The 56669-nt window shown below is 64.4% G+C and carries 53 protein-coding genes and 1 tRNA gene (2 of these 54 running past the window's edge); 32 read left to right on the top strand and 22 right to left on the bottom strand.

Annotated features, from left to right (window positions below):
* Together WGH93_RS01855 and WGH93_RS01860 are read left to right on the top strand one after the other, a co-directional pair.
* Positions 1-146: the end of a DUF350 domain-containing protein gene (locus WGH93_RS01855; RefSeq protein ID WP_374763140.1), read on the top strand. 268 nt of this gene lie to the left of the window's left edge; 146 of the gene's 414 nt are visible here — the last part of the coding sequence; its start codon lies off the left edge, out of view; the stop codon is at positions 144-146.
* 4 nt (positions 147-150) lie between these two features.
* Entirely contained in the window at positions 151-972 is an 822-nt protein-coding gene (locus tag WGH93_RS01860) for a S1 family peptidase (RefSeq protein ID WP_374763141.1), read from the top strand.
* Between the two features lie 52 nt (positions 973-1024).
* Here the strand turns inward: WGH93_RS01860 and WGH93_RS01865 are convergent, their stop codons facing one another.
* The gene (locus tag WGH93_RS01865) at positions 1025-1630 is read right to left on the bottom strand and encodes a DUF2244 domain-containing protein (RefSeq protein WP_374763142.1); all 606 of its coding nucleotides are present in this window, start codon (positions 1628-1630) and stop codon (positions 1025-1027) included.
* Between the two features lie 12 nt (positions 1631-1642).
* On the bottom strand, positions 1643-2920 hold the full coding sequence (locus tag WGH93_RS01870) for a UbiH/UbiF/VisC/COQ6 family ubiquinone biosynthesis hydroxylase (protein ID WP_374763143.1): 1278 nt from the start codon (positions 2918-2920) through the stop codon (positions 1643-1645).
* A gap of 368 nt (positions 2921-3288) precedes the next feature.
* On the opposite strand from WGH93_RS01870, the gene WGH93_RS01875 reads away from it, so the two are divergent.
* The 4 genes from WGH93_RS01875 (at position 3289) to xth (ending at position 8194) form a co-directional block, all read left to right on the top strand.
* A complete protein-coding gene (locus WGH93_RS01875) occupies positions 3289-5655 on the top strand; it encodes an FtsK/SpoIIIE family DNA translocase (RefSeq protein WP_374763218.1) in 2367 nt (788 codons plus the stop codon).
* Positions 5655-6440, top strand: a complete 786-nt coding sequence (locus WGH93_RS01880; protein WP_374763144.1) for a LolA family protein — start codon at positions 5655-5657, stop codon at positions 6438-6440. The genes WGH93_RS01875 and WGH93_RS01880 overlap by 1 nt, the downstream gene beginning before the upstream one ends.
* A gap of 311 nt (positions 6441-6751) precedes the next feature.
* The gene (locus tag WGH93_RS01885) at positions 6752-7384 is read left to right on the top strand and encodes a hypothetical protein (protein WP_374763145.1); all 633 of its coding nucleotides are present in this window, start codon (positions 6752-6754) and stop codon (positions 7382-7384) included.
* Between the two features lie 30 nt (positions 7385-7414).
* On the top strand, positions 7415-8194 hold the full coding sequence (xth, locus tag WGH93_RS01890) for an exodeoxyribonuclease III (RefSeq protein WP_374763146.1): 780 nt from the start codon (positions 7415-7417) through the stop codon (positions 8192-8194).
* Positions 8195-8307: 113 nt separating this feature from the next.
* Here xth and WGH93_RS01895 read toward each other — a convergent pair whose 3' ends face one another.
* Complete coding sequence (locus WGH93_RS01895; protein ID WP_374763147.1) at positions 8308-9003, bottom strand: response regulator transcription factor; 696 nt, start codon at positions 9001-9003, stop codon at positions 8308-8310.
* Between the two features lie 218 nt (positions 9004-9221).
* Here WGH93_RS01895 and ribA point away from each other — a divergent pair, with 218 nt between their 5' ends.
* Positions 9222-10376 carry a GTP cyclohydrolase II gene (gene ribA, locus WGH93_RS01900; RefSeq protein WP_374763148.1) on the top strand — a complete coding sequence of 385 codons (1155 nt, stop codon included), beginning with the start codon at positions 9222-9224 and terminating at the stop codon, positions 10374-10376.
* Between the two features lie 29 nt (positions 10377-10405).
* Entirely contained in the window at positions 10406-10954 is a 549-nt protein-coding gene (locus tag WGH93_RS01905; protein WP_374763149.1) for a L,D-transpeptidase family protein, read from the top strand.
* On the opposite strand, the gene WGH93_RS01910 is transcribed toward WGH93_RS01905, so the two are convergent.
* The gene (locus WGH93_RS01910; protein ID WP_374763150.1) at positions 10951-11649 is read right to left on the bottom strand and encodes a YggS family pyridoxal phosphate-dependent enzyme; all 699 of its coding nucleotides are present in this window, start codon (positions 11647-11649) and stop codon (positions 10951-10953) included. The genes WGH93_RS01905 and WGH93_RS01910 overlap by 4 nt on opposite strands.
* A 105-nt stretch (positions 11650-11754) precedes the next feature.
* Here WGH93_RS01910 and WGH93_RS01915 point away from each other — a divergent pair, with 105 nt between their 5' ends.
* On the top strand, positions 11755-12309 hold the full coding sequence (locus tag WGH93_RS01915; protein WP_374763151.1) for a thiamine phosphate synthase: 555 nt from the start codon (positions 11755-11757) through the stop codon (positions 12307-12309).
* Between the two features lie 56 nt (positions 12310-12365).
* Here WGH93_RS01915 and WGH93_RS01920 read toward each other — a convergent pair whose 3' ends face one another.
* The gene (locus tag WGH93_RS01920; protein WP_374763152.1) at positions 12366-13400 is read right to left on the bottom strand and encodes a hypothetical protein; all 1035 of its coding nucleotides are present in this window, start codon (positions 13398-13400) and stop codon (positions 12366-12368) included.
* A gap of 326 nt (positions 13401-13726) precedes the next feature.
* On the opposite strand from WGH93_RS01920, the gene WGH93_RS01925 reads away from it, so the two are divergent.
* From WGH93_RS01925 to holA, 4 genes are all read left to right on the top strand, one after another.
* Positions 13727-14170, top strand: coding sequence for a DUF3576 domain-containing protein (locus WGH93_RS01925; RefSeq protein ID WP_374763153.1), 444 nt, complete (start codon positions 13727-13729; stop codon positions 14168-14170).
* A gap of 102 nt (positions 14171-14272) precedes the next feature.
* Positions 14273-16846, top strand: coding sequence for a leucine--tRNA ligase (leuS, locus tag WGH93_RS01930; protein ID WP_374763154.1), 2574 nt, complete (start codon positions 14273-14275; stop codon positions 16844-16846).
* A gap of 49 nt (positions 16847-16895) precedes the next feature.
* Positions 16896-17468: a hypothetical protein gene (locus tag WGH93_RS01935; protein WP_374763155.1), complete on the top strand. Its 573-nt coding sequence runs from the start codon at positions 16896-16898 to the stop codon at positions 17466-17468.
* Positions 17465-18511: a DNA polymerase III subunit delta gene (gene holA / locus WGH93_RS01940; protein WP_374763156.1), complete on the top strand. Its 1047-nt coding sequence runs from the start codon at positions 17465-17467 to the stop codon at positions 18509-18511. Before WGH93_RS01935 ends, holA begins: the two co-directional genes overlap by 4 nt.
* 125 nt (positions 18512-18636) lie before the next feature.
* Here holA and secB read toward each other — a convergent pair whose 3' ends face one another.
* Entirely contained in the window at positions 18637-19239 is a 603-nt protein-coding gene (gene secB / locus WGH93_RS01945; RefSeq protein ID WP_374763157.1) for a protein-export chaperone SecB, read from the bottom strand.
* A gap of 154 nt (positions 19240-19393) precedes the next feature.
* Complete coding sequence (locus WGH93_RS01950; RefSeq protein ID WP_374763158.1) at positions 19394-19861, bottom strand: FxsA family protein; 468 nt, start codon at positions 19859-19861, stop codon at positions 19394-19396.
* Between the two features lie 258 nt (positions 19862-20119).
* Between WGH93_RS01950 and WGH93_RS01955 the strand changes: the two genes are divergently transcribed.
* The 7 genes from WGH93_RS01955 to WGH93_RS01985 all read left to right on the top strand — a co-directional run bounded on the left by WGH93_RS01955 (position 20120) and on the right by WGH93_RS01985 (position 27311).
* Complete coding sequence (locus WGH93_RS01955; protein ID WP_374763159.1) at positions 20120-20809, top strand: Tim44/TimA family putative adaptor protein; 690 nt, start codon at positions 20120-20122, stop codon at positions 20807-20809.
* Positions 20810-20813: 4 nt separating this feature from the next.
* Complete coding sequence (gene mltA, locus WGH93_RS01960) at positions 20814-22082, top strand: murein transglycosylase A (protein ID WP_374763160.1); 1269 nt, start codon at positions 20814-20816, stop codon at positions 22080-22082.
* Positions 22082-22717 carry a Smr/MutS family protein gene (locus WGH93_RS01965; RefSeq protein ID WP_374763161.1) on the top strand — a complete coding sequence of 212 codons (636 nt, stop codon included), beginning with the start codon at positions 22082-22084 and terminating at the stop codon, positions 22715-22717. Before mltA ends, WGH93_RS01965 begins: the two co-directional genes overlap by 1 nt.
* Positions 22718-22722: 5 nt before the next feature.
* Positions 22723-23160, top strand: coding sequence for a helix-turn-helix transcriptional regulator (locus WGH93_RS01970; RefSeq protein WP_374763219.1), 438 nt, complete (start codon positions 22723-22725; stop codon positions 23158-23160).
* A 44-nt stretch (positions 23161-23204) separates the two neighbouring features.
* Positions 23205-24752: a YifB family Mg chelatase-like AAA ATPase gene (locus WGH93_RS01975; RefSeq protein WP_374763162.1), complete on the top strand. Its 1548-nt coding sequence runs from the start codon at positions 23205-23207 to the stop codon at positions 24750-24752.
* 73 nt (positions 24753-24825) lie between these two features.
* Complete coding sequence (locus WGH93_RS01980) at positions 24826-25395, top strand: heme NO-binding domain-containing protein (protein ID WP_374763163.1); 570 nt, start codon at positions 24826-24828, stop codon at positions 25393-25395.
* On the top strand, positions 25395-27311 hold the full coding sequence (locus tag WGH93_RS01985) for a putative bifunctional diguanylate cyclase/phosphodiesterase (protein ID WP_374763164.1): 1917 nt from the start codon (positions 25395-25397) through the stop codon (positions 27309-27311). Before WGH93_RS01980 ends, WGH93_RS01985 begins: the two co-directional genes overlap by 1 nt.
* 41 nt (positions 27312-27352) lie before the next feature.
* Here the strand turns inward: WGH93_RS01985 and WGH93_RS01990 are convergent, their stop codons facing one another.
* Genes WGH93_RS01990 through hisB form a run of 5 tightly spaced genes read right to left on the bottom strand, consistent with a single transcriptional unit; the run spans position 27353 to position 30504 of the window.
* On the bottom strand, positions 27353-27706 hold the full coding sequence (locus WGH93_RS01990; RefSeq protein WP_374763165.1) for a phosphoribosyl-ATP diphosphatase: 354 nt from the start codon (positions 27704-27706) through the stop codon (positions 27353-27355).
* Positions 27703-28470 carry an imidazole glycerol phosphate synthase subunit HisF gene (gene hisF, locus WGH93_RS01995; protein ID WP_374763166.1) on the bottom strand — a complete coding sequence of 256 codons (768 nt, stop codon included), beginning with the start codon at positions 28468-28470 and terminating at the stop codon, positions 27703-27705. The genes WGH93_RS01990 and hisF overlap by 4 nt, the downstream gene beginning before the upstream one ends.
* Positions 28470-29201, bottom strand: coding sequence for a 1-(5-phosphoribosyl)-5-[(5-phosphoribosylamino)methylideneamino]imidazole-4-carboxamide isomerase (gene hisA, locus WGH93_RS02000; RefSeq protein ID WP_374763167.1), 732 nt, complete (start codon positions 29199-29201; stop codon positions 28470-28472). Before hisA ends, hisF begins: the two co-directional genes overlap by 1 nt.
* Complete coding sequence (gene hisH, locus WGH93_RS02005; RefSeq protein ID WP_374763168.1) at positions 29198-29854, bottom strand: imidazole glycerol phosphate synthase subunit HisH; 657 nt, start codon at positions 29852-29854, stop codon at positions 29198-29200. Before hisH ends, hisA begins: the two co-directional genes overlap by 4 nt.
* A 56-nt stretch (positions 29855-29910) precedes the next feature.
* The gene (gene hisB / locus WGH93_RS02010; protein ID WP_374763169.1) at positions 29911-30504 is read right to left on the bottom strand and encodes an imidazoleglycerol-phosphate dehydratase HisB; all 594 of its coding nucleotides are present in this window, start codon (positions 30502-30504) and stop codon (positions 29911-29913) included.
* 203 nt (positions 30505-30707) lie between these two features.
* On the opposite strand from hisB, the gene hslV reads away from it, so the two are divergent.
* The 4 genes from hslV to WGH93_RS02030 all read left to right on the top strand — a co-directional run bounded on the left by hslV (position 30708) and on the right by WGH93_RS02030 (position 33725).
* Positions 30708-31307 (top strand): ATP-dependent protease subunit HslV, encoded by a 600-nt coding sequence (gene hslV / locus WGH93_RS02015; protein ID WP_374763170.1) that lies wholly within the window; start codon positions 30708-30710, stop codon positions 31305-31307.
* 61 nt (positions 31308-31368) lie between these two features.
* The gene (gene hslU, locus WGH93_RS02020) at positions 31369-32709 is read left to right on the top strand and encodes an ATP-dependent protease ATPase subunit HslU (RefSeq protein ID WP_374763171.1); all 1341 of its coding nucleotides are present in this window, start codon (positions 31369-31371) and stop codon (positions 32707-32709) included.
* A 37-nt stretch (positions 32710-32746) separates the two neighbouring features.
* Positions 32747-33106, top strand: coding sequence for a histidine triad nucleotide-binding protein (locus WGH93_RS02025; protein ID WP_374763172.1), 360 nt, complete (start codon positions 32747-32749; stop codon positions 33104-33106).
* 13 nt (positions 33107-33119) lie between these two features.
* Positions 33120-33725: a GNAT family N-acetyltransferase gene (locus tag WGH93_RS02030; RefSeq protein WP_374763173.1), complete on the top strand. Its 606-nt coding sequence runs from the start codon at positions 33120-33122 to the stop codon at positions 33723-33725.
* Here WGH93_RS02030 and WGH93_RS02035 read toward each other — a convergent pair.
* From WGH93_RS02035 to WGH93_RS02055, 5 genes are all read right to left on the bottom strand, one after another.
* Complete coding sequence (locus WGH93_RS02035) at positions 33646-34677, bottom strand: transporter substrate-binding domain-containing protein (RefSeq protein ID WP_374763174.1); 1032 nt, start codon at positions 34675-34677, stop codon at positions 33646-33648. The genes WGH93_RS02030 and WGH93_RS02035 overlap by 80 nt on opposite strands.
* A gap of 12 nt (positions 34678-34689) precedes the next feature.
* Positions 34690-34845: a Trm112 family protein gene (locus WGH93_RS02040; RefSeq protein WP_374763220.1), complete on the bottom strand. Its 156-nt coding sequence runs from the start codon at positions 34843-34845 to the stop codon at positions 34690-34692.
* Positions 34846-34994: 149 nt separating this feature from the next.
* Complete coding sequence (locus tag WGH93_RS02045; RefSeq protein WP_374763175.1) at positions 34995-35708, bottom strand: LON peptidase substrate-binding domain-containing protein; 714 nt, start codon at positions 35706-35708, stop codon at positions 34995-34997.
* A 41-nt stretch (positions 35709-35749) separates the two neighbouring features.
* Positions 35750-36676: a tetratricopeptide repeat protein gene (locus WGH93_RS02050; protein WP_374763176.1), complete on the bottom strand. Its 927-nt coding sequence runs from the start codon at positions 36674-36676 to the stop codon at positions 35750-35752.
* 116 nt (positions 36677-36792) lie between these two features.
* Positions 36793-37347, bottom strand: a complete 555-nt coding sequence (locus WGH93_RS02055) for a prolyl-tRNA synthetase associated domain-containing protein (protein ID WP_374763177.1) — start codon at positions 37345-37347, stop codon at positions 36793-36795.
* 222 nt (positions 37348-37569) lie between these two features.
* Between WGH93_RS02055 and WGH93_RS02060 the strand changes: the two genes are divergently transcribed.
* Positions 37570-37644 (top strand) — tRNA-Gly (locus WGH93_RS02060).
* Positions 37645-37785: 141 nt separating this feature from the next.
* Here WGH93_RS02060 and WGH93_RS02065 read toward each other — a convergent pair.
* Positions 37786-42630, bottom strand: coding sequence for an NAD-glutamate dehydrogenase (locus tag WGH93_RS02065; protein WP_374763178.1), 4845 nt, complete (start codon positions 42628-42630; stop codon positions 37786-37788).
* Positions 42631-42689: 59 nt separating this feature from the next.
* Positions 42690-44243, bottom strand: coding sequence for a hypothetical protein (locus WGH93_RS02070; RefSeq protein WP_374763179.1), 1554 nt, complete (start codon positions 44241-44243; stop codon positions 42690-42692).
* Positions 44244-44532: 289 nt separating this feature from the next.
* Between WGH93_RS02070 and WGH93_RS02075 the strand changes: the two genes are divergently transcribed.
* Positions 44533-46314 carry an AMP-dependent synthetase/ligase gene (locus tag WGH93_RS02075; RefSeq protein ID WP_374763180.1) on the top strand — a complete coding sequence of 594 codons (1782 nt, stop codon included), beginning with the start codon at positions 44533-44535 and terminating at the stop codon, positions 46312-46314.
* 60 nt (positions 46315-46374) lie between these two features.
* Here WGH93_RS02075 and WGH93_RS02080 read toward each other — a convergent pair whose 3' ends face one another.
* Together WGH93_RS02080 and WGH93_RS02085 are read right to left on the bottom strand one after the other, a co-directional pair.
* Positions 46375-46809: an Hsp20/alpha crystallin family protein gene (locus tag WGH93_RS02080; RefSeq protein ID WP_374763181.1), complete on the bottom strand. Its 435-nt coding sequence runs from the start codon at positions 46807-46809 to the stop codon at positions 46375-46377.
* Positions 46810-46893: 84 nt separating this feature from the next.
* On the bottom strand, positions 46894-48012 hold the full coding sequence (locus WGH93_RS02085; RefSeq protein WP_374763182.1) for a phosphotransferase: 1119 nt from the start codon (positions 48010-48012) through the stop codon (positions 46894-46896).
* A 294-nt stretch (positions 48013-48306) separates the two neighbouring features.
* Between WGH93_RS02085 and WGH93_RS02090 the strand changes: the two genes are divergently transcribed.
* The gene (locus WGH93_RS02090) at positions 48307-48447 is read left to right on the top strand and encodes a hypothetical protein (protein ID WP_374763183.1); all 141 of its coding nucleotides are present in this window, start codon (positions 48307-48309) and stop codon (positions 48445-48447) included.
* Positions 48444-49733, top strand: coding sequence for a GAF domain-containing sensor histidine kinase (locus WGH93_RS02095; RefSeq protein ID WP_374763184.1), 1290 nt, complete (start codon positions 48444-48446; stop codon positions 49731-49733). Before WGH93_RS02090 ends, WGH93_RS02095 begins: the two co-directional genes overlap by 4 nt.
* Here the strand turns inward: WGH93_RS02095 and WGH93_RS02100 are convergent.
* On the bottom strand, positions 49718-50560 hold the full coding sequence (locus WGH93_RS02100; RefSeq protein ID WP_374763185.1) for a mechanosensitive ion channel family protein: 843 nt from the start codon (positions 50558-50560) through the stop codon (positions 49718-49720). The genes WGH93_RS02095 and WGH93_RS02100 overlap by 16 nt on opposite strands.
* A 241-nt stretch (positions 50561-50801) precedes the next feature.
* On the opposite strand from WGH93_RS02100, the gene WGH93_RS02105 reads away from it, so the two are divergent.
* From WGH93_RS02105 to WGH93_RS02120, 4 genes are all read left to right on the top strand, one after another.
* A complete protein-coding gene (locus WGH93_RS02105) occupies positions 50802-52199 on the top strand; it encodes a class II fumarate hydratase (protein WP_374763186.1) in 1398 nt (465 codons plus the stop codon).
* A gap of 99 nt (positions 52200-52298) precedes the next feature.
* Positions 52299-53324, top strand: coding sequence for a fatty acid desaturase family protein (locus WGH93_RS02110; protein WP_374763187.1), 1026 nt, complete (start codon positions 52299-52301; stop codon positions 53322-53324).
* A 183-nt stretch (positions 53325-53507) separates the two neighbouring features.
* The gene (locus tag WGH93_RS02115; RefSeq protein ID WP_374763188.1) at positions 53508-56441 is read left to right on the top strand and encodes a TonB-dependent receptor plug domain-containing protein; all 2934 of its coding nucleotides are present in this window, start codon (positions 53508-53510) and stop codon (positions 56439-56441) included.
* Positions 56442-56552: 111 nt separating this feature from the next.
* Positions 56553-56669: the 5' portion of a hypothetical protein gene (locus tag WGH93_RS02120; protein WP_374763189.1), read on the top strand. The gene runs 480 nt beyond the window's last position; the window shows 117 of its 597 coding nt (coding positions 1-117); it begins with the start codon at positions 56553-56555; its stop codon lies off the right edge, out of view.

The raw sequence follows: 56669 nt of genomic DNA on the forward strand, positions 1-56669 counted from the left end.
TCCAGATCATTGCATTCCGCATCATGGACCTGATCCTGAAGGATATTTCCCACCGCATCGAACAGGGCGAGATGGGCGCCGCCGTGCTGCTGGTCAGTGTCAAGCTCGCCACCGCGTTCATCAATGCGGCGGCGGTGTCGGGTTGATCTGATGCGGCGCAAGCTGGAACTGATCTTTTATGCGGCGATCATTCTTTCCGCCCTGCTGCGCTATGCGGGCACACCGGAAGGTGGCCAGCGTCGCCCGCCACCGGATCGGCAACCCGCCGTGCTGTTGCCCGATGGCGCCAGCCTGCCCCGCGATGTGCAGAACGAAGTGCGGGTTCAGGTGTCCGAGCGCACCAGCGCGGGTACCGGCACCGGTTTTCTGGTGGATGACAAGGGCACCTATGTGACCGCCCGTCATGTGGTCAGCGGCTGTGAAGACCTTTTCGTGGTGACGGGCGCGCGATCCGGTGTGGCGGCGCAGACGGTGGAAACCCGTCGCGGCGCGGATTTTGCCCTTGTGCGGGTGCCCGATCTGGCGAACCGCGCGACCGCCCGGCCCTTTGTCATCAGGCGGCAGCCGCCCGCCCGTGGCACGGATGGCTATATGATGGGCTATCCCCAGGGGCGCCCGGCGGATGTGCGGGCCACCGTGATCGGGGCCACTCGGATGCGGTCTCAGGGACGGTACGACACGCTGGAACCCGTGGTGGCCTGGGTGGAACGGGAACGCCGCCCCGGATTCGACGGGCCGCTGGGCGGCATTTCCGGCGGGCCGGTGTTCGATGGCTCTGGCCGGGTGGTGGGAACCGTGGTGGCCGGGGCGCCGCGCCGGGGCCGGGTCTACACCACCCATCCCCGCGTGTTCGCGCAGACCGGCGCCAGCACCGATGGCACCGCCACACCGCTGACAAAGCGTGATTTTCACAAGGCCGGCGCGGACTGGCGCGGTCAGTACCGGATCGTCAAGCTGTTCTGCAAAGCCTGAATATCGGGCCCTGAATGCTGGCCCTGAATGCTGGCCCTGATGCCCGGCCCGGTCACTCCGTTTCGCGGTGACCGCCCTGCCCGGCACGCCAGCGCGCCAGACCATCCTGCAAGGCGGTGCCCAGCTCCTCCCGCTCCCACGGGGCCAGAAAACGGCCCATATGCAGGGTGCGGCCATGGCTGGTCAGGGCAACGGCGCGGGATCGGCCCGCCCCGTCCCGATCCTGCGTTACCCTGAGCCAGGTGGGTTCGAATATCCAGCTTTCCCGGCGACCATCCGGGTGAATGCGGGCCACCACCAGATCATGGTCGGTCAGGGTGACGGTCTCGAACAGGCGGGCGGCCCGGTAATTCAGCCGAAAAGCCAGCCACAGCGCCGCCACATCGGCAATGACAAACAGCACCACCGGCCAGGCGCCCACTGCCAGAAAGCGCAGGCTGGCGATTCCCATGATCACCGCAATCACGATCAGAAGGGTGCGAAACCCCTGGCGCCCAAGGGAACGGTGCGGATAGACCACCAGATTCAGCCAGGGCCGATCCGGTGCGCGTTCGGCATTGGGGCCGGATGAGTCCGCGCCCTGTGCGCCAGTGTGCGCGTCGGTGTGTGCGCCGGTGACGTTATCGACGTTTGCGGATGTGGCGCCCTGCGGGGTCATGATCGCGCCTCCTCAGTCGGCCCGGCCTGCGGGCAGGCCCTGCAACAGGGCGGGCAGGGTACCCACCGTGCCGCGGGCATGGGCCATGAAAAACCGTTTCAGTTTCGGTATCCGGTTGACGGCGGCAAGCCCCATGTCCCGCGCCAGCCTGATCGGGGGCAGATCATTGGAAAACAGCCGGTTCAGGCCATCGGTCACCGCCGCCAGGGTCACATTGTCGAACCGGCGGCGGGCTTCATAATCGGCGGTGGCGTCGGCGGTGCCCATATCAAGCCCGGCATAAAGGCGGTGGGCCACCATGTCCGCCAGAGCGGCCACATCTCTCAGCCCCATGTTCAGGCCCTGCCCCGCAATGGGGTGGATGCCGTGCGCCGCATCTCCCACCAGTGCCAGCCGATGATCCGTATAGCGCTCCGCCCAGTGCAGGCCCAGCGGCCATGACCAGCGCCCGCCCACCACGCGCACCTCGCCCAGGAAATCCCCGACGCGGCGGGCCACTTCGTCGGTAAAGGCGGCGTCATCCAGGTTCATGATGGTATCCACCAGACGGCTTTTTTCCGTCCATACCAGAGACGCGCGATTGCCCCTTAGCGGCAGGATGGCGAAAGGCCCGCCGGGCAGGAATTTTTCATGGGCAATGCCCACATGGCTTTCCTGGGTTTCGATGGCGCAGACAATGCCGCTCTGGCGGTAGGACCAGCCCCGGCTGGGAATGCCCGCATGGTCCCGCACCATGCTGTTCCGCCCGTCGGCGCCGATCAGAAGCTGCCCGGTCAGATGGTGGGTGTTTCCGCCCGCATCCGTCAGGGTGGCATGGGCGCCGCTGTCGTCCCGCGCCAGGGCGGTTACGCTGGCGGGCGCGAAATGGGCGATGCGGGGATGGTTTTCAAGCGCCGCGAACAGGCCAAGGCGGATATGCCGGTTTTCCACCATTTGCCCCAACGGGCCATCGTTCAGCTCTTCATGGTCGAAATGCAGATGCAGCGGCGAAACGCCCCGGTGTAGTGCGCCATCCGATACGCGGATGCCCAGTATGGGCTGGGCCTGATCCGCCATATGGGGCCAGATATCCAGCGTTTCCAGCATACGCACCGTGGCAAAGGCCAGGGCGCTGGCCCGCCCGTCAAAGCCGGTATCCGTGACCGCCGCCGGGTCCGCCCGATCAATCAGGGCCACCCGCGCCCCGGCAAGGTCCAGTGCGATGGCCGCGCTCAGCCCGACCATGCCGCCACCCACGATAATGGCGTCGAAACGGGTGTCCGATGAATGGGGGGGTCGGCTTGCGGCCATGCTGTGTCCTTTTGCCCTTGGCGGGGACTGGTGGTATGTCTGGGGTGGAATCTAGGCCGCAATGCCGGACCTGTCCAGCGGCGGCGGGTCGCATGTGCGCAGGGCCGGGTCGTGGCCGCTTGTTGCACCCCGCAGGCCCCCCGGCTAGGATGCGATCGCGGCCCGGTGCGGGGGCTGCCCATTGATGGAGTCGGGGGATCGCCGTGGCCAGTGCCAGGAATGTAAAAAGCGCCAAGGCCGAAAAGGCTGGCGCCGACCGGAACAAGGCAGGCAAGGGTCGTGCGTCCGGGGGTCACAAGGGCGCACCTCAGGCGGGCGGAAAAGCCGTGTCGGCACCGGCTGACAAGGCACCCTTCCTGCCCCCCGCCATGACCCGTTTTTTCAAGAATACCGCCTGGCGCGGGCTGGGCCTGGCGCTGATCGCGGCGGCGCTTGCCCATAGTGTCGCGCTGGCGGGTTATAATCCGGCGGACCCCACCGTGAACAATGCGGTGGATGCGCCGGTGACCAATCCGCTGGGCCGCATCGGGGCCAATGTGGCCGATGTGACCCTGCAAACGCTGGGTCTGGCCGCCTGGTTGCTGGCCCTGCCGGTGCTGTTATGGGGGGTGAAGCTGCTCCGTCTGCGCTGGCTACCGCTGTTCTGGCTCAATCTGGCGTTTCTGCCGGTGGGCGTGATTCTGCTGGCGCTGGCCCTGTCGGTCATTCCACCCGCCCATGAATTTGTCAGCCCGGCCGGGTATGGCGGGGCGCTGGGCCAGCAACTGTATCAGCTTTCCATCATGTTTCTGGGGGATGTGGTGGTGCCCGCGCCCGTGCTGATCGCCGCCTTCGTGGCGCTGGGCCTGCCGGCATATGCTTTTTCCCTGGCCCTTACCGGGGCGGAATGGGCGGCCATTGGCCGTGCCATTGGTGATGCGGTTCGGTTCGTTCTGGCCCATATGGCGCTGGCCGTTCAGTGGTTGGCCTATGGCCTGATGACGGTTGTGGACCGGATGCGCGAGGGGCGCGGCGATGCGGCGGATGCCGACACGGGCGAAGCCGATGCCTCATCGCCCGCGGCCAGCAAAGCCGCACCGGCCCGGCCAAAGAAGAAACGCACCCCGCCCAGGCCGCCGCAGCCGTCCGCCAAGCGGGTGGAAACCGCGCGGCAACCCAAGCGCGGCGAGCGGGAAATGAAGGATGCCCAGGCGACACTGGATTTCGGCGATACGGGTGATTTCCGCCTGCCGCAGCTTCAGCTTCTGACCCCGCCGCCACCGCCCCACGAACTGGATGTGATGAGCGCGGATGCGCTGGAAAGCAATGCCCGGATGCTGGAAAGCGTGCTGGCTGACTTCAGCGTTCAGGGAGAGATCACCAATGTGCGGGCCGGGCCGGTGGTGACCCTGTACGAGCTGGAGCCCGCCCCCGGCATCAAGGCGGCGCGGGTGATCGGGCTGGCGGATGACATCGCCCGGTCCATGTCCGCCGTATCGGCGCGGGTGGCGCGGGTGCCGGGCAAGAAATCCATCGGGATCGAACTGCCCAACCCCAAGCGGCAGACCGTTTATCTGCGGGAACTGCTGGCCGCCCGCGATTTTGAAAAGAACCGGGGCCGCTTGCCCATCGTTCTGGGCAAGGAGATCGGCGGCGACCCGGTGGTGGCGGACCTGGCGTCCATGCCGCACCTGCTGGTGGCGGGGACAACCGGGTCGGGCAAGTCGGTGGGGGTCAATGCCATGATCCTGTCGTTGCTCTATCGCCATACGCCGGAAACGCTGCGCCTTATCATGGTGGACCCGAAAATGCTGGAACTCAGCATTTACGACAATATCCCCCATTTGCTGACCCCGGTGGTGACCGATCCGAAAAAGGCGGTGGTGGCCCTGAAATGGCTTGTGCGGGAAATGGAGGATCGCTACCGCAACATGTCGCAACTGGGCGTGCGGTCGCTGTCCGCCTTCAACAAACGGGTGCAGGAAGCGAAAGACGCGGGCGAGGTGCTGACCCGTGACGTGCAGACCGGCTATGACAGGGAAACCGGCCAGCCCGTTGTGGAAGCGCAGGAATTCGATTTCGAGCCGTTGCCTTTCATCGTGGTGGTGATCGACGAGATGGCCGACCTGATGCTGGTGGCGGGCAAGGATGTGGAAGCCACGGTTCAGCGGCTGGCCCAGATGGCGCGGGCGGCGGGCATTCATGTGATCATGGCCACCCAGCGGCCCAGCGTGGATGTGATCACCGGCACCATCAAGGCCAATTTCCCCACCCGGATGAGCTATCAGGTCACATCCAAGATCGACAGCCGCACCATTCTGGGCGAAATGGGGGCGGAACAGCTTCTTGGCATGGGGGATATGCTGTTCATGCCGTCCGCCGCGCGGCTGCAACGGGTGCACGGCGCCTTTGTCAGCGACGAGGAGGTGGAGGAAGTGGTGGCCCATCTGCGCAAGCAGGGCGCGCCGGATTATATCACGTCCGTGACCGAAGAACCGGAGGAAGGCTTTGACAGCCCCTTCATTCCCGGTGGCTCCGGCGGGGATGACAGCGAAAAGACCCTGTATGACAAGGCGGTGGATGTGGTGCTCAGGGATCGTCGGCCCACCACCAGCTATATTCAGCGGCGGTTGAAGATCGGCTATAACAAGGCCGCCTCCCTGATCGAGGAGATGGAAGAGCAGGGCGTGATTTCCGCCCCCAATCACAAGGGTCAGCGGGAAGTGCTGGTACCGGAACGGGAAGATGACCTTTGATGCGCCTTGAAACCGCCCATTTTGCGCCCCATACCAGTTGCATGAAACAGTTTCTCAGCCTGATCCTTCTGGTCGCGGCCCTGGGCTGGCCGGTTCATGCCCAATCCGGCCCTTCCGATGCCCAATCCGGCTCTGGCGGGGCGGATGCCCTGCCCCCGCTTGAGGAGCAGAGCCTGACCGCCGGTGATCCGCTGTCACAGGCCATGCAGGATGTGCGCGGCTATATGAAAACGGTGGACAGCCTGCGCGCCCGCTTCCGGCAGGTGGCGCCTGATGGCTCGGTGATGACCGGCGTGTTGTACCTGAAACGGCCAGGTCGGGTGCGCTTCGATTATGACGACGACACCCCCTTTCTGGTGGTGGCGGACGGCGAGGTTCTGAGCTTTGTGGATTACGAGGTGGGCCAGGTGCAGCGCTGGCCGGTGCAGGACACGCCGCTGCGCTTGTTGTTGGGCCGGTCTTTGCCGCTGGACAAGGTTACGGCCCGTGTGGATCTCTCGCCCGGCGGGCGGGATGGGGCGCCTGATGGGCAGAACGACATGATCGCGCTGCACGCTCAGGACCCGGACAAGCCCGAAATGGGGCGCATCGCGCTGTATTTCGAACGGCTGTCCGACGCGGCTGACCGGTCGCTGCGCCTTGTCGGCTGGAATGTGGTGGACGGGCAGGGCAAGACCACCCGTGTGCGGCTGTCCGACCATCGGCGCAATCCCACCCTGGCTGCTGCGCTCTGGTCCTTTGACGACCCCCGCGGCCTGGACAAGCGGCGCCGTTCCCGTCGCTGATGGCTGATTCGGCTGGATACTCCTGAGCGGCGGGCCTTGCGCCGTGCTGCGACAGCATGGCGCATCCCCGTTTCCTTGGCGCCGCCCGCACCTGCTCCAAATCATGATGCGTTGACAGGGTGTTTTTTCTTGCCCCCCAGCCCTGTCAACAGGCCCCGTCTTTCATACCCGAAGCGGGGCGATGCCAGTAGACCCTGGCCCGGTTTCGCCCTGCCTCTGGGCGACCGGGCCTTTTTTGTTGCACTTTTTTTATTTCTTCAGGCGCGCTAAGAACGCCAATGCCGTGCGTGCAACAGAAAGGACATGGGCTTATGGCCAACAGGGATGACTGGAAAGAAACCCTGCCGGACCCGGATCACTTGCCCGATGATGACGAGACCGCCCCCGTGCTGGATGAATATCCGTCCCTGAAATCGGTGGCGCCGTTTCTGTCGCTGGCCACGCAGGCGGGCTGGTTCCGGGCGCTGGGTGAGCGGGCCAGCGACCATGAACGGACTCTGGCGCGCGATTATGTGGACATGCTGGGCTTCCCCGATGCGGAGCCGGTCTTTCTGGCCGATTGGGACGATGCCATGGCGGCGGCGGAGGTGCCCGACTTCAACCATGCCGCATGGGAAGCGGAAGAGCAGCTTCGCGCCACCCTGACCCTGGAAGTGCTGACCATGATCGACGAAGGCACGCTGGACATGGTGACCGCCCATGTGCAGCAAAAGGTGGCCGGGCCGGTGATCGCGGCGGCGGAGGAAGCGGCGGACTATCTGCGCATCGAGGACACCCAGTTTCTTCAGGCATTGGCGGGCGCCGGGGTGCAGGCGGCCTGGCAGGCGGCGCTGGTGGTGATGGCCGGGGGCGGGGAGGAACACCCCTTCACCCTGCGTTTTCGTTTGTTCGAGTGCGGGCGCTGGCCGATCGGCGTTCTGGGCCGCACGTTTTCCATTTATTGATTTCGGACCATTGGATCGAGGATGTGCGCCATGCGCGTGATGAGCTGGAATGTGAACAGTGTACGGGCCAGGCTGGACCATGTGATGCGCGTGGTGGAAAGCCATGCGCCCGATGTGTTGTGCCTTCAGGAAACCAAGGTGGACAATGCGCGCTTTCCCCTGAAAGCCTTTGAGGGGGCGGGGTATGTCCACCACGCCCTGAACGGACAGAAGGGCCATCACGGGGTGGCCATCCTGTCCCGTATGCCGATCACACCCGAAACCCCGCGGGACTGGTGTGCCATGGGCGATGCCCGCCATGCGGTGGCCCATGTGGCGGGCGTGACGGTGCATAATTTCTATGTGCCCGCGGGCGGTGACGAGCCCGACCCGGCGATCAATCCAAAATTCGCCCACAAGCTCGATTTTCTTTCGGAAATGAGGCACTGGGCACAGGACCTGACCGGCCCGGCCCTGTTGGTTGGCGATCTGAATGTGGCGCCCCTTGCGGAAGATGTGTGGAGCCACAAGCAGCTTTTGAAGGTGGTGACCCATACACCGGTGGAAACGCAGGCGCTGAGCGATGTCCAGGTGGCTCATGGCTTCGAGGATCTGGTGCGCCGCTTTCGCCCGGCACCGGAAAAGCTGTTCAGTTGGTGGTCCTATCGGGCGCGGGACTGGCGCGCGTCCAACCGCGGGCGGCGGCTGGATCACATATGGGCAAGCCCGGACCTGGCCGGTCGGGCGACGGGGTTTGATCTGGTGCAGGAAACGCGGGACTGGGACAAGCCGTCAGACCATATCCCGCTGTTGGTGGACCTGGAACCGTAATTCACCCCAGGTCGTAACCGGCCCCCCTGTGGCGGCCTCATGGGGCGGCCCCATGGGGCGACCGTCCGGCCCTTCGGGGCTTTGGTTTTCCGTGTTTTCAGGTGCCCGTGTTTTCAGTTCCCGAGGCCCTGAAGCGAATAGCCGCCCGGCTCGGTCACCAGCAGGGTGGCCACGCCGGATTCCGGCTCCACTTTCTGGCGCAGGCGATAGACATGGGTTTCCAGCGTGTGGGTGGTGACGCCGGAATTATAGCCCCACACCTCTGCCAGCAGCTCTTCCCGGCCCACAGGCTTGCCGCCGGCCCGGTAAAGATATTTCAGGATCGCCGTTTCCTTTTCCGTCAGCCGCACCTTTTTGCCGCTGGATTTTTCCTCCAGCAGTTTGGACGAGGGCTGAAACTGGTACGGTCCCACGTCGAAGACGGCATCCTCGCTCTGTTCATACTGGCGGAAATGGGCGCGGATGCGGGCCAGCAGGACCGTGAAGCTGAACGGCTTGGTCACATAGTCATTGGCGCCGCTGTCCAGGCCAAGCACCGTATCCGCTTCGGATTGCATACCGGTCAGCATGATGATGGGAACGGAAACCCCGTTCTTGCGGATGCGTTTGCACAATTCCCGGCCATCCATGTCGGGCAGGCCCACATCCAGAATGATCAGGTCCGCCGAATTGTCCTTCAGATAGGTCAGCGTTTCTGAGGCATTGCCGGTTTCAGCGGTGGAAAATTCATCATACAGGCTTAACTGATCGGCGAGCTGCTCGCGCAGTTCCGCATCGTCGTCCACCAATAGAAGTTTACGAACAGCCATGGGAAACCCCTCCTCAATCAAAGCCTTGCCGTCTGACCGGTTCGCGGCCCGCATACCGGCTCGCGCCAGCCTTAGTGTGTTTGCCACATTAAGGGTATTCAAGCACGCATCACAATCGCTTTATTGCGGGATGTGGAACCGGCTGGCGGGCAGGCGGCCGACTGTGCTAGAGCATTTCCCCATCAGAACAGCCCATTGATGAAGGATTGACCCCGGCCATGGCAGGTTTTTCCCCCGATGATCGCATTCTTTTGCAGGTCTCGCGCGCGGCGGATGATGTGCGCCGGGGGGTGCCGGTGATTGTCACGGCACCGGATGGCCATTTGCTGGTGCTGCCGCTGGAACTGGCGGACGGATCGGCGCTTTCCCTGTTCGATGACCTTGCGGCAGCGGTGGCACTGGGCGGGAATTCCCACGGGGACAGCTTCCTGATCCTGACCGATCGCCGCGCCGAGGCGCTCGCCGTTGCGCACAAGGGGCGCCGGGCGGTGCGGGTGGCGCGCTCCCGCTGGCTGACCGGCGCGGACATGCGCACCCTGGCGGACCCGCTGGCCGATCTGGCCCATCCGTTTCAGGGCCCCTTCACCCGGCTGGAGGCGGACCCCCTGAAGGCCGAGGCGCCGCTTGCCGACAGGGCGGCGCTGAAGCTGATCAAGGTGGCGCGCCTGCTGCCCGCCGCCCTTGCCGTGCCCGTGGCCGATGCGGCGCTCGCCGCCGATGGCCTGCTTGGGGACATGATGCGCGTGGCGGCGGCGGACGTGCTGGAAATGGACACGCTTCAGGCCCGGCGGCTGACCCGCGCGGCCAGCGCCCATGTGCCGCTTCAGGCGGCGGCGGACGTGCGCCTGATCGCCTTTCGCCCGATTACCGGCGGGGTGGAGCACATCGCCATTCTGGTGGGGGACCCCAGCCCCGCCATGCCCGTTCTGACCCGCCTGCACAGCGAATGTTTTACCGGTGACCTGATCGGATCGCTGAAATGCGATTGCGGCGATCAGTTGAAGGGCGCGATCAAGGCGATCAAGGCGGCGGGGGGCGGCGTAGTGCTGTATCTGGCGCAGGAAGGCCGGGGGATCGGCCTGCTGTCCAAGCTCAAGGCCTATGGTTTGCAGGATCAGGGGTATGATACGGTGGATGCCAATACCCGCCTGGGCTTCGATGCGGACGAGCGCATTTTCGCCCCCGCCGCGCTGATGCTGGACAATCTGGGCTTTTCGCAGGTGCGCCTGATGACCAATAACCCGGAAAAGGTGGCGGGGCTGGAGCGCCTGGGCATCACGGTGACGGAACGGGTGCCCCATGCCTTTCCCACCAATCCGCACAATCAGGGGTATCTGGATACCAAGAAGCGGCGCAGCGGCCACCTGCTTTGATATGGTCCGATGACAGGGGATCGACCGGCATGACCGAATGGACCGTGACACCCGACCCGGATGATGGCCGTTATGGGCGGCTGACAGGGCCGTTGACGGATATCGCCTGCACGCTGGGCCGGGCCGGGATGGTGCCCGGTGACGGCAAGCGGGAGGGGGACGGCGCCACCCCGGCGGGCTGGCACCCGGTGCGGCGGGTTCTGTACCGCCCGGATCGGGTCGCCGCGCCGGTGACCGGCCTGCCCGTGCAGGCGCTGAGCCCGCAGGACGGCTGGTGCGACGACCCCATGAGCACGGCCTATAACATGCCGGTGCGCCTGCCCGTGCCGCTATCCCATGAGACACTCTGGCGGGACGACAACGCTTATGACCTGTTGGTGGTCCTGGGATATAATGACGACCCGCCCATTCCCGGCCTGGGCAGCGCCATTTTTCTGCACTGCCTGAAGCCGGACAATGCCCCGACCGAGGGCTGCATCGCCGTGGCGCAGCAGGACCTGGTGCGGCTGTTGCGTCAGATGCGCCCTGGCGATGCCCTGATGGCGGGGGATGCGGATAGGGTGCTGGCCGAACCTTAGGGGCGGGCGGTATCGGTTTCCCGTGGGCCGAAAAAGGCGGTGCCCACCCGGATATCATCGCTGCCCATGGCGGCGGCGGTGGCATAATCGCCGCTCATGCCCATGGACAGGCGCGCCAGCCCGTGGCGCTCCTTCAGCTTTTTCAACAGGGCGAAATGCAGCGCCGGCTCGTCATCCACCGGCGGAATGGCCATCAGGCCCGTCACATCCAGGCCCAGTTCATCGTGGCAAAGTGCCAGAAGGTCAGGCAAGTCGGCTGGCACGACACCGGTTTTCTGCTCTTCCTCGCCCGTGTTCACCTGGATCATCACCGGCAAGGGGCGCTGCTGCGCGTCCATTTCCTTTTTCAGGCGCCGGGCGATGCGGGGCCGATCCACGGTCTGGATTTCGTCGAACAGGGCCACCGCATCGGCAACCTTGTTGGATTGCAGGCCGCCGATCAGCACCAGGTGCAGATCGGGATAGGCGGCGCGGCGGTCCTGCCAGCGGCTGGCGGCCTCCTGCACGCGGTTTTCGCCATATATGCGGTGGCCCGCGGCCAATGCCGCCTCGATCCGGTCATCGGGCTGCACCTTGGATACCGCGATCAGGCGCGGCTGGTTTTCCGGCACGCCCGCATGGGCGCAGGTGTTGCGGATGTCCGCGCGGATGGCGTCAATACGCTGCTGGATCGTGGCTGGGCTGGTGTGGGTCATGATGGTGTTTTAGGCTGCGGAGGCGATGCGGGCAAGATCACATTTGCCCACTGGGCGCTCCTGATTGACGGACCCCGTATTGGAAACCCCCTGATCGGAAAACTCATGCGTCAGATTCTCATTACCGATGCGGCCCGACAGGGTGACCCGGCGGTGCTGGCGGCCCGGTTGCCACGGGGAAGCCTTGTCCTGCTTCGGGATTATGAGGCGCCGGATCGGCGGGCGCGGGCCACCCGGCTGGCGGCGCTGGCCCGGCAGCGCGGATTATACCTGCTGATCGCCGCGGATCATCATCTGGCCTGTCATGTGGGCGCGGCGGGGGTTCATCTGCCCGGCAGACAGCTTTGGGCGCCGGACCCGGCAGTGCTGGCGGCGCATCGGGCCGGGCGGCTCTGGCTCACCGCGGCCTGTCACGATGGGCGCGATCTGGCGCGGGCCGGGGCCTTGCATGTGGACATGGCGATCCTGTCGCCGGTTTTTCCCACCCGCAGCCATCCCGGTGGCCGTGTGCTTGGCCTGCACCGTTTTGCCCGGCTGGCCCGGTCCAGCCCGGTTCCGGTGGCGGCATTGGGGGGAATCGGGGCTGTCGGCGCACGTCGGCTCAAGGCCGTTCCGGGCGTGGTGGCCGTGGCCGGGATCGACGGGTTTCCACTGGCGTGACCGGGTTACTGACGGGAACGGGGTTCAGGCAGGCCGGGTCAGGCCAGTGCGCGGGTTCAGAATTCCAGCCGACCGCCCAGGAAAATCATCTGCGCGCCTTCACCGGCTTCGATATTGGTCAACACCCGGTCGCCATAATCATAATAGCGCAGGCTGCCGGTCAGCCCCACCTGGCTTGTCAGGCGATATACGGCGCCCAGTTCCACCGAGATGATGTCCCGCGCTTCGTTTTCCAGCCCCATCAGGTCTGCGCCCCGGCGATATTCGCTCATGCTCAGCCGGGCGGCCCAGCTTTGGCTTTTATAGCTGAGGCCGGCCTCAAACCCGCTGGTATCCTGGAAAAAGGGGCTGGTTTGGCGCAGGACGGAGGCATCCAGATTGAAACCCCAATACCCCACGGACAGGCCAAGATTCACTTCCCGGTCGGTGAGTGGCGAGGCAAAAGGCCCATCGGTGCGGTGCAGATTTGTGCCCGGCAGGCTGGACCAGAGCCGATAGCCGCTTTCCAGCGACAGGGAGAGCACGTCCCGCTCCGCCGCGTCGGCATCGCCGAAGCGCAGGCCTAGGCTGCTGTGGCCATGCCGTTCCCCGATCAGGCTGTCCCGTATCGTGCCATCCGGGTGGTACAGGGAGCTGAAGTCAGGCCGTCCGGCCTGGCTGCCACTTCCCGCATCGGGGCGGCTGGTGTCCCGAAGGGTCATGAAGCCGTCTTTGTCCTGTGCGCCTTTGCGGCGCAGGGACAGGGTCAGGTCCTGATCGCTCAGCGGGGAAAAACCGGGTGCCACCGGGCCCTGGCCGTTTTGTTCCATGATGAACAGATCCAGCCGACGCATGAAATTGGAAGAGTCGAAGCGTGCCCTGTCCTTGAGTGGGGGGCTGGTCTCGGCGTCGGCGCTGCGCCGTTCGCTCGGCGCGATGGTTTCCGGCGCGGTGCCGCCCCCATCCTGCGCCAATACGGCGGGAGCAGCCGAAACGAGGGCAAGACCGGCCATCATCACACCGGCCATCAACAGCCCCGTGGCCGTGGCCGCCCCGCGCGCGCGGACTATTCGTCTTTTCCCGATGTCTTTGCTTTTGGCAAAGCCGCTCATGGTTTTTGTCCCGCTCTTCCCCGTTCCGCACAGCGCCCCGAACCGGGAGATACCCTCAACCCTTATTGTGGAGTTTCGGATATAACGAGTCGAATCCTGAATCAAGGTGGTGCGTCGAACTTCAACCATCTGTGACCTTTGCGTCACGGTTTTGCCACGTTCGCGCAGGAAGGCGGACAGGTTCGGCGCGCCGGTTTCGGGGATTCGCTCTGGTCAGGCGCAGACTGCGCCGTTATAACGCCCTGTCAAGGTCATGCGGAGCCGTGCGGGGGCGCACCTGTCGGCCGCTTTTAATTTGAAGACAGCCCAAATCGAGGACATTAGCTATGACCGCCATTCTTCGCGCCGCAACGATCGTGATTCTGGCGTTGAGCCTTCAGGCATGTGGCCTGTTCGGCGGCGACGATGCCAAGAAGGGCGCCTTTGGCCCCAAGACCACGGCGATCGGGGTGAACGGGTATCTTTGGCAGGCCACGATGGACACCCTGTCCTTCATGCCGCTGGATCAGGCCGACCCGGCCGCCGCCACCATCCTGACCGACTGGCACAGCGCCCCGGAAAGCCCGGATGAGCGTGTTAAGGTCACGGTGCGTTTCCTGTCCGAAGCGCTGCGGTCGGACGGGATCAAGGTCACCGTGGTGCGCCAGACCCGCAAGGACGGCACCTGGGTTTCCGCCGATGTGCAGGCCCGCACCCCCCTGAGCGTGGAGGAGGCCATTCTCACCCGCGCCCGCCGCCTGCGGATCGAGGCGATGGAAGGCAAGGGCTGATCCAGCCTTTCGCCCCTGCCCTTCGCCCCTCTCGCGGGGGCAAAGCCGCCCCGCATCAGGGCCTACCGTTTCAGCCAACCCTTGAAGGACCTTACGCCAGCCATGTCCCGCTATAATCCGAAGGCCACCGAAAAGAAATGGCAGGCGCTCTGGCAGGAGCGCGATACCTTCCGCACCCGTACGGACAGCGATCGCCCGCCCTATTATGTGCTGGAAATGTTTCCCTATCCGTCCGGGCGCATTCATGTGGGCCATGTGCGGAACTATACGCTGGGCGATGTGGTGGCCCGGTTTCAGCGCGCTCGTGGTTATGAAGTGCTGCATCCCATGGGGTGGGACGCCTTCGGGATGCCAGCGGAAAACGCCGCCATGGAACGCAAGGTGCACCCCGCCGACTGGACCTATGACAATATCGCCAATATGCGCGCCCAACTGAAACAGGTGGGCCTGGCCATTGACTGGAGCCGGGAGTTCGCCACCTGCGATCCCGCCTATTATGGCAAGGAGCAGGCCCTGTTTCTGGACATGATGGAAGCGGGCCTGGTGTATCGCAAGGACAGCATGGTCAACTGGGACCCGGTGGACATGACCGTGCTGGCCAATGAGCAGGTGATCGACGGTTGCGGCTGGCGCTCCGGCGCGCCGGTGGAGCGGCGCAGCCTGTCCCAATGGTTCCTGAAAATCACCGACTTTGCCGATGAACTGCTGGCCGGGCTGGAAGGTCTGGACCGCTGGCCGGACAAGGTGAAGCTGATGCAGGAAAACTGGATCGGTCGATCCGAAGGGCTCAGCTTTTCCTTTGATGTGGTGGGGGATGACCGCACCATCGATGTGTACACCACCCGGCCCGACACCATTTTCGGTGCCAGTTTCTGCGCCCTGTCGCCGGATCATCCGCTAACCGCCGAACTGATGGCCGATAATGCCGATATGGCGGATTTCGTGGCCGAATGCCGCCGCATCGGCACATCCGAGGAAGAGATCGAAAAGGCGGAAAAGCGCGGCTTCGATACGGGCCTCAGGGTGCGCCACCCCCTTGATGAAAGCCGCACGCTGCCGGTCTATGTGGCCAATTTCGTTCTGATGGACTATGGCACCGGTGCCATTTTCGCCTGCCCGGCCCACGACCAGCGGGATCTGGACTTTGCCCGCAAATACGATCTGCCCGTGCTGCCCGTGGTGGCGCCGGAAGGTGAGGGCGCCGATTTCGGCGTTGCCGACACCGCCTATACCGGCCCCGGCCACATGATCAATTCCGGCTTTCTCGACGGTCTTGCCGCCGAGGATGCCCGCGCCCGCGTGATCGACCGGGCGGAGGCCGAGGGCTGGGGCCGTCGCCAGGTCAATTACCGCCTGCGGGACTGGGGCATTTCCCGCCAGCGTTACTGGGGCACGCCGATCCCGGTGATCCATTGCAAGGCGTGCGGCCCCGTGGGCGTGCCGCGCGATCAGTTGCCGGTGGAGCTGCCGGAAGATGTGTCCTTTGAAAAGCCGGGCAATCCGCTGGATCATCACCCGCACTGGAAACATACCCACTGCCCGGAATGCGGCGCGCCGGCGGAGCGGGAAACCGATACCATGGATACCTTCGTGGACAGCAGTTGGTATTTCCTGCGCTTTGTCACCCCGCACGCCGATGCCCCGTTCGCGCGGGAGGCCGTGGATCGCTGGCTGCCCGTGAACCAGTATATCGGCGGCATCGAGCACGCCATTCTGCACCTGCTCTATGCCCGCTTTATCACGCGGGCCCTGAAGCGGATCGGCAAGCTGGATGTGGCCGAGCCTTTCGAGGCCCTGTTCACCCAGGGCATGGTGAACCATGCCACCTATCGGGACAGCGACAATCAGTGGGTGCTGCCGGATCTGGTCCACAAGCGGTCGGATGGTGCCCTGGTGCGTCGGGACAGCGGCCTGACCGTGACCGAGGGCCGGGCGGAAAAGATGTCCAAGTCCAAGAAAAACGTGGTGGACCCGGACGATATCATCGAACAGTACGGCGCGGATACGGCCCGCTTCTTCATGCTGTCCGACAGCCCGCCCGAACGCGATCTGCTGTGGAGCGACAGCGGCGTGGAAGGGGCCTGGCGCTTCATGCAGCGGGTCTGGCGCCTGGTGGACGGCGCCGCCGACGCTCTGGCCGGGGTGGATGTGGCAAGCCTGCCCGCCGGTGTGGCGGGCCTGTCGGATTCGGCGGCGGCACTGCGCCGAACCACCCACCGCACCATTGCCGCCGTGACCGATGATATCGCTGCCCTGCATTTCAACAAGGCGGTGGCCCGGATCTATGAATTCGCCTCCGCCATTGCCACGCCGCCCACCGGGGCCCACGGTGAAGCCGTGCTGCGGGAAGCGCTGGAGGCGCTGGTTCTGCTGATCGGCCCGATGATGCCCCACCTGGCGGAGGAATGCTGGCAGCGGCTGGGCCATGACGGGCTGGTGGCGGAAACCCCATGGCCCGGTTTTGAGGATGCGCTTCTGAAATCGGATAGCGTTACCCTGGCGGTTCAGGTGAATGGCAAGGTGCGCGATACGCTTGACGCGGCGCCGGATGCGGACAAGGCCCATATCGAACAGGCGGCGCTGGCCCTGGAAAAGGTGCGCCGCTTTACCGACGGCAAAACGGTCCACAAGGTGATCGTGGTTCCCGGCAAGATCGTCAATATCGTGGTGAAATAGAACGGGAGACGGGCGCGTGCGCTGTTATCGGGCGCGGATTGGCCGCGGGATGCGGGCCGCACTGCTGGTTCTGATGGTTCCGGCCCTGGCGGCGTGCGGGTTCAAGCCCCTGTATGACGGGGGCAATGAAGCGGCCCCGCTTCAGGCGCTGGACCGGATTATGGTGCCGCCGGTGAAGTCCCGCCTTGCCCAGCAGGTGCGCAACCGCATCCTGACCCGTGTTCCCGCCGCCAGCAATCCTGATTTCCGCCTTGTGATCGCGCTGGACGATGCCGTGCAGGGGTTCGGTATCCGGCCCGACGAATCGGTCACACAAGAACGGCTGACCCTCAGCCTTACGGCGCGGCTGGTACCCCTTGACCCGCCAGGGACCGAGCGGGAGCGCGCCGCGGATCGGGCCGTCTGGCGCATTACCCTGCGGGAGCGGGCCATTTATGATGTGGTCCAGAGTGACTTTTCCAATGTGATGACCCGTGAAGATACAGCCCGCCGGCTGGGTGAAGCGCTGGCGGATCGCCTTGTACGGCGGCTTGCCATGGCGTTGCGGGAAGGGGAGCTGGCGCCGGAAGATAAGCCGGAAAACGCCCGCGGGGCGGATGCGGCGGAGGGGGCGGGGCCGTGAAAGCCGCATCGCCCCAGCAGGTGAAAGCCGCGCTGGAGCGGCCCGATCCCGCGCTTCGGCTGATATTGCTGCATGGCAATGATGACGGCCTGATCCACGAACGCGCCCAGGCGTTTGCCCGCTGCCATGCCGACGATCTGAGCGACCCCTTTCAGGTGGTCAGCCTGACCATGGCCGATCTACGCGATAATGTGGCGCTGTTGCAGGATGAAGTGGCCTCGCTGCCCATGATGGGCGGGCGACGCGTGGTGCTGCTGGATGGCCGCCCCACCGCACAGAAGGACACGGAAAAGCTGGGCAAGGCGATCAAGCTGTTGCTTGCGGCGGAGGCCGGGGATGGCATCGCCATTGTGGAGGCGGGCACCGATCTGGATAACCGGGCCTCCGCCGTGCAACAGGCCATGCGCTCCAAAAAGGCGCTGGCCGTGGGGTGCTATGAAGACAGCGACCGGGATCTGGAAAGCCTGATCCGCGAGGTTCTGGGCGCCGCCGACCTGGTGCCGGATCGGGATGCCATTGCCTGGCTGGTGGACCATCTGGGCGCCAACCGCATGATCAGCCGATCCGAGCTGGAAAAGCTGGTGCTGTACAAGCTGAAAGACCCGGATCGCACCGTGACACGCGCCGATGCGGCGTCGGTGGTGGGCAACAGCAGCGCCGGGGGGCTTGGCGATATCGCCGCCGCCGTCAGTGGCGGGCGCCTGGTTGAACTGGAAGACCGGCTGGACCGGGCCTGGCTGGCCGGGGAAGCGCCGGCCATGGTGGTGCGCCTTGTGCAGAAGCGCTTCATGGCCCTGCATCTGGCACAGGGTTATGTGGCCGGGGGTGTGCCGCCCAAACAGGCCGCGAAGCAGGTGGGCGTGTTCTGGAAGCAGGAAGCCGCCTTCATCAGCGATATGAATCACTGGCCGGGCCGCACGCTGGAAAAGGCTCTGCTGCGTTTGTTTCAGGCGGATGTGGATAGCAAGACAACCGATTATCCGGCGGAAACGGTGGTGAACCGGCATCTGCTGGCGATCGCCTATGGCGGGCGGCGGCGCTGAGCGGCGGGCCGCCCTGTTGCCCTGCCTTGGGCGTTATGTTTTTCGGCGCTGAAGCAGTATGGCGGGGCCTGTAAGTCGCGGCCCCGCCCTGATTGCCTTGCGGCCTGTGCTGCCCGTATGGGGTTTTAGTTCAGGTTGGCCGGGTCCGGCGCGCCAACGCCATCAGCGCCGCCCTGCTGTTGTTGCTGCTGCTGCTGTTGCTGTTGCAACTGGGCGCGGTACAGGGCCTCGAAATTGATCGGCTCCAGCATCAGCGGCGGGAAGCCGCCGTCGCGGGTGGCATCGGCCATGATGCGGCGGGCAAAGGGGAACATCATGGTGGGGCCGCCGATCATCAGGAACGGGCGAAGCTGCTCGTCCGGCAGGTTGCGAATGCCGAACAGCGCGCCATAGGCCAGTTCGCAGATGAAGCTGACTTTTTCTTCCCCGTCCGTGCCTTTGTTGGTGGCGCGGGCGGACAGCTTCAGTTCCACTTCGTACACTTCTTCATTCATGCGCTGCACATTGATGTTCACATTCACATCAATGTTCGGCTTGTCCCCTTCCTGACGCTGGAACGAGCCGGGCGCATTGGGATTTTCAAAGGAAAGGTCCTTCACATACTGGTTGATCATGGCCGCCTGCGGCTGGGCCTGTTCACCGGTCTGTCCCTCCGGCGCGCCAGAAATGTTGCCGGCACCCGGTGCATTGACGGGCGTTTCCTGTGTATCGAAATCGTTATTGGCCATTGTATATACTCTCATGCCTGTTGGCGTAATTGTTCAGGGTTCGAACGCGGCACCACCGGGAGCCGCGGACAGAATTCCGGGCGAGGGCTAGCACGCTTTCCGCGCCCCTACAAGCGCGAATGCGTGGCGGGAAACCGGCCCGGTCGGGCGCCCGCTAGCGGTTTTGCCAGGGGTCGTCGCGGTCTTCGATGATGATGGTGGCCTCCCCGTCGGACCAGCGGGCGGTGCCTTCCACGTCCGGGCCGCCCTTTTCCGCTTCCGCCATGCGGGCGCGCATCCGTTTCAGCCAGGCCCGCCCCAGCATCAGCCGCAGCGGGGGCAGCAGCAACAGGGCGCCCACCGCATCGGTGATGAAGCCGGGGATCAGCAGGGCGATCCCGGCCAGAACCAGGAAAAAGGCGTGCACCAGCTTGGCGCCCACCGGCTCGCCCCGGTTTGCCTGTTCGCGCATTTCCGCCAGAACGCGGGTGCCCTGCATCTTCACCAGGCTGAGGCCCACTGCCGCCGTCAGCAGGCACAGCCCCACCGCGCCCAGCGAGCCAACCACCTTGCCCACATCGATCAGAACTGCCAGTTCCGCCACCGGCAGCAGGATCAACAGAAGTAAAATGAATAAAGCCATTCCTTGCTCTTTCCTTCCATGCTGCCTATCTATAAGGGGATCATGCAGCCCGGCTTCAATGCACGGCGAGGAATTTTGTCTGCCCGGCATCGTTTCCCGCATGATCGGCTTTTCCTGATCGGTCTGCCCCGATCGGGGTGGAATGGCGGGCTGGAACATGGTGGTGGCGCTGGCGCGGTTCGGATTGCGCGGCGTGACAGCACCAAGGGTTCCAACAGCTCAGTGCTTTAACGGGGCAGCATCCCCTGGACGGTTTCCATGAATGGTTTTGACATTATCCTGCTAGCGCTTCTCGCCGGTTTCATCGCGCTCAGGCTGCGATCGGAACTGGGCAAGAAGACCGGCAACGAGCCCGGCGCGGACGCGGGCACCAATACCGGCGGCAACCGCGTCACGGCGGACGAGCGTACCGGGCGCGGGCAGTTGGTGGAAGGCGAGGTGGTCGGCCACGGCACTCAGGAAGACGAGCAGCGCGTGGTGGACATGGAACAGAACCCGGCGCTTCGGGCCGGTTTTGCCGATATCCGCAAGGCGGATCGTTCCTTCGATCCCGCGCAGTTCCTGCACGGCGCCCGCTCGGCCTATCAGATGATTCTGGAAGCCTTCTGGGCCGGTGATCGGCAGACCCTCAGGGACATGCTGGCCGACGATGTGGCCGAGGGCTTCATCAAGGCCATTGATGCGCGTGAGGAGGCGGGCGAAACCGTGGAAAGCAAGCTGGTGGACATTGACGAGGCCACCATCACCAAGGCGCGCCTGGAAGGCCGGATGGCCGAAATCACCGTGAAGTTCGAGTCCGAGATCATTTATGTCACCCGCGACGGCGACGGCGACATAACCGAAGGCGACCCCTCTGACGTGGTGGAGGTAACGGATCGCTGGACCTTCGCCCGCAACACGGCGTCCGATGATCCAAGCTGGACGCTGGTGGCCACCCGGTCGGGCTGATCCCGTGGCGCGGTCTGAGTGGACCGGTGCGGGCCTGTGGCGCGGGCTTCCTCTCGGTGGCCTGATCGCCCTGTTTCTGGTGGTTCCGGTCTGGCTGGCCCTGCTTCTGGCCACCCCGGATGCGGGGCCGCGCCTGCGTTTTCACCCGGTTTCCTTCGATGCCCTGCCCGGCTTTGCGGATGACCCGCTGACCGGGGCGATGCGCGCGTTCAGACGCAGTTGCGCCCGGCTGGCCCGGTTGCCGGAAACGCGCGCCATGGGGGGAGTCGACGTGACCACCCGGTTCGGCGACCGGATGCCCGTGGCGGGCCGGGTGTCGGACTGGCGCCCCGCCTGTGCCGCGTTTGATGGGTCGACGTCGCAGGGCGATATGGACCCGCACGCTTTTTTCCGGGAACATTTCCAGCCTTTCGCGGTTACGCTGAACGGGCGGGCGAAAGGCACCTTCACCGGCTATTATGAACCGGTTCTGGATGCCGCGCTGGAAAAAGGCGGGCGTTTTACCATACCGCTTCATGCCCGCCCCGATGATCTTGTGAGCGTGGATCTGGGCGCTTTCCGCGATGATCTGAAAGGCCGCAGCCTGGCGGGCCGGATCAACGGGCGACGGCTGGTGCCCTATGCGGATCGCGCCGCCATCGAAGCGGGCGCGCTTGGGGACCGGGCCGAGGTTCTGGCCTATACGGACAGCGCCGTGGATGCCTTTTTCCTGCATGTTCAGGGGTCCGGCCGCCTGCGCCTTCGGGATGGGCGGATGATGGCGGTGGGTTATGCCGGGCAGAACGGCCACCCCTATTTTTCCATAGGGCGCGCCCTGATCCAGCGGGGGGAAATTCCGGCACGGGCCATGTCCATGCAGCGCCTGAAGCGTTGGCTGATGGCAAACCCGGACAGGGGCGCCGCCTTGATGCGGGAAAATGCCCGTTATGTGTTTTTCCGCCGCCTGCCTGATGGGGCGGGGCCGGTGGGCAGCGCCGGTGTGGTGCTGACGCCGCGTCGGTCGCTGGCGGTGGACCGGGCGTTTCTGCCGCTTCACGCGCCGGTGTTTCTGGCCGCCCGCCGCCCGGTGGCGGGGGGCGGCTGCGATGAGTCGGTGCCGTTCCGTCGCCTGATGGTGGCGCAGGATACCGGCGCCGCCATCCGGGGTGAAATACGCGGGGATGTGTTCTGGGGTCGGGGCGAGGAGGCCCGCGCCATTGCCGGACGCATGGCCCATGGCGGGCGATATTTCCTGTTGCTGCCGCGCGCGGTGGCGGAAAGGCTGGCCCCCTGATGGCAGGTAAGCGGCGCGCAGCGCGCAAGGTGGGCAGAAAGCTGGATGCGGTGGACACGAACCGGCGCCGCGGCACCCTCAGCGCGGCGGATCGCGCCTTGTGGGAAGCGGCCACGTCCGATGTGGCGCCGCTGACCGATCGGCCGGTGGCGCCGGAACCGCCGCGTCCGCCGCGTCGCGCGGCGCCCCGGCCAGCATCGGACCCGCCGCCCAGGCCGGGTGCCATGGCGCTGGACCCGCAGGACCGGCTGGACCGGCGCACCCGTCGGCGCCTGACCCGTGGGGACATGGCGGTGGATCGGGTGGTGGACCTGCACGGACACACCCAGACCGATGCTCATGATCGCCTGCGCCAGGCCCTGATGGCCGCGGTGGCGGCGGGGGAGAAAACGCTGGTGGTGATCACCGGCAAGGGGGGACGCCGATACCGTCAGTCCGGCGCGGTGTCTGCCGCCTATCGCCGCCGGGCGGATTTCGATACCCATGGCGGCGTGCTGAAGCGCCTGGTGCCGGAATGGCTGGCCGCGCCCGAATTGGCGCCTTATGTGGATCGCTACGCCACGGCATCGCAAAATCATGGCGGTGACGGGGCGCTTTATGTGCTGCTGCGCCGGCGGCGGGAGCCCCGGTCATGAGCCGCATCACCCCGTTTGGCCTGGAAGTGCGCCGCCTCAGGGCCGCCAAGGGGGTGGATCAGGCCACCATGGCCCGGGCGCTTGGGGTGTCGCCTGCTTATCTGTCTGCCCTTGAGCGGGGCCGCCGGGGGGCGCCCACCTATGGCTTCTGTCAGCAGATCATCAATTATTTCGGCCTGATCTGGGACGAGGCGGAAGCCTTGCAGGAACTGGCCCGCCTGTCCCGGCCCCGTGTGATCGTGGACACCACCGGCATGGACCCGCGCGCCACCCGTGCCGTCAATCTGCTGGCGGAGCGGCTCAAACGCTTTGACGATGACCAGTTGGATCGCTTGCTGGCCGTGGTGGAAGAGGGCGCCTCGCTCGCCCTGTATGAACGGGATAATGACGATCCGGGCGCCGCGCCGGGCGTTTCGCTGGACCGGGACGGGGACAGCCGCTAGGGTTTTGCCCTGCTGACGTATGGTTGCGGTGTTTGGAGGCGTGCGTGGTATCCGAAATTCAGACGGTGGCCTTTCAGGGCATTCAGGCCAGGCCGGTATCCTGCCAGGTGCACCTGTCCGGGGGGCTGCCCGCCTTCACCATTGTAGGCCTGCCCGACAAGGCGGTAAGCGAAGCCCGCGAGCGGGTGCGGGCGGCGCTTTCGGCGGTGGGGCTGGCCCTGCCGGCGGAACGGATCACCGTCAACCTGTCCCCCGCCGACCTGCCCAAGGAAGGCAGCCATTATGATCTGCCCATCGCCCTGGCGCTGATGCTGGCCATGCGGGTGCTGCCCGAAGACAGCCTGCACGGCGCCTTTGCCATGGGGGAACTGGGGCTGGATGGCCGCTTGCGCCCGGTGGCCGGGGTGTTGCCCGCCGCCATCACCGCCGGGGATGCGGGCGGCAGCCTGATCTGCCCTGCCGAGACCGGCCCCGAAGCCGCATGGGCCGGGGAAACGGATGTGATCGCCGCGCCGGATCTGATGGGGGTGGTTAATCATGTGCGCGGCAGCCAGGTATTGACCCGGCCCGAACCCCGCCTGGCGGACCCGGTGGCGGAAATGCCCGACCTGGCCGATATCAAGGGGCAGGAAAGCGCCAAGCGGGCGTTGGAACTGGCCGCTTCCGGTGGCCATAATCTGCTGATGATCGGGCCGCCGGGGTCCGGCAAATCCATGCTGGCCGCCCGCCTGCCGGGCCTGTTGCCGGACATGACGGCGGAAGAAGCGCTGGAGACCAGCATGGTGGCGTCCGTGGCGGGGGAACTGAGCGCGGGTCGCATCAGCCGGGTGCGGCCTTTTCGGGCGCCGCACCATTCCGCCAGCCAGCCCAGCCTTGTGGGCGGTGGCCAGAAGGCCCGGCCCGGCGAAGTGTCGCTGGCCCATGGCGGTGTCCTGTTTCTGGATGAATTGCCGGAATTTTCGCGCCAGACCCTGGAAGCCCTGCGCCAGCCCATTGAATCCGGCGAAGCGGTGATCGCGCGGGCCGAGGCGCATGTGACCTATCCGGCCCGGTTTCAGCTCGTGGCGGCGATGAACCCCTGCCGGTGCGGCTATCTGGATGATGAAGGGCTGGCCTGCAACCGGGCGCCCGCCTGTGCGGCGCAGTATCAGGCGCGCATTTCCGGCCCTCTGTTCGATCGAATCGATCTGCATGTGCCGGTACCCGCCGTTTCCGCGCTGGACCTGACATTGCCGCCGCCCAAGGAGGGCAGCGCCGAAGTCGCGGCCCGCGTGGCAGCCGTGCGGGCGCGGCAGACAGCACGCTATGCGCGGCTCGCGCCGGACAGCGGGGTGCGGCTCAATGCCCATGCGGACGGGCGGCTGCTGGAACAGGTGGCGGCCCCGGACAAGGCGGGTCAGGCCCTGATGGAGCGGGCCGTGGGCCGTTTGCGGTTGTCGGCGCGGGGCTATCACCGGGTGCTTCGGGTGGCGCGAACCCTGGCGGACATGGCGGGCGCCGAGCAGGTGGGAGAAGCGCATCTGGCCGAAGCTCTGGCTTATCGCCGCTCCGCGCCCGGCGCGCGTGACCTTGCGAGCGCACAAGGGGCCTGATAAGCAGAAACACGGCTTGGGTGGCGTTTGCCGGAATCCGGGGGCGACCCTGTAAAGTGTCGGAGTGAGGGTGGTGATCGGTCTTATTCAGAAGGTATTGACGGAGGTGCTGGACGACCAGGGCGGCTCGGCACTGGTCCGTGCGGTGTTTGAGCGCGCCGGTGAGCCATACACGGCCTTTCGCATCGATCGCAATTACAGCGATGCCCAGTGCCGGGCGCTGCTGGCGGCAGCGGCGGTGGAGCTGGATCTTGATGAAGATGCGTTTTGCGACCTTTACGCCGAAGGGTTCATTCGCCGGGCGGAAAAGCTGTTTCCCGCCTTTTTCCAGATGGCTGGCAATGCGCGGGCCTTTCTGGCGCGCCAGCCCGCCATTCATGGCACCATGGGCGCGGCCATCCGCGATGCTTATGAGCGACGGGAAGTGGAAGACAAGTTCCGGGTGCTGGCCAATACGGCGGATGGCCTGATCGTGGAGTACGGCTCGCCCAACCGGCTTTGCACGCTCTATGCGGCTCTGGCCCGGCGTGTGGCCCGGCGCTATGGCGAATCCGCCCATGTGATTCATGAGCAATGTATGCGGCGCGGTGATGACTGCTGCCTGATGGATGTGCGTTTCACCAAGGCGGAGGAAGCGGCCTGATGGTGGCGGATAGGGATACCGCAAAAGACGCGGATCAGGGCCTGAGAGCCGCCGTTCGCGATCTGGCCGATCAGTTGTGTCTGACGGTGGATGACCGGTTCGATCTGCATGTGGAAACCGCGTCCGAGGACGAGGACGCCCAGAAGCTGTCCGTACTGATCAATTTCCTGCTGGAAAAGGTGCGGCGGCACAATGACTCCATGGAAAAGGTGCAGGCTGAGCTGGAAAACCGGGTGGAACGGCGTTCCGCTCAGCTTAACCTGATTCTGGAAGGGTCCCGCGACGGGGTGTTCCTGTACCATCCGAGCCAGGACATGTTCGATTTCTCCCAGCGCTGGTACGCCATGCTGGGGCTGGAGCCGCGCGTGGGAAAGGACCCCGGCGGGGACTGGTTCGATCGGTTGGACCCGATGTTCGTGCCCACGGTGCGCTCGGCGCTGGAAAGCCATCTCAGGGGCGATACGGACTATCTGGAAGTGGAATATCGCATTCGCGCCGCTGACGGGCGCTATCGCTGGATGCTGGCCCGTGGGCTGGCCCGGCGCGATGAACAGGGCCGGGCGCTGCTGCTGGCGGGCACCCAGACCGATGTGACGGATCGCCGCAATCTGGACCCGAATACCGGCTATCCCAATGAACATGCTTATGGCGAGGCGATCGAGGATTTCCGAAGCGAAGGACTGCCCTTTGCCGTCATGCTGATGACGGTGGACAATATCTCTTCCCTGACCGAAGCGCTGCTGGGGGAAGACCTGCGGGAACTGCGGGACACCACCATGACCCGCATCCGCGAAACCCTGCCTGAGGGAACCCATCTGTCCCGTCTGGCGAGCGGGGCGGTGGGCGCGGTCTTTTCCACGGCGGACATGAGCGATGGGCCGGGCGCCGCGGCCGGGCTGGCCGACAAGCTGGTGGCCCGCTTCGATCAGTCCATTCATCTGACCACGGGCGGAACCCAGTGGATCAAGCTGAGCGTGGGGTATGCCCACAGCGAATCATTCGTGCGCCCCAGGATGGATGTTTCCGGTGGCAGCGGCGGGGATGTGCGCTCCGCCGCGCGCACGGCCCTCAGGGAAGCGAAGCGGCAGGGGGGTGGCCGGGCGGTTTCCTATACCAGCAGCATGAATGCCCGTATCACCGAGGAACTGACCGTGGAAAGCGAGGTGCGTACCGCGCTGGCGGAAGATCGGGTGGTGCCTTTCTTCCAGCCCATCGTGTCCCTGGCCGATCGGCGTGTGGTGGGATATGAGGCGCTGGTCCGCATCCGGGAGGAGGCGGCGGGCTGGCTGTGGCCCGGCCTGTTCATACCCGTGGCCGAACGCAGCGACCTTATCACCAGCCTGGGGGACCGGGTGCTGAACCGATCCTTGCAGACCATTGCGCAAAGCGGCGCCGGGAACCATAGCGTTGCGGTGAATCTGGCCGCGAATCAGGTGCTGGACCGGCGACTGGTGGAGAAGATTTCCGGGGCGCTGGACCGGTTCCGGCTGTCCCCCTCGCGCCTGCGGGTGGAGGTGACGGAAACCGCCCTGGTGCGGGATTTGGAAACCGCCACCCAGGCTCTGTCCGTATTGCGGGACATGGGAGTCAAGGTGGCGATCGACGATTTCGGCACCGGCTACAGTTCCCTGAACTATCTGCGGACCCTGCCCATCGACATTGTGAAGATCGACCGCACCTTTGTTCGGGACAGCGCCGATAACGCGGCCAATCGGGCCATTTTGAAACTGATCTGCGATCTGGCGCGCACGCTCAATCTGGATGTGGTGGCGGAAGGCATCGAATCCGATGCCGATGAGGCCATCGTCAGGGAAAGCGGCGCCAATTGCGGGCAGGGCTTTTTCTATGCCCGCCCCGCCCAGTTCAAGGATGCGCCCGCGCCGGGAACGGTGATCACACCCGCGCCGGTGGGCTGAGCGATCGGGCGGTTCGCCCGTGCCCGATCAATACCGATGTTTCAGGGCATTTTTTGCTGGTCTTGTCCGCGCCGGGCTTTTTCGGTCAGGCCGGACAGCCCTTCCCGGCGGGCCAGTTCGGCGGTCACATCCGACAGGCTGAGCCCGCGCGCGGTGAGGAGCACCATCAGGTGAAACATCAGGTCCGCCGCTTCGCCCAGCAATGCGCTGTCGTCTTCCCCCAGCGCCGCCACCACGGTTTCCACCGCTTCCTCGCCCATTTTCCGGGCCGCCACCGGGACGCCCCGATCCAGAAGTCGGGCCACATAACTTGTATCGGGATCAGCGCCTTTCCGGTTTTTCAAAGTTTCCTCAAGACGGGCAAGAACGGCGCCGGGATCGGGTGTATGGGTCATGGAGCATCCTCCCGCATGGGCAGGCCCGCGGCGGCCATATGGCGCTTGGCCTCGCCAATGCTGTATTCGCCGAAATGAAAAATGCTGGCGGCCAGCACGGCGCTGGCATGGCCGTCGCGCACGCCTTCCACCAGATGATCCAGCGTGCCGACGCCGCCGGATGCGATCACCGGAACGGGCACCGCGTCCGCAATGCGTCGGGTAAGCTGAATATCGAAGCCGTCGCGGGTGCCGTCCCGGTCCATGGAGGTCAGCAGGATTTCACCGGCGCCCTTTTCGGCCACCTGGCGCGCATAATCGATGGCGTCCAGCCCGGTGGGGGTGCGACCGCCATGGGTGAAAATCTCCCATTTGTCCGGGCCGACTTTCTTCGCATCCACAGCCACTACAATGCATTGGGAACCGAACTTTTCAGCCAGTTGGCGCACCAGATCCCGGTTTTTCACCGCCGCGGTCATCAGCGATACCTTGTCGGCACCGGCCAGCAGCAGGCGGCGCACATCGTCCGCCGTGCGCACGCCGCCGCCCACGGTCAGCGGCATGAAGCATTCTTCCGCCGTGCGGCGCACCACATCCAGCAGAATGTCGCGCCGTTCATGGCTGGCGGTGATGTCCAGAAAGGTCAGCTCGTCCGCGCCGGCCCGGTCATAGAGCCGCGCCTGCTCCACCGGGTCCCCGGCATCGCGCAGGCCCACGAAATTGACACCCTTGACCACACGGCCATCTTTCACGTCCAGGCAGGGAATGATCCGTGCTTTCAGCATCAGCGCTCTCCCTCCCCCGCGAGCCGCAGGGCGGTTGCCAGATCAAGCCGTCCGTCATACAGCGCGCGGCCCGTGATCACTCCGTCCAGCACGCCGGTATCGGCCACGGCGCGGATGTCGTCCGGCCCGGCCACACCGCCCGATGCGATCACCGGGATATCCACGGCACGGGCCAGGTCCGCACTGGCGGCGGCATTGACACCTTCCAGCGTGCCATCCCGGTCAATGTCCGTATGGATCAGCGCGGCCACGCCCGCATCCTCGAACCGCCGGGCCAGGTCGGCCACGTCCAGCTCGCTGGCTTCCGCCCAGCCTTCAACGGCCACTTTGCCGCCGCGCGCGTCGATGCCCACGGCAATGCGGCCCGGAAAGGCGCGGCAGGCCGCGATCACAAGATCCGGGTCCTTGACCGCCAGCGTGCCCAGGATCAGCCGGGAAATGCCCGCATCCAGCCATGTTTCCATCATGGCGAGCGAGCGAACGCCGCCGCCAAGCTGGACCGGCACATCCACCTGGGACAGGATGGATTCCACCGCATCCCGGTTCACCGGTCGGCCTTCAAAGGCGCCGTTCAGGTCCACGATATGAAGCCAGCCACAACCCGCCTGCACGAAGCTGAGCGCCTGCCGGGCCGGATCGTCGCCATAAATGGTGGCCTTTGCCATGTCGCCCTTGAGCAGGCGCACGCACTGGCCGTCCTTCAGGTCGATAGCGGGATAAAGCGTGATCATGGGCGCCACTCCAGAAATCGGGTAATCAGGTCAAGGCCCACGGACTGGCTTTTTTCCGGGTGGAATTGGGTGCCGATCAAGGTGTCCCGGCCAACAATCGCCGTGACGGGGCCGCCATAGTCTGTTTCCGCCAGCACAAGCCCCGGCTCATCCGGGACCATGTGATAGCTGTGCACGAAATAGGCATGGGCATCCGCCGCAATCGCCCCGGTGACCGGATGGGCGCGGCCCGCCGGTGTCAGGGACAGGGTGTTCCAGCCCATATGGGGAATTTTCAGCGACGGGTCATCCGGCTTCAGGGCGGTGGTGTGCGCCTTCAGCCAGCCAAGCCCGGCATGGTCGCCATGCTCATGGCCGGTTTTCGCCATCAATTGCATCCCCACGCAAATGCCCAGAAAGGGCCGGGCGCGGGTCAGCGCGGCGTGGGACAGGGCGCCCACCATGCCGTCCAGCGCATCGAGCCCGGCGCGGCAATCGCCAAAGGCGCCCACGCCCGGCAGGATCACCCTGTCGGCGCGGGCCACCCTGTCGGCGTCGCTGGTCACGCGGACGGACAGGTTCAAACCGGCCTCATCCGCGGCGCGGGCCACGGCCTTTTCCGCCGAGCGCAGATTGCCCGAGCCATAGTCCACAATGATGACGGTTTCAGCCATGGATCATCCCTTTGCGCCGATAACGGTGTGCGCCTGCACGGTCATGTGGCCGGGGGTCAGCCGCCCAGTTGGCCCTTGGTGCTGGGCACATGGTCACCCAGCCGGGAATCGGGCTCACAGGCCTGACGAAGCGCGCGGGCCGTGGCCTTGAAGGCGGATTCGATCATGTGGTGGTTATTCTTGCCATAAAGCGTTTCCACATGCAGCGTCAGCCCGGCGGCAAAGGCGAAACCGCGGAAAAACTCCTCGAACAGTTCCGTATCCATGGCGCCGAGCCGGTCCTGGCTGAAGGGAATGGCGAACACCAGGAAAGGCCGGCCCGAAATGTCCAGCGCGGCGCGGGTCAGCGTTTCATCCATGGGCAGATAGGCGTGGCCATAGCGGGTGATGCCGCGCCGTTCGCCCAGCGCCTCCGCCACCGCCTTGCCGATGGTGATGCCGGTATCCTCCACCGTGTGGTGGCCGTCAATGTGCAGGTCGCCATCCGTTCGCACAGTCAGATCGATCAGACTGTGGCGGGACAACTGTTCCAGCATGTGATCGAAGAAACCGATGCCGGTGGCCACGTCATACTGGCCGGAGCCGTCCAGATTGAGCGTGACCGAAATTTCGGTTTCCTTGGTTTTCCGCGTTACCGTGGCTTTGCGCATGACGCTGATCCTTCCTTGGGCTCCCGTCCGCCGGGATGGGTGCGGCGCTTTCCGGGCGCTTTTAGCACCAAGCGCCCGCCGAGGCCATAGCTGAGCAGCCTGCCCCTTGCAAGCGCGCGCGAAGATGCCTATTTGCGGTCCCAGGAAGTGGTCGCCCGGAATGCGGTAGGATGGCGCGGCCCCGGATAGCAGGAAAGGTGTTTATGTCAGCAGGGAACCCCGCCGGGGATCATGGAACCGGCCAGTGGATGGGCACCACCATTTGCAGCGTGCGCAAGGGCGACAAGGTGGTGATCGCCGGGGACGGCCAGGTATCCGTCGGCGAAACCGTGATGAAGACCGGCGCGCGCAAGGTGCGCCGCATCGGCGATGGCAAGGTGATCACCGGCTTTGCCGGGGCCACGGCGGATGCCTTTACCCTGTTCGAGCGGCTGGAAGCCAAGCTGGAACGCCATCCCGGTCAGCTTGCCCGCGCCGCGGTGGACCTGGCCAAGGACTGGCGGACGGACAAGTATCTGCGCCAGTTGCAGGCCATGATGATCGTGGCCGACAGCAAGGTGACGCTGGTGGTCACCGGCAATGGTGATGTGCTGGACCCGGAAGGCGGTGTGGTGGCCATTGGCTCCGGTGGCAATTATGCGCTGGCCGCGGGCCGCGCGCTCTATGATCAGGACCTGTCGGCGGAAGAGATCGCCCGCCGGTCCATGGAAATCGCCGCCGAAATCTGCATATACACCAATAGCAATCTGGTGGTGGAAAGCATGGACAATACCGGCGATCCCACTGCCCCGGTAACGGGTTAGACGCGCACCCCCCTTGATTGACGATATTTCCTTACCCTGAAGAACAGCGAGTAACCGCCCCATGAGCGATCCCGCCACCCTTGATCAGAGTGTTCATTTCTCCCCCCGTGAGATCGTGTCCGAACTGGACCGGTTCATCATTGGCCAGCGGGAGGCCAAGCGCGCCGTGGCCGTGGCGCTGCGCAATCGCTGGCGCCGGCAGCAACTGGAAGAGGGTATGCGCGAAGAGGTGCTGCCCAAGAACATCCTGATGATCGGCCCCACCGGCGTGGGCAAGACGGAAATCAGCCGCCGCCTGGCCAAGCTGGCCCGCGCCCCCTTCATCAAGGTGGAAGCCACCAAATATACCGAGGTGGGCTATGTGGGCCGGGACGTGGAACAGATCATCCGCGATCTGGTGGAAACCGCCATCAAGATGACACGGGAACGGCACCATGCGGAGGTGCGCACCAAGGCCGAGCTTCAGGCGGAAAACCGGGTGCTGGATGCGCTGGTGGGGGAAAAGGCCAGCGACGCCACCCGCGACAAGTTTCGCAAGCTGCTGCGCGGTGGCGAGCTTTCGGAAAAGGAAATCGAACTGGATGTGGAAGACACCGGGTCGGCCAATATGCCGCAAATGGACATTCCCGGTATGCCGGGGGCCAGCATGGGCATGGTCAATCTGGGTGATCTTCTGGGCAAGGCCATGGGCGGCAAGACCGTGCGCAAGAGCCTGACCGTGGCGCAGGCTTATGACGTGCTGATGGGTGAGGAATCCGACAAGCTGGTGGACGAGGAAGCCATCAACCGGGATGCCATCGCCCTGGTGGAAAATCACGGCATCGTCTTTCTGGATGAAGTGGACAAGATCTGCGAGCGCCAGGAGGCACGCGGCGGCGATGTGAGCCGGGAAGGCGTGCAGCGCGATCTGCTGCCATTGATCGAGGGCACCACGGTATCCACCAAATATGGCCCGGTGCAGACGGACCATGTGCTGTTCATCGCGTCGGGTGCCTTTCACCTGTCCAAGCCGTCGGATCTGCTGCCCGAATTGCAGGGGCGCCTGCCGATCCGGGTGGAACTGTCCGCGCTGACGGAAGAAGACTTCAAGCGCATCCTGACCGAGCCCGCCTACAGCCTGATCCGCCAGTATGAAGCGCTGTTGGGCACCGAAGGGGTGACGCTGACCTTCACCGAGGACGGCCTGGCCGAGCTGGCGCGGCTGTCCGCCTATTTCAACGATACCATTGAAAACATCGGCGCCCGGCGTCTGCACACCGTTCTTGAAAAAGTGCTGGAAGAGATTTCTTATACCGCTACGGACAGCGGCAACAGCGCGGTGACCGTGGACCGGGACTATGTGCGCACGCATATGGGCGAACTGATGGACCGGGAAAGCGATCTGTCCAAGTTCATCCTGTAGTCGGTCGCCCGCCATATGTGACAGAGAGGGGGCATTCATGGCCTATGACCGGGACAATATCTTCGCCAGGATTCTGCGCGGCGAGATCCCGTGCAAGCGCGTTTACGAGGATGATCACAGCCTCGCCTTTCACGACATCAACCCGCAGGCGCCGGTGCATGTGCTGGTGATTCCCAAGGGGGAATATGTCTCCATGGCGGATTTCACCGCCAAGGCGAGCGCGGAGGAGATAGCCGGCTTCTTCCGCGCCGTGGGGGAAGTGGCCCGCCAGCTTGAACTGGAAGAGCCGGGCTATCGCATTCTTGCCAATGCGGGCCGGGATTCCCATCAGGAAGTGCCCCATCTGCATGTGCATATCTTTGGCGGTCGGGCGCTTGGCCCCATGCTGACCTGCTAAGGGCCTCCGCGCCGTGTGGAAGGTTCAGCTCAGGCCCGCGAGCCGGGAGGATGTGCCGGCGCTGATGGTGCTGGTAACGCGCGCCAGCGCCACCATGGCCTATACCCTGTGGGAAAGCGTTGCCGAGGGCCAGGACCCGTTTGCTTTCGGCATGGCGCAAATCGGCCTGGATGAAGGGCGCGGCAGTTATCGCAACGCCACCATGGCCATGGATGGGGACGGCATCCTTCTGGGGGGCATGATTACCTATCCGGTGGACGATGCCATGGTGAGCCCGGCGGAATGGGAAGGCGCCCATGAAACGCTGGCGCCCATATCGGAACTGGTGCGCGGGGCGCATGGCGCGCTTTATGTGGACAGCATCGCGGTGTTCCCCGAGGCGGAAGGGCGCGGCGCGGGGCGTGCCCTGCTCAAGGCGGCCTTCAATGAGGCCCGCGCCCGTCATGGGGGTCGCACGGCCCTGGTGGTGGCGGAATCCAATCACCGTGCCGTCCGCCTGTATCAAAAGCTGGGGTTTCGTGTGATGGACCGGCGCCCGATCATTCCCTGGCCGCATTGTCCGTTTGACGGGGACTGGCTGTTGATGGTGCGGCACAAGCGGGGTCACCGTCGGCGTTAGGCGTGTTTTTTGTGGTCATGGCGGTCTTTTCGGGCGCTTCGTCCGCCAGAAAGGCGAAATCCGACAGGTGCAGGATATAGCGTTCCGGCAATGCCTTCAGGCGGGGCGTCAGGTCCGGGTTGGCAAGCGATATCACGGTGGGGTTTGCCTTGACCGCTTTCTGCAGTGGGGGCCGGGTGGACGGATGACAGGCCAGAATGGCGCGCACGCCCCCGGCGGCATACAGCCGCTTCAGGCCCTGCTCAAGGATGGCCGCGCGCGGGTCGCCGGGGCGGAAATAGGCCAGCAGCGGCATTCGGTAGCGCAGTAGCGGGCTTGATACGAATCGGATATCGGGGTTGCCGCGCAGCTTGTGTTCGGATTGCGCCTCGATCACGGACTGGCTCAGCGCATCCACCCGCCCGGCTTTCAGCAGATCCCAGAGGGCGTTCAGGGTTTTCTGTTCACTGGCGCGGGAGACGGTCAGCACCGACAGGCCGTTCTTGCGCATGATGCTGCTGTCCGGCCAACTGGCCGTGCCGCCCAATATCATGCGTCGCGCCAGCATCCGGCGGTTCTTGATGTGGGCGAAGCGGGGTACCATTTCCGCCCGTGTGGCCAGCAGGCGCAGCCCCAGCAAGCCGCCCATTAGCGGAATATCCACCTGTTGCAGGGCTTTTTCGCGGGACTGGCTGAAGCCGCTTGGATAGATGTCGTAAGGGGCGTCGTCCCGCTTCAGAAGCATCAGGCCCCGTTTCTGGCTGGATCGGGTATTTATCAGAATCAGTTCATGCTGGCCGTCGGCCTGATCCAGAGCTGCGCGGAGAATGGCGTATTCAGGCCGGGATTGTGTATCGGGCCAGAGCCGGGGCAGGCGAAAGCCCTCTGCTGTGGCGGAGAAAGTCAGGGCAAGGGTGATGAGCGTGCCAAGAACGGCCCGGCTGGCAGTAGATCCTGTCCCTCTCCTTGCCATGGCGATCTCCGGTTATGGGTCCAGTTGGCGGGCTTCGTCCTCCAGCAGAATGGGAATGCCGTCCCGGATCGGATAGGCCAGTCCGGCGGAATCGCTGATCAGTTCATGGCGCGTGCGGTCATAGCGCAGCCGACCATGGGTGACCGGGCACACAAGCTGTTCCAGCAGTTTGCGGCTTGGGGCGGCCCGCTCCGGCGCGGCCTGCGCTTCTGGCTCCGGGGCGTCAGGGCCGCCCGTTGGCGGGCTTGGGGAAGCGCTCTGGCTCATGGCGGTTGTCTCCTGTTTTTCCGGTGCCGGCCATCAGGCATCCGGCGCCATTAATTGGGGCTGAAATCGGTGGGCTCGGTACCCGCCGTTTCCGCGGCCAGAATCATTTCCATCAGGGAAATCAGCGTTGTGGCCCGGCTTGCCGTGTCCGCCGCTTCGATCAGGGCCTGCTTTTCCAGTGGTTCGAACGGCACAATGGCCGCCAGTGTGTTCACCAGCACTTCGTCCGGCGCCTTATCGATCGCGTCGAAGTCGCTGTCCAGCCCCCGCAGGGTCAGATAGCGCCTCAAGGGCCGGGTCAGAGCGGCCCGGTCGATCCCCTCGTCCAAAGGGGGTGTGGCAAGGTCATGCCGGAAGGGCGCCCAGTTCGGCTGAATCTGTCGATAGGGGGTGGTGACATCCAGTTCCGTACCCACCGCATAGCGGCACACCCCTTTCAGGATCAGGATGATCCGCCCATCCGACTGTTCTTCCATTTCGGCGATTCGCCCGGCGCATCCGATGGTGTGCAGCGGGGCCGACCCGCCATCACCGGCGGGGGGAACCGATTTGGGCTGGATCATACCGATCATGCCGTCACCCGCCGCGGCATCGCGCACCATGGTCAGGTAACGCGGCTCGAAAATATTGAGCGGCAGGGTGCCTCGCGGCATCAGAACCGCCCCCGACAGCGGAAACACCGGCAGGATGGGCGGCAGGGCGGTGGGCGCCTCGTCCTGGGTCTTGTCGGGGTCTTTTTCCGGGGCCTCGTCGGGGGCGGACACGGGCGGTTCCTTTCCTTGGTCGAATATCAGGCGGGTGATCCCTAACTGAAAAGCAGAGACGACAGGCGACGCCGATATTTCCGGGTGACCGGGTCGGTGGGGCCAGCCGCATCGAACAGTTTCAGCAATTGTGTTTTGGCGGCGCCATCGTTCCAGTCCCGGTCACGGGTGATGCTGGCCAGAAGCTGTTCCGCCGCGCCCGCCAGATCACCGCGGGATTGCAGCGCCAGCGCCAGGTCGATCCTGGCCTGATGGTCATTCGGGTCGGCCTCGACCCGGTTTTCCAGCTCCGCCGAGTCGCCAAGCTGTTCCGCCTGCGCGTGCAGGTCCAGCGCGCTCGTGATCCGGTCAAGGCGCTGGCGGTGTGCCGGGTCCTCAAGGGCCGAAGGGTCCACCTGATCCACGATCTGGCGCGCTTCTTCCACCCGGTCCAGCTTCAGGCCCGCTTCGGCCATGCCGAGCACGGCGCCCATCTGGTTCGGATCATGGGCCACCACCTGCTGATAAATCTGGGCCGCCTGTTCGGCCTGGCCGTCTTCCAGCAGGGCATCGGCCTTTTCCAGTACGGCGGTGATCTGGTCATTGCCACCGCCATTGCCGCCGGTCATCTGGATCAGCCGGTCCACGAACTGCTTCAACTGGCCGGGCGGCACCGCGCCCTGAAAGCCATCCACCGGCTGGCCCTGATAAAAGGCGAAAACGGTGGGCAGGCTTTGCACCTGAAGCTGGCTGCACAGGGTCTGGTTCTGGTCCGCGTTCACCTTGACCAGCGCCACCTTGCCACCCGCATCCTGTACGGCTTTTTCCAGCGCCGGCATCATCTGCTTGCAGGGTTCGCACCAGTCGGCCCAGAAATCGACGATCACCGGCTGCTCCATGGAGGCCTTGATCACGTCGTCCGAGAAGGTCTGGATGTCGGTGTCCTTGATGCTGGCTTGCGCCTGGCCACCGCCGATAAGGTCTTCCATGGCTGCGATCTCTTTTTCTGAACTGAGAATACAATGGTCCCGGTGGATAACCGGGTGCGTGCCCCCAACTTAGGGATTGAAGGCGCCAGTGTCCATGTTCGCCGGAGCGAATGAAATCAGGGGTCGGGGCTGGTGTCCGTGCCGTCTTTCCCGGTACCACACAGGTCCACCACCAGCGGTTGATAGCCGCAGGCCAGCATGAAACGGGTCAGGTCCGCGGGGCTCAGGCAGGTGGTGGCGGCGTTATGCAATGGATGAAAGGCCACCTGCGCGGCGTCCGCCAGGCGCCGGTCCATGGCCACGCGAAAAGGCGGCTCGCCGTGCGGCGGGTATTGGGCATTCAACAGGCCGAAAGGCGTGACCGCGCCGGGCTTGATGCCCAGAACGCGTTCCAGGCTGTCCGCACTGGCAAAGGACAGTCGCCCCAGCCCCAGCCTGTCCGCCAGGGCAACCAGATCCACCGGGCTGTCTTCCGGCGCCAGCATCAGCAGGCGGCGCTTTTTCTTGTCCCGCAGGAACAGGCATTTGCAGTGCTGGGCCGGTATGTCCCCCCTGAGCGCGCGGGCGTCCGCCACCGTATGCACCGGCGGGTGATGGTGGGTTCGGTGGGGGATTTCCAGGTCGTTCAGAAAGCGTGTCAGTCGGTCTTCGTCCCGCGTGGCCATATTCATGCGTTCCTGCCCCCGTTTCCCGTGCCAAGTGCCTGACAGACGGCTGTTTGGCGTATCATAGCCAGGTGAGGAAAAACTGTAAAAAACCCGTGCCAAGTGCCTGACAGACGGTTGTTTTGACCATCATAGGCGGGTGATGGAAAACTGTAAAAAAATCGGTTGACCCCGATCTTCCCATTTGTATAGTGCCCCCACGCAAGCGGCGCTGCCGTTACCCCATATGCGGGCGTAGCTCAGGGGTAGAGCACAACCTTGCCAAGGTTGGGGTCGTGAGTTCGAATCTCATCGCCCGCTCCAATTCAGAAAAAGCCGGCCTGAACAGGTCGGCTTTTTTCTTTGGTGCGCGCGCACCGGGCCGCAACCAATCCATGCTGCTATTGGGGCCGGGCAGGCGGCATCATGCGCCGCCTGCCGCTTTCCCGGTGGTTTCCGGGGCCCTTATTTCAATATGGAATTCATGTGTTTGACGGCGAAGGACAGCTTCGCCACGGACAGGCTGCCGCTGCTTCTCAGCTCGTCGATCAGGCGGCCAGCGCGAATCACCTTGGTTTTTTCCTGTTCCTTCCATTTTTCCAGGCAGTCCGCTGTGCTGGCACCTTTGGCCATATTGCATACCGAGGTCACCAGCACCCGTTGCTGATCGGTCAGGTCTTCCAGCAGGGCGTGAATGGCCAGTGCTTCCCAGCGGTCCCTGGGTTTGTAATGGTCGCTGCGCTGGCGCAGCCAGTCAAAGCCCAGCATGTCGCCCAGGGCAAAGTGGATGGCGGCCACGTCATTGACCGTCTGACCGGTCTTTTCGCTGACGGTGATGATGTCCAGCCCGCTCTGCAACTGCTCGAACGCCGCCACGAAGATGGCCAGGTCCTGCGGCACCCCGGCTTCCCGAAGGCCGCTGCGCCGGGCGACAAAAGCGTGTTGCACCGGCTCTGAAAGGGTGCCCTGCTCCACGGCGAACAGGGTGCCCACCGGTTCGCGGAACCGGGCCACCAGTGTTTTCACATCGAACGGCTGGGGCAGGTTCCGCAGCAGCCACAGCACCTGATTTTTCAGCGCATCGGCCAGGCTGCGATGCATACTGTGCTGGATGTCGGCCCGCACGTCATAATCCAGCGCGTTGATGGCTTCCCAGTGTTTTTCCAGGTTGAACACATCCCGCACGATGACAAAGGCGGCGATGATGTCCTCCACGCTCAGGCCGGTTTCTTCCTTTACTTCATAAACAAAGGTAAGCCCGGCCCAGTTCACCACCGCATTGGCCAGCACGGTGGCGACGATTTCCCGCCGCAGCCGGTGGTCCGCCAGTGCATTCGGAAACCGGTCGGTCAACTGATCGGGAAAGCCCCATTCCAGTTCCGGGCGGAACCAGGGATCGTTCACCAGATCCCCCCGCTGAAGAATGTCGAACAGCGACATCTTGGCATAGGCCATCAGCGTGGCGATTTCCGGCCTCGTCAGCCCGCTTTCATTGGCGGCCAGTTCGGCGAAGCCTTCATCGGTGGGCAGGTTTTCGATTTCCCGGTCCAGGTCCATGTCCCGTTCCAGCAGGCGGATCAGGCCCAGATGGTTTTCCCGATTGCTGACGGCCTCTTCCTCCGCCAGTGAAATGGCCTGGGTCTGAAGATAATTGTCCGACAGCACGATGGCCGAGACCGAGTCGGTCATGTCCTCCAGAAGCTGATTGCGGTCGTCCTGTTTCAGCCGACCATCGGCCAGCACCTGATCCAGCAGGATCTTGATGTTCACTTCCTTGTCGGAACAGTCCACGCCCGCGGAATTGTCGATGAAGTCGGTGTTGATGCGGCCACCGCGCCGGGCAAAGGTGATCCGGGCTTTCTGGGTCATGCCCAGATTGCCGCCTTCGCCCACCGCCTTCACCGCAAGCTGGTCGGCGGTGATTCTCAGCGCGTCATTGGCGCGGTCCCCCACGTCGGCATTGCTTTCGCTTTTGTCGCGCACATAAGTGCCGATGCCGCCGAACCACAGCAGGTCCGCTTCCGCTTGAAGGATGGCGTGAATCAGTTGCGCGGGGGTCAGGCGCTTGTCCTCCACGCCCAGCCAGGACTGGATTTCCGGGGTCAGATCGATCGCCTTGGCGCTGCGCTTGAACACGCCGCCGCCTTTGCTGATCAGGCTCTGGTCATAGTCTTCCCAGCTCGATCGCGGTGCATCGAACAGCCGTTTGCGCTCTTGCCAGTTGGCGTCTCCATCGCCGGGGTTCGGATCGATGAAGATGTGCATATGGTTGAACGCGGCCTTCAGGCGGATGGTGCGGGACAGCAACATGCCATTGCCGAATACGTCCCCGCCCATGTCGCCAATGCCGATCACGCTGATGGGGTCGGTCTGGGTGTTGATGCCGATTTCCCGGAAATGGCGCTGAACCGATACCCACGCGCCGCGGGCGGTGATGCCCATTTTCTTGTGGTCATAGCCATGCTGGCCGCCGCTGGCAAAGGCATCGCCCAGCCAGAAACCGCGATCCAGGCTGATGCTGTTGGCGATATCGGAAAAGCTGGCCGTGCCCTTGTCCGCCGCCACCACCAGATAGGGGTCATCCCCATCCAGTGCATGGGTGCGTTCCGGCTTGACCACCTTGCCGTTTTCCAGATTGTCCGTGATGGACAGCAGGCTGGCGATGAAGCTGCGATAGCAGGCGATGCCCTCCTGCATGATGCCTTCCCGATCGGCGCTGCCGGGCAATTGCTTGGGGAAGAAGCCCCCCTTGGCGCCCTGTGGCACGATCACGGCGTTTTTCACCTGTTGCGCCTTGACCAGCCCCAGCACTTCCGTGCGGAAATCCTCGGGCCGGTCGGACCAGCGCAGGCCGCCGCGCGCCACCGGGCCGCCGCGCAGATGCACCCCTTCCACCCGCGGGGAATAGACCCAGATTTCCGCGAAAGGCTTGGGGCGGGGCGCTTCTTCCAGCTCGCGGGTCTTGATCTTGAAGGCCAGGGCCTTTTCGTCCTTCCCTACCAGCACACTGTCCTGGAAATAATTGGTCCGCACGGTGGCGCTGATCACGTCGCGGTAGCCGCGCAGGATGCGGTCCTGATCCAGCGAGGCCACGTCCTCCAGCGCTGCGGTGAACTTTTCCTCAAGCGCGGCGATCCGTTTGGCGCGTGCATCCTTGCCGCCCTTGCCGCGCCGGGGCGCCCAGTCCGGGTCGAAGCGGGTGCGGAACAGGTCCAGCAATGTGGCCGCCTGATCCGGGTTGTCGCCCATGCAGTTCGCCAGATAATCCGGCGTATAACTGAATCCCAACTGGCGCAGATACTTGCCATACGCCCGAAGCACCACGATTTCGTCCCAGCCAAGTCCGGCGCGGGCCACCAGAGCGTTGAAGGGATCGTCCTCCGCATGGTGGTGCCATACATGAAGGAACAGGGCCTCCACCTTGTCTTTCATGCGGCTGAGGGGTGCGGGGCAGCTTTCCGGTGGGTCCAGCCGGAATTCATGAATGTGGGAACCGCTGTCATGGGCCATTTCATAGGAATGTTCCACCAGCACGCGGAAGCCCATGTTTTCCAGAATTGGCATACAGCGGGCCAGCGTGACCATGCGGCTGCCATGATAGATTTTCAGCCGGTAATGGTTCCTGCCGTCGGGCTTGTGGTGATACAGGTCCACCGCAAGGTCATCCTGGCCAACAATATCTTTCATCTTGGCCACGTCATAGACCGCCTGATCCGGGCTGAAGGCGGCGCGATAGGCCACGCCAAAGCGGTTCTGCCACGCGCGGGACAGCCTTATGCCGTCTTCTTCCCCGAACTGGTTGATCAGTGCCGACAGCAGCCTGTCCGACCAGCCCTGGGCGGCATCGGCAATGCGGCGGTTGATCTCGTCCTCGTCCGGGTGCGGCACGGCGCCGGGCGTGGTGCGGATGATGAAATGCCAGCGGGCCAGGGTGTTTTCCGACAGATTGGCATAATAGACGGAGACCTCGCCGTCATAGGCTTCGCACAATATGTCGCCAATGGCCTGCCTGAGGTCGGCGTGATAGGTGGCGCGCGGCACGAAGACCAGGGCGGAGACAAAGCGCTCGAACCGGTCCTGCCGTATAAAGGCACGCGGGCGCGGGCGTTCTGTCAGTTGCAGCACGCCCAGCGCGGTGCGGTACAGCCGACCCTCGCTGATCTGGAAAAGCTCGTCGCGGGGGAAGGTTTCCAATATGTGGGCCAGCGCCTTGCCGGCATGGGAATCCCGCGCGAACAGGGCGCGATCGCGGATGCGCGCCACCTTGCGGCGCAGCAGCGGCACGTCTTCGGCGAATTCGCTATAGGCCAGCGAGGTGAAAAGCCCGATGAAGCGTCGCTCGCCCACCGGTTTGCCGTCCTCGTCGAAAATCTTGACGCCCACATAATCCATATGCACCCGCCGGTGCACGGTGGCCTTCACATTGGCCTTGGTGATCAGCACCGGTTCGCCCGCCGTCAGGAAGCTGCGGATTTCCGGGGACATGGGGGTCAGGCCGCGCTTGTCCCTGAGCACATAGCGGTCCCGGTCGCGCAATATGCCAAGGCCGGAGCCTTCCACTTGTTCGAAATCAATGGTTTCCGGGTCACCCTCGAACCGGTATTCCCGAAAGCCCAGAAAGGTGAAGTGGTTGTCCCCCATCCAGCGCAGGAAGCGGATCGCCTCGTCCACTTCGTCCTCGTCCACCGGGGGCGGGTTCACCGTCAGGGCGGCCACGGTCTCGTCGATCTTGGCGAGCATGGCGCGGAAATCCCCCACAACCTGGCGCACATCGCCCAAAGTATCGCCAAGCGCCTGCTTGATGCCGTCAAGCGCATCCTTGTCGCTTTCCGCGTCCATTTCGATGAACATCAGGCTTTCGGCCCGCCCCTCGCGGCGCTCGTCGGGCTCAAGCTGGCTGGTGCGCTTGCCGGACTTGTCCCGCACGACCCGGTGAATGGGGTGGTGCATCATATGGATGCGATAGCCCAGTTGCTCGGTCAGGCAGGCGGTCACGCTGTCCACCAGGAACGGCATGTCGTCATTGACGATGGTGATGACGGTATGCCCGCTTTCCAGCGCAGACCCTTTCTGCCGGGGGTGCATCACATTGATCTTGGCCTTGCCGGGTGCGCGGCTGCCGGTTTCCTTGTAGAAGTGCCGGGCCAGCGCGATCAGGTGCGCGTCGTCACGGTCCAGCAGGTCATCGGGTGTGGACAGGGGGAAAAAGGCCGCCGCGAAGCGCACGAACGCCGCTGTGTCGTCCGAGCTTTTGCCCGCATCCTGTTTCAGGCTCTTCAGCAGCGCGTCGCGCCGCTCTTCAATGGTCATAAGGCTCGGCCCTCCCCTGGCCGTGTCATGCTGGATGATGGTTCCGCCGGGTCGGGCGGTCACCCCTTGTCCTGTTGGCGGGCGACCCGCCGCATCACGTCGTTGAGCGTGGCGGGCGGCACCTGTGCCCGGTCCACCGCTTCCAGTTGATCATTCTCTCCCTTGCGGGCCAGCACAAGGGTCCATTCGCCCGGCGCCAGATCATCGGCGGGCAGGGCGGTCAGGTCGGTGGCCGCCACCCTGGCCAGGCGGCGCCGGGCGGCGCGGGTGGATTCGGCCTTGCGCCCCTGCCGCGACCGGCCATGGCGGGCGTCCCGCTCCAGCCGGACACAGCCCTTGATGCCGCCGGGCGCATCCCTGAGAAAGTCGGCCAGATCGTCTGACCGCACCCCGCTTCGCACAGCCCATGCCAGCGCGGCGGCATATTCGGTCAGCCGTGTCTTGTCGAAATCCCGACCGAAAATCAGTTTCAGGATCGGCGTGAAAGGCGCCCGTTTCTGCGCCCTCAGCCCGGCCTGCTGCAATAGCGCCTGATAGGCCGCGCCGCCATCCTCTTTGTTCTTCGCCTGCACTTTTTCATACAACGCCAGCGCGCGGGCCAGCGCGTCATACAGGCTGTCGCGGCTGTCCATGTCCGTATGGATCACATGGGTGGCCGCCGCCCGGCTGTCATGCAGCAGCGCTTCCAGGTCGGCCGGAACATCGTCGGGGGCCGCCGGTTCCGGCTCTGAATCGGGGGCGGGCGCGGTGTCGGCGGGGGGTTCTTCCTTCGTGTCCAGTTCCGGGGCCGGGTCGAAGGCATCCAGCGCCGGTGCCGGGTCTTCATCAGAGCCGGTCTGCGTCATCACATCCGCCGGTTCCGCGTCGGCATCGCCCGTTGCCCCGTCTTCGGCTTCTTCGGCCCCGGTGTCATCGGCCATCGGATCATGGTCGGTTCCGGCCTCCGGTTCGGGCTCTGTTTCTGTGTCTGCTGCCGCGTCCGGGCTGGCATTTTCGGCGCCGGACAGCAGCGCATCCATTTCCGCTTCGGCGTCGTCGCCACCGGGCGGGGCGTCGCCGCCGGGCCCATCTTCATCCGGGGCGGCGTCTTCATGCGGGTCTTCGGCAGGATTGGCGTCGCCGTCCGGGTCCTGCTCGGCGGCCCAGGCGCTCAGGCCGCCGGGGTGGGATTCCGGGGCCTGCCCCTGCGGGGACATCACCACCAGCACCAGGTCCGCCTTGTCGGCACTGTCCGATCCCGCCGCCAGCGGCAGCACCACGCCTTCGCCCGCGCCATGTTTCCCCTCATGGTGGAAGTCGGTGGCGCTCAGGCCGTCCCGACCGCCGCCGCGGCGGATATGGCTGTACAGGGTTTCCCGGAAATCGGCGAAAGGCAGGCTTTCCAGCGGCGTGCCGGGGGCGGGTGTCTCGCCCAGCAGGTCCGCCGCCAGGCCGGGGCCGCAAAAGCGGATCACCGGGCCCTTGCCGTGTGGGTCGCGCATGTCCAGCAACAGGCTGTTGTCCCTGAAAGGTCGGATGCCGTCCGGGGTCAGGTCGGTGAAGACCGGCATGGGCCGTTCGCCCCGCAGATTTTCCCAATATGTCAGGGCATTGCCTGGATCATCGTCCGCCATGATTTTGCGTTCCCCCCTTGGCAAGGCCCCCCGTGCCTGCCTTGCGGGGCAAGGGGGCTGGCCCAACTATGGCACCACCCCCGACGGTTTGACAACGATAGCCTGCGGCCCCGATGGTGATTTTCCCATGCCTGCCGGGGGTGGACCGGTCTTGTCACCGGGATCAAACTTGGGCACTAATAGCGTCGCGGCCGGGTGCCGGGTCGGGGTGGCTCGCCGGGTTGTGTATGGGTGCCCCCTGCAATCCACCGGATGGCGGCTTTCAGGGGCAGAGGATGAGGGAACAGTTATGACCGGTCAGTGGACCAGCCTGCCCGCCATGTTTTTCGAGCAGGCGGAAGCCAATGCGAAAAAACCGCTCACCTATACCAAGACGGATGGCAAGTGGGTCAGTCGGTCATGGGGGGATGTGGCCGATCAGGTGTTGCGGCTGGCGGCGGCCTTGCGCACCCTGGGCGTACAGAACGGCGACCGCGTGGTGCTGGTCAGCGAAAACCGCCCCGAATGGCTGGTGGCCGACCTGGCGATCATGACGGCGGGGGCCATTACGGTTCCCAGCTACACCACCTATACGGCGCGTGATTACCTTCACATTCTGGAAAATTCCGGCGCGCGCGTGGGCATCGTTTCCAGTCGGCAACTGGCCCGCACCTTTCTGAAGGCGGCACACCAGTCCGACGAGATGGGCGATGTGGTGGTGATGGAGGAAATGAAGCTGGAGCAGGAAGTGAACGCCCGGCTTCACGACTGGTCCACGATCATTGGCAGCGCCACCCCCGACAAGGCGGCCCTGAAAGACTATACGGCATCACTTGGCCGGGACGACATTGCCTGCCTGATATATACATCCGGCACGGGGGGCGCGCCCAAGGGGGTGATGCTGCATCATGGCAGCATCCTGCATAATTGCGAAGGCGCGCGGGAGGTGATCCGCCCGCTTGGTATCAAGAACAATGTGTTTCTCAGCTTTCTTCCCCTCAGTCACGCCTATGAGCATTCGGCGGGTCAGTTCCTGCCGCTCTCCATCGGGGCGGAAATCTGGTATGCGGAGGGGCTGGACAGGCTCGCCACCAATATGGCGGAAGCCCGCCCCACCATCATGGTGGTGGTGCCGCGCCTGTTCGAAATGCTGCGCACCCGGCTGATGCGCCAGATCCGCAAGGAAGGGAAACTGCGCCAGAAGCTGTTTGACATGGCGTTGTCGCTGGGCACCCGCCGCATCAAGGGCGAGCCCATGTTCCTGACGGAACGGTTTCTGGACCGGCTTCTGGAGCGCACCGTGCGGCGCAAGGTGCAGAAGCGCTTCGGTGGCCGGTTGAAGGCGCTGGTGTCCGGCGGGGCGCCGCTGGCGCCGGATGTGGGCCACTTTTTCGCGGCGCTGGGCCTGCCGCTGTTGCAGGGCTATGGCCAGACGGAATCCGGCCCGGTGGCCAGCGTGAACCCGCCCCATGCGCCGAAAATGCACACGGTGGGCAAATTGTTGCCCGATACCGAACTGAAGATCGCCGAGGACGGGGAAATCCTGCTTCGGGGCGAACTGGTGATGAAGGGATACTGGCGGGATCAGGCCGCCACCCGGCGCACGCTCAGCGATGATGGCTGGCTGCATACGGGCGATGTGGGCCGTCAGGACCGGGACGGCTATCTGGAAATCACCGATCGCAAGAAGGACATCATCGTCAATGACAAGGGCGACAATGTTTCGCCCCAGCGGATAGAGGGCATGTTGGCGCTTGAGGAAGAGATCGCCCAGGCCATGATCTATGGCGATGCCAAGCCCCATCTGGTGGCGCTTGTGGTGCCCGATACGGAATGGATGACCAAATGGGCCAGGGAGCATGACAAGCCCGCCGAGCTTGGCCAACTGGCCCAGGACAGCGATTTTCACAAGGAACTGGACAAGGTGGTCACCGGGGTCAACAAAAGCCTGTCGAATACGGAGCGCGTGCGCCGTTTCGCCATCGCGCCGGAACCCTTTTCGATCGAGAACAAGCAAATGACGCCGACCCTGAAGGTGCGGCGCCATGTGGTGATCTCGGTTTATGAGGACATTCTGGAAGGGATGTACTGATCCCTGCTCTTGTCCTGTTTCAATGGCCGGTATCGGCCCGGCGCCGGGGCGCCGGCGGGGTCATTTCTTCGAGATCTTGATGCGCTTGGGCGCTTCGTTGCCGATCTGACGGCGTGGCACCTTGATGGTCAGGATGCCCTTGTCGAAACGGGCTTCCACGCCGTCCCGATCCGCATCCTCCGGCAGGCGGAAGCTGCGCTCGAACCGGCCATAGCTGCGTTCGGTAAAGAAGATGCCGTCGGCTTCCGTGCTGCGTTCGTCCCGTTTTTCGCCGCGCACGGTCAGCAGGTCGCCGTCCAGCGCGATATCCACATCGTCATCCGATACGCCGGGCAGTTCCAGGTTCAGTTCATAAATATTGTCGCTGCGCCGGGCATCGCCGCTGGGCGTGAAGAAATCCGACACATTGGATGCCAGATTTTTCAGTGGCGCCCACATGTTTTCCCAAAAGGGATGGTCTTCCAGTGCCTGTCGCAGTCTTGGTGTTTCTTTCATCGGCCTTCTCCTGACAATCGGTTGTCATGGATACCGGATATAGGTGTTCGGTGGCCGATTTGAAGACCTTTCACGGCGATATGGTCACGGCGATTTGGCCAGCAGCCGGGCCAGCGCTCTTGCCAGTCGATGTGCCGCCAGCCCGTATGCAATCCGCCGCCCGGCGCCTGATATATTTCCTGACAGAAGGGCTGATGCCGGTGGGCCGCAGCGCGCCTGCTGTGCTTTCAGGGAAAGCCAGCGCCGGGTCAGTTCAAAAAGGGCCGCATGGCGGGCGGCGGGGGTATCAAGCGCGGTGGCCAGATGGGGCGCCACGCCCGCATAGCCTTCAAGGAAAGCATCGCTCAGGGCGCGGGGCGCGCCAAGGGGGCCGGGTGTGAGGTTGGGGCCGGGATGGTGCACGGCCAGATGGCCCAGAAAGCGCGCCATATCCAGCAGGATGGGCGCCGGGCTGGTGGTGGCAAGATCAATCCCCCGGATGCCGCCGCGTGTCACCAGCAGGTTGCCGGGTGTGAAATCACCGTGCTGGCGTGCCCAGGGGGTGGGTGTCTGGGCTGCCTGTGTTTCGGCCAGATGGGCCAGCGCCCGCCGGATCAGCGGGGTTTCGGCGGCTGCGCCCGCCCGCTGTGCCATATCGGCCAGGCGCCGGGCCGGGTCGGCATCGCCCAGCGGGCGTTCGTCCGCCGGGGCGCTGGTGTGGCAGCGGGCCAGCCATATGCCCGCTTCACGCATCAGGCGGCGCCGGACAGCGGGTATGAGAGCGCGGCCCCAGAGCAGGCGCGCCAGCGGCGGGCCGTCCACCGCCTCCATCAACACGGCGCCAGGGGCCAGCCAGTCTTCCGCCGCTTCCGATGACGCGCCGTGGAGGGGGCGGGGTATCAGGGGCGGGTCCATGCCGTCCAGTGCCGCGAGGGCCATATGCGCCTGCCGGGCCGTGGCCGACGGGTTCATGGGCCGTGTGGACAGCCGGGCCGATCCGGGCCGGTACAGCTTGACGATCACGGCGGGCGGCGCCCCTTTTGGCCGGGCCGCGCCCGTCAGCCGGTACAGGCAGGCACCGCGCCGGGTCGCCATCGGGGCGGCGAATGCGCGGGCCAGCGCGGCGGGCTCCGCCCCCTGTCGGGTCAGCGCGGCCTTCAGCCGGTCCAGGCGGGTGCCGGGGTCGGTGTTTTCGGCGGCATCTGAGGTCCGGTCCCGTGTCATGAAGCCCTTTCCGGCTGGCGCGCCCCGCGGTGTTCACGAAAGGGGCACAGGCATGGCGGCGATCATGATATCCGCTCACCCGCATGAAGGAAGGGCTCGCGCGAAAAAGGCCACCGGGATAACCGTTTTTTGACAATCATGGTTTTCATTGCCCGGTCTGGCGGCCATTATGCAGAGGCGCGGTGATGATTGATCCGGTGCACGAAAAGGGTCGTATATCTTTAAAGTTGCATTAACATCGCCTATTTGTTCAAGAGTGCGGAGGTCAGGGAAACGCAAGCCAACAGAGGTACCATGAGCGAAAAAGACGAGCAGTTCGACCGCAATGATGTACGTCAGGGAACCACTCGCACGGGGGCACGCTATGTTCTTGTCGTCGGTCTGATCGGGGCGGTTGTCCTGATCGGTCTGACCGTGGTGCTGATGGCACCATGACTGTTGCAGTCAATCCGGCCTTTCCCGAACCGTTCAACGAGTCGTTCCGCCTGGAGGTCTTGCGCAATCTGGACCTGAAGGATCGGGGCGATGATCCGGTTCTGGACGCGCTGGTGGCACGGGCGTGCGCCCGCTTCGATGTGCCCACCGGGTTCGTTTCCCTGCTGGAGGCGGACAGGCAATGGTTTCAGGCCCGCTGCGGGCTGGATATGAAGGGCACCGATCGCAGTGAGGCATTCTGCGCCCACACCATCGTGGATAATGAACCGCTTGTGGTGTCGGATGCCCTTGAGGATACCCGATTTGCCGACAATCCGCTGGTGACCGGCCCGCCTTATCTGCGATTTTATGCCGGTGCCCCGGTGGTGGTGGACGGTGCCGCGATCGGTACGCTATGCGTGAGTGATAGCAGGCCGAGACCGGATATGGACCCGGACGACATCGCATATCTGACCGGCCTTGCCGGAACGGTGGCCCATTATCTGGTGACCGTTACGGGCAATGCGCCGCACAGGAACAGCGAGGGGCTGACCCGCGAAGGTGTGGCCCATAATCATCAGGCGCACCACAACCTGCTGGCCCTGTTTGGCCATGAGCTGAAAACGCCGCTCAATGCCATTCTCGGTTTTTCCGATCTGTTGGCCGGGGCGGGGGATGGCCATTCACCCCAGGAGCGCCGCGAATTCGCCGGATATATCAGTGACGCGGGTGCGCGCCTGTTCAGCGTGATCGACCGTATCCTGACCATGAGCAATCTGGAATCCGGCGATATGCGCCTGCATTACGGGCGCGTCATGCTGGATGATCTGGTGGCTGAGGTGGAAGCGTTGAGCGGGCGCCACCTTCGGGAACGGAACGTGCGGATGAACAGCGAGGTTCCGGGCAAGGTGGCACTTGATGGCGATGAAACCCATCTCGCCCAGGCCCTGGCCGAACTGGTGAGCAATGCCATCGCTGCTTCCGAAGCCGGCGCGGATGTGGCTTTGCGTGCCGAACGACATTACGATAACAGCCTGATCCTGAAGGTGGATGATGCCGGGCCGGGCATGGAGCCCGGTGTGATCCGGCAATTGGCCACCGGGTCAGTGGCGCTGTCTGGCGATATCCGCGCCAAACGCTCTGGTCTCGGCGTCGGCCTGCCCATCACCCGTGCGATCGCCCGGCTTCATGGCGGCACGCTGGACCTGGTCAACCGAACCCATCAGGGGAAGCGCCACGGCCTGTCCGCCCGGCTGGTCCTGCCGCCGCACATGGTGGCGTGGCCTGATGGTCAGTCGGCGCCCTGAACCATGGTCACGGCGCGCTGCGGGAACGGGATTTCGATGCCGTCCCGGTCGAAGGCTTCCTTGACCGTGCGGGTCAGGCTGAACTTCATGGGCCAGTAATCGGGGCTGTTGCACCAGATGCGGGCCGTGATGTCCACGCTGTTGTCGCCCAGATTGGTCACGATGATCTGGGTTTCCGGGTCCGTCAATGCGCGGCCATCCGCCTTTATGCAGTCCCGGATCACATCCATCGCCTTGCCGATATCGTCGCCATAGCCGATGCCGAACACCAGATCGCAGCGCCGCGTGTCGTGGAAATTGTAATTCTTGATGGCACTGCCCCAGACCATGCCATTGGGCACGGTGATGCGCACATTGTCCGGTGTATCCATTTCGGTGGTGAACAGGCTGATGGCGGTGATGGTGCCCGCATGGCCCCCCGCCTCGATATACTCGCCCACCTTGAAAGGGCGGAACAGAAGCAGCATCACACCCGCCGCCACATGGCTGAGCGTACCTTGAAGCGACAGCCCGATGGCCAGGCCCAATGCGCCGAGCACGGCGATGAAGCTGGTGGTTTCAACGCCGAATTCCTCCAGCACCGCCACAAGCGTGAAGGTGATAACGGCGTAGCGCATCAGGGCGGCGAAGAACAGCGCCAGCGTTTCGTCCATCTTGCGTGCCTTGCGGCACAGTTTCAGGGTCCAGTTGCTGGCGCGCCCGGCCAGCCAGAAGCCGATAACCAGGATCAGCAGCGCGCCGAGCACGGAAAGCCCGAAGCCCACAAGGCTGTTGATGGTTTCTTCCTTGCCCAGATACGCCATGATCTGATCCAGCCGTGCCTGCATGGCCATATCCCCCGTGTTGTGGCCCGACGGGCCTTCGCGCTGCGCAGGAAGGCGGTGGGGCCGTTTATCTGTTGCGCCCCTGAACGGCGCCCGGCCCTTGCAGGACGATCCCGCCACGCCCACTTCAGAAGCGGGTGCCGGGTCGGCCTTTGGCCCTTCGGTCACTATGGGGTGAGACCATGGACCTGACAAGCGGGGACCGTGGCCCGCAGCAAATTCGGCCATAAGGAGGCAATCTTTCATGACTGAGGAAACCCGCCAGGAGCACGATACGCTGGGCCCGGTGACCATTCCGGGGGATCGCTACTGGGGCGCCCAGACCGGGCGGTGCCTGGAGAATTTCCCGGTGGGGGACGAGCGGATGCCGCCGCTGTTCATCCGGGCGCTGGGCTTGCAGAAGCAGGCGGCGGCCCGCGCCAATCGCGATCTGGACCAACTGGACCCCGACCTGGCCGAAGCCATGGACGCTGCCGCCGCCGATGTGGCGCAAGGCCGCCTGAACGATCACTTCCCCCTGCCGGTGTGGCAGAGCGGGTCGGGCACACAGTCCAACATGAATGCCAATGAAGTGATCGCCAATCGGGCCGCTGAATTGCTGGGCAGGCCCATGGGCGCCAAGGACCCGGTGCACCCCAATGACCATGTGAATCTGGGCCAGTCATCCAATGATACCATCCCCACCGTAATGCATGTGGCCGCCCGCCTCGGCTTGTGGGAAAGCCTGCTCCCCGCCGTGGATCATATGGAATCGTGCTGCCTGGAACAGTCGGAAAAGTGCGCTGACATCATCAAGTTGGGCCGCACGCATCTTCAGGATGCCGTGCCCATGACCTTTGGCCAGGAATGGGCCGCCTGGGCGTTTCAACTGCGGCAGGCACGTACGCGGCTGGCCCGCGCGGGCGATGATCTGCTGCCGATTCCGCAGGGTGGCACGGCGGTGGGCACGGGGCTGTCCACCCATCCGGCCTTTGGGGCGCGGGTGGCGGATCACCTGCATCGCCTCACGGGGCACGCCTTCCGCCCGATGGACAACGCTTTTGCCGGTATTGCCGCCCATGATGCACTGGTGGCGCTGTCGGCGGACCTGGCCACCCTGGCCACGATTGCCAACAAGATCGCCAATGATGTGCGGTTTTACGGGTCCGGCCCGCGGGCCGGGCTGGGCGAAGTGATCCTGCCCAAGAACGAGCCGGGCTCCAGCATCATGGCGGGCAAGGTCAACCCCACACAGGCGGAATCGCTGACCATGGTGGCGGCCCGCGTAATGGGTGGCCACAGCACGGTGGCCATGGCGGCTGCGGGCGGCCAGTTCCAGCTCAACGCCTTCAAGCCCCTGATCGCCCATACGGTGTTGACCAGTCTGACCCTGCTGGCGGACAGCCTGACCAGCTTCACGGACAGGTGCCTGGCGGGTCTGGAGCCCGTGGTGGCACGGATGGAGGAAAACGTGCACCGGTCCCTGATGCTGGCGACACCGCTGATCGGGGAAATCGGTTATGACAGAACCGCCGAAATCGTGGAGCGGGCGCACAGCCAGGGGGTGAGCCTGCGTGAGGCCGCCCTGGCACTGGAATATCTGGATGGTGCCACCTTTGACCGGGTGGTGGACCCTGTGGTCATGGCCAGGGGGCACGGCTGAGGCAAAGCGTCGCTGCTGCAACCCCCTTGGAAAATGGCCGCGAACAGGCTAAATGGGCGCCGTACGGGTGGGGACCCGGCATCCACAAGGGACAACCCGATGAGCAAACTGCCCAAACGCACCTATCAGGCTCTGGTCAAAGACCTGTTCGCTCCCCGTCAGAGCATTTTCCTGGCGGATTTCCTGTTGAGCTATGCGGGCTTTATCGGGGCGCTGGCGCTGTTTCTGCTGGCCGATGGCTGGCTGGCGGTGCCGGGCTTTGCGGGGGCGGTGTTTCTCAGCTATCGCTGTGCCAGCTTCATTCACGAGATCGTCCACCTGCCGCGCAAGGGCTTCGGCCTGTTCAAGGGGTTGTGGAACGCGCTTTTCGGCGTGCCCTTCATGATGCCGTCCTTTTTCTATGAAAGCCATCTGGACCATCACATTCCGCGCAAATACGGCACAAAGAACGACCCGGAATATCTGCCCCTGTCAGGCATGAGCGTGCCGGGCTTCATCGGTTTCGTGCTGGAACATGCCATTGGCACGCCGATGATCCTGTTCGCGCGCCTGCTGGTGGGCCTGCCGGTGCGCCTGTTCTGGAAGGATGGCGCCAGCGTGCTGGACCGGCGCTTTTCCTCTCTGGTGATCAACCGGGCCTATGAAAAGCCCACCCGCGCCCGGACCCGCGCGCTGATTGCGGTGGAAGCCCAGGTGCTGATCGGCACGGTGGTGGTCGCCACATTGGTGGTGCAGGGCGTGATCCCGCTGGTCTGGATCGGCAAGATTTTCGCTGTCTTCGCCACCGGGCTGGTGGCCAATGTGATCCGCACGCTGTGCGCCCACCGCTATCAGAACCACAGTCTGGAACGGCTGGACGAAGGAGAGCAGTTCGCCGATAGCCTGAATTATGAAGGCAATCCGGTGATTGGCGGGCTGATGGCCCCCGTGGGGCTGCGCTTTCATGCGCTTCATCACCTGTTCCCGACCATTCCCTATCACAATCTGGCCGAGGCGCACCGCCGCCTGATGGCGGGCCTGCCTTTGGATGACCCCTATCGGCGGGCCAGTTTCCGCAGCTTCACGCGCCAGCTTGGCCGCCTGATGGGCGAACGCGGCAATGGCCGGCCCGTGGCGGCGGAATAATCCGGTACGCGGCATTATTGTGACATTTCTGTGACAGTTTCGGGAAAAGTCCCGGATCGGGCGCGTTTCGGTGAAGGGTTTTTATTAAACCGGCGAGTCCAATCCCCCTAAAGTAGAGTCGTCGCGCCTCTTCGGGCGGCCTGCATGGCGCGGCGACAAGTTTTTTGATCAAGGGGGATTATCATGAGAAACGGATTGAAACCGCGCCTTTACGGCACGGCCATCTCCATTGGGCTTCTGGCGCTGGCGGCGCCGGGCGTCATGGCACAGGATCAGGGTCAGGGTCAGGACAGCGAAACGCTGGACGGTGTGGTTGACTCGCTGGACGAAGTGATCGTCACCGGCAGCCGCATCAAGCGCTCCGGCATGAGCGCGCCGAGCCCGGTCACCGTGCTGGACGCTGAATCTCTGGCCCTTCAGGGTGAAATCAACATCGCCAATGTGCTGAACCAGCTTCCGGCGCTTGGCTCCACCTTTACCACCGCATCGTCCACCGGCTTCATCGGCACTGCCGGGCTGGCCAGCCTTGACCTGCGCCGCCTGGGCACGTCCCGCACGCTGGTGCTGGTCAATGGCCGCCGTCATGTGGCCACCAATGCGGGTTCCGCGGCGGTGGACATCAACTCCATCCCGCAGGAACTGGTTGAGCGGGTGGAAGTGGTGACCGGGGGCGCCTCCGCCATTTATGGCGCGGACGCCGTGACCGGCGTTGTCAACTTCATCATGAAGGATGATTTCGAAGGCGCCACTTTCTATGCCCAGATGGGCCAGGCTGACGAGGGCGATGCCTTCTCCTATACCGCACGCGGCATCGTTGGCGGCAATTTCGCCAATGGCAAGGGGAACGCGGTGATCTCCGCCGAATGGTCGGAGACCGACGGCTTCTTCTCCAATGAGCGTTCCTTCCAGCGCCGGGATCTTTCCTTCGTGGACAATCCGGATGACGGGGATACGCCCGACAACACCAATGACGGTGTGCCGGATGAAATCCTGATCGAGGGGGCGCGGCTGAACTTCATCACGGCGGGCGGCATCTTCCTCAACCCGCTGACCGGTGAGCAGTTCAAGTTCGAAAACGGCAATTTCGCGCCTTTCAACCGGGGTGATCAGATTTTTGCCGGCGGCACGGCCATTGGCGGGGACGGTATTCCCCTGTCCGACATTGGCGGCAGCCTGCAACCGGATGTGCAGCGCGCCATCGTCAACGCCAATGTGACCTACAAGTTCAACGACAATGTGAACTTCTTCATGGAAACGAAGTATGTGAACACGCAGACCTTCTCCGAGAGCGGGACCGGCGCGTTCGACATCTTCTCCATCTCCATTCAGGATGATAATGCCTTCCTGACCGATCAGGCGCGCGGCTTCATGCAGGATAATGGCATTTCGTCCTTCCTAGTCAGCCGCTCCCATCAGGAAGTGCTGCGCAGCCAGAGCGCGGATCGGGAACTGTTCCGGGGCGTGGTCGGCTTTGAAGGTGATCTGGGCATGGGCATGACCTATGAGACCTCCTTCAATTATGGCCGGTCCACCTCCGCCATTCAGCAGGGCAACAACCGGATCAACCAGCGCTTCTTCGCCGGGATCGATGCAGTGATCGACCCCGCCACCGGCGAAGCGGTCTGCCGTTCCAGCATCGACCCGGACGCGGCAGAGGGGTTCCCGGATTTCGCCACCAATGGCTGTGTGCCCATCAATATTCTGGGTGAAAACGCCATTTCGGAGGAAGCGCAGCAATTCGCCTTCGCCAATGGCTTCCTGAACGAGGAAGTGGAACAAAAGGTCGCCAATGTGATCCTGACCGGCGATCTGGGTGAGTTCGGCCTGGAGCTGCCGGGCGGCGGCATCGAATGGGCCGGCGGCTGGGAATTCCGGTCAGAGGATGCCAAGTCCTTCCCCACCGCGGTGGATCAGCTCGGCCTGACCTTCCTGAACGTGATTCCCCCGACCACGGGTGATTTCGACGTGTGGGAAGCCTTTGCGGAAGTATCCCTGCCGATCCTGAAGGATGCGCCCTTCGCCAAGGAACTGACCCTGGATGGCGCGCTCAGGATTTCCGATTATTCCACCGTGGGCAACACCACCACCTGGAAAGCGGGCCTGAACTGGGCGCCGATCAACGATCTGCGCTTCCGGGCCACCTTCTCCCAAGCGGTGCGCGCGCCCAACATCTCCGAGCTGTTCGGGCCGCAAAGCCAGACCTTCCTGTTCTTCGAGGACCCGTGCGACACGGAAAACCTGGACGCGGGCAGCGACAACCGGGAAGCCAACTGCCGGGCGCTGGGCGTGCCTGAGGGCTTCGACCAGGATGACGAGCGCGGCAACACGCCGGGCACGTCCGGCGGCAATCCGGACCTTCAGGAAGAAAAGGCCGATACGCTGACCATCGGCGCTGTCTTCCAGCCCAGCGCGATTCCGGGCCTGTCCATGTCGGTGGATTATTGGGACATTGAAATTGATGACGCCATCAATGTGCCGAGCCTGCAAAACGTCCTCGACAATTGCGTGGACGGCGCCACCATCGACAACCAGTTCTGCCCGCTGATCGAACGGGGCCCGAACTTCCAGGTGGTGGGCTTCGAGTTGACCAACCAGAACTTCGCGTCCCTGGAAGCTACGGGCGTGGATTTCGAACTGGGCTATGCCTTTGATCTGGAAGCCCTGGGCGCGCCGGAATGGGGCAGCCTGAACCTGCGGGCCATCGGCACCTATGTGGACGAAAACCGGGAATTCCCCTTCCAGGTGGACCCGGACTTCTTCGACCGCGAAGTGGGTGAACTGGGTACGCCGGAATGGAACATCAACTTCAACGCCACCTGGAATGTGGATGACTGGACGCTCAATTACGAGCTCCGCTGGATCGACAAGATGCTGATTGTGGAGCAGGACGACCTGGCCCAGGACCCTGACCTGCAAAGCATCGTGCGCACGGACCACACCTTCTTCCACGACATCCAGGTCCGCTATCAGTTGACCGAGGAAGTGCAGGTGATGGGCGGTGTGAACAATCTGACCCAGAAATTCCCGCCGCTGGGCCTGTCGGGCGCGGGCACCGGGTCGGCCATCTTCGACAATGTTGGCCGCTTCTTCTACGGTTCGGTTCGCCTGACCTTCTAAGGCATGGAATTGTTGCCGAATTTCCGTGCGGGGCCTTCGGGCCCCGCATTTTTTTTGCATGGATGCCGGGGCTGGGGCACAAAGGACAGACAGCTTGAAGGGGGCCAAGGAATGATGATAGTTGCACGCATAAGCGCGGGGCTTTTTATGGGGGCCATCGGGCACATGGCCTTCGGGGGTGTGTGGGCGGATGACGTGGCCGACCGGCTGGCCGCCTGCCGCGCCGTG

The organism is Yunchengibacter salinarum (assembly GCF_037658235.1).
GTDB lineage: Bacteria > Pseudomonadota > Alphaproteobacteria > Sphingomonadales > Kordiimonadaceae > Yunchengibacter > Yunchengibacter salinarum.

Excerpts from the sequence above, each read along its gene's own strand:
- WGH93_RS01875 (WP_374763218.1), top strand. The coding sequence starts at position 3,289 with ATGACCCGTTTTTTCAAGAATACCGCCTGGCGCGGGCTGGGCCTGGCG.
- WGH93_RS02105 (WP_374763186.1), top strand. The coding sequence starts at position 50,802 with ATGACTGAGGAAACCCGCCAGGAGCACGATACGCTGGGCCCGGTGACC.
- WGH93_RS02080 (WP_374763181.1), bottom strand. The coding sequence starts at position 46,809 with ATGAAAGAAACACCAAGACTGCGACAGGCACTGGAAGACCATCCCTTT.
- WGH93_RS02025 (WP_374763172.1), top strand. The coding sequence starts at position 32,747 with ATGGCCTATGACCGGGACAATATCTTCGCCAGGATTCTGCGCGGCGAG.
- hisF (WP_374763166.1), bottom strand. The coding sequence starts at position 28,470 with ATGCTGAAAGCACGGATCATTCCCTGCCTGGACGTGAAAGATGGCCGT.
- WGH93_RS01985 (WP_374763164.1), top strand. The coding sequence starts at position 25,395 with ATGGTGGCGGATAGGGATACCGCAAAAGACGCGGATCAGGGCCTGAGA.
- WGH93_RS02050 (WP_374763176.1), bottom strand. The coding sequence starts at position 36,676 with ATGGAAGACCTTATCGGCGGTGGCCAGGCGCAAGCCAGCATCAAGGAC.
- WGH93_RS01990 (WP_374763165.1), bottom strand. The coding sequence starts at position 27,706 with ATGACCCATACACCCGATCCCGGCGCCGTTCTTGCCCGTCTTGAGGAA.
- WGH93_RS01885 (WP_374763145.1), top strand. The coding sequence starts at position 6,752 with ATGGCCAACAGGGATGACTGGAAAGAAACCCTGCCGGACCCGGATCAC.
- WGH93_RS02110 (WP_374763187.1), top strand. The coding sequence starts at position 52,299 with ATGAGCAAACTGCCCAAACGCACCTATCAGGCTCTGGTCAAAGACCTG.
- WGH93_RS02095 (WP_374763184.1), top strand. The coding sequence starts at position 48,444 with ATGACTGTTGCAGTCAATCCGGCCTTTCCCGAACCGTTCAACGAGTCG.
- WGH93_RS01950 (WP_374763158.1), bottom strand. The coding sequence starts at position 19,861 with ATGGCTTTATTCATTTTACTTCTGTTGATCCTGCTGCCGGTGGCGGAA.
- WGH93_RS01865 (WP_374763142.1), bottom strand. The coding sequence starts at position 1,630 with ATGACCCCGCAGGGCGCCACATCCGCAAACGTCGATAACGTCACCGGC.
- leuS (WP_374763154.1), top strand. The coding sequence starts at position 14,273 with ATGTCCCGCTATAATCCGAAGGCCACCGAAAAGAAATGGCAGGCGCTC.
- WGH93_RS02035 (WP_374763174.1), bottom strand. The coding sequence starts at position 34,677 with ATGGCAAGGAGAGGGACAGGATCTACTGCCAGCCGGGCCGTTCTTGGC.
- WGH93_RS01965 (WP_374763161.1), top strand. The coding sequence starts at position 22,082 with ATGGCAGGTAAGCGGCGCGCAGCGCGCAAGGTGGGCAGAAAGCTGGAT.
- WGH93_RS02075 (WP_374763180.1), top strand. The coding sequence starts at position 44,533 with ATGACCGGTCAGTGGACCAGCCTGCCCGCCATGTTTTTCGAGCAGGCG.
- WGH93_RS02055 (WP_374763177.1), bottom strand. The coding sequence starts at position 37,347 with ATGAATATGGCCACGCGGGACGAAGACCGACTGACACGCTTTCTGAAC.
- WGH93_RS01955 (WP_374763159.1), top strand. The coding sequence starts at position 20,120 with ATGAATGGTTTTGACATTATCCTGCTAGCGCTTCTCGCCGGTTTCATC.
- hslV (WP_374763170.1), top strand. The coding sequence starts at position 30,708 with ATGTCAGCAGGGAACCCCGCCGGGGATCATGGAACCGGCCAGTGGATG.
- WGH93_RS01935 (WP_374763155.1), top strand. The coding sequence starts at position 16,896 with ATGCGGGCCGCACTGCTGGTTCTGATGGTTCCGGCCCTGGCGGCGTGC.
- WGH93_RS01870 (WP_374763143.1), bottom strand. The coding sequence starts at position 2,920 with ATGGCCGCAAGCCGACCCCCCCATTCATCGGACACCCGTTTCGACGCC.
- WGH93_RS01920 (WP_374763152.1), bottom strand. The coding sequence starts at position 13,400 with ATGAGCGGCTTTGCCAAAAGCAAAGACATCGGGAAAAGACGAATAGTC.
- WGH93_RS02065 (WP_374763178.1), bottom strand. The coding sequence starts at position 42,630 with ATGACCATTGAAGAGCGGCGCGACGCGCTGCTGAAGAGCCTGAAACAG.
- WGH93_RS02090 (WP_374763183.1), top strand. The coding sequence starts at position 48,307 with ATGAGCGAAAAAGACGAGCAGTTCGACCGCAATGATGTACGTCAGGGA.
- hisB (WP_374763169.1), bottom strand. The coding sequence starts at position 30,504 with ATGCGCAAAGCCACGGTAACGCGGAAAACCAAGGAAACCGAAATTTCG.
- WGH93_RS01880 (WP_374763144.1), top strand. The coding sequence starts at position 5,655 with ATGCGCCTTGAAACCGCCCATTTTGCGCCCCATACCAGTTGCATGAAA.
- WGH93_RS01895 (WP_374763147.1), bottom strand. The coding sequence starts at position 9,003 with ATGGCTGTTCGTAAACTTCTATTGGTGGACGACGATGCGGAACTGCGC.
- ribA (WP_374763148.1), top strand. The coding sequence starts at position 9,222 with ATGGCAGGTTTTTCCCCCGATGATCGCATTCTTTTGCAGGTCTCGCGC.
- hisH (WP_374763168.1), bottom strand. The coding sequence starts at position 29,854 with ATGGCTGAAACCGTCATCATTGTGGACTATGGCTCGGGCAATCTGCGC.
- hslU (WP_374763171.1), top strand. The coding sequence starts at position 31,369 with ATGAGCGATCCCGCCACCCTTGATCAGAGTGTTCATTTCTCCCCCCGT.
- WGH93_RS01925 (WP_374763153.1), top strand. The coding sequence starts at position 13,727 with ATGACCGCCATTCTTCGCGCCGCAACGATCGTGATTCTGGCGTTGAGC.
- hisA (WP_374763167.1), bottom strand. The coding sequence starts at position 29,201 with ATGATCACGCTTTATCCCGCTATCGACCTGAAGGACGGCCAGTGCGTG.
- WGH93_RS02070 (WP_374763179.1), bottom strand. The coding sequence starts at position 44,243 with ATGGCGGACGATGATCCAGGCAATGCCCTGACATATTGGGAAAATCTG.
- xth (WP_374763146.1), top strand. The coding sequence starts at position 7,415 with ATGCGCGTGATGAGCTGGAATGTGAACAGTGTACGGGCCAGGCTGGAC.
- secB (WP_374763157.1), bottom strand. The coding sequence starts at position 19,239 with ATGGCCAATAACGATTTCGATACACAGGAAACGCCCGTCAATGCACCG.
- WGH93_RS02100 (WP_374763185.1), bottom strand. The coding sequence starts at position 50,560 with ATGCAGGCACGGCTGGATCAGATCATGGCGTATCTGGGCAAGGAAGAA.
- WGH93_RS01905 (WP_374763149.1), top strand. The coding sequence starts at position 10,406 with ATGACCGAATGGACCGTGACACCCGACCCGGATGATGGCCGTTATGGG.
- WGH93_RS01860 (WP_374763141.1), top strand. The coding sequence starts at position 151 with ATGCGGCGCAAGCTGGAACTGATCTTTTATGCGGCGATCATTCTTTCC.
- WGH93_RS01915 (WP_374763151.1), top strand. The coding sequence starts at position 11,755 with ATGCGTCAGATTCTCATTACCGATGCGGCCCGACAGGGTGACCCGGCG.
- WGH93_RS01910 (WP_374763150.1), bottom strand. The coding sequence starts at position 11,649 with ATGACCCACACCAGCCCAGCCACGATCCAGCAGCGTATTGACGCCATC.
- WGH93_RS02115 (WP_374763188.1), top strand. The coding sequence starts at position 53,508 with ATGAGAAACGGATTGAAACCGCGCCTTTACGGCACGGCCATCTCCATT.
- WGH93_RS02085 (WP_374763182.1), bottom strand. The coding sequence starts at position 48,012 with ATGACACGGGACCGGACCTCAGATGCCGCCGAAAACACCGACCCCGGC.